The following is a 57,671-nucleotide window of genomic DNA, read 5'->3' on the forward strand; positions in this document are numbered from 1 at the left end:
AATCCCGAACTTCCGCCGGGATTACTGGCGAACACGGCAGGCGTAATTGGCATCGGATTAGCGGCAAAATTCCCGATGCTGGCGGGCAGTTCGCTGACTGACGCAAAGGGTGTCACGACCGATACTATCTCTAAAACTCCGCTGCCCATTCTGCAGGCCACGCCCGATCACATTAAGGCGCTGATGTTTAAAGCACTGGACGCAGCAGGCGAGCGCGGCGTGGTGCCGTTCCCGGCATTTGCGCGCACGATGCATCAGTTTGAGCAATACGAAATGACGTTCCCGTTGCGGGATTTATACGATGAAGTGATCGACGGTGTCGGGCTGGTGGGGCCGGAAAAGTGGATTAAATCGCTGACGGGAAACCTGAAATTATTGCGCTAATGTGTTGAAGATACAGATATAAAAAAGACCGAATACAGGAATGGTATTCGGTCTGAGTTTTGCGCTAATCCGTATTCAGCTCGTCGCTTTCAGTTGCGGGTAGCGTTTGAAAATCGTCAGACACCAGACGAACGCAATGCAGCCGATCAGGCCACCGGCGTAGCCGATGTTGCTCATTTCCAGATGCAAACTCACCTGATTACCGATCAGCGCGCCGGCACCGATACCGATGTTATAAATACCGGAAAGCAGCGCCATTGACACGTCGGTGGCGTCGGTCGCCAGCGCCAGCACGCGCACCTGCATTGCCAGGCCGATAATCATCATCGCCAGTCCCCAGATAATACACAGCACTGAAATCGCGACCGGATTCATCACCGCCACAAACAACAGGAGCATGCTAAGCGTGACCAGCAGGATCGGGCCGCTGAGCATGGCTGCCGGGAAACGGTTGCCAAGCAAACTGAACGCAATGCTGCCGAGAATACCCGCGCCGCCGAAAATCAGCAGCAGGAAAGTGGTGAAGTTTTCACCCATGTTGGCAACGCTCTGGATAAACGGTTCGATATAACTGTATGCCGTATAGTGAGCGGTCACTATCAGCGCAGTCAGGAGATACATACCGACCAGCGCCGGACGGCGGAACAACATCGGCACGCTTTTCAGTGAGCCGGTATGTTCACTTGGCAGCGGCGGCAGCAGTTTAATCAGACAAATCAGTGTCATCAGCGCAACGATGCCGATGCTCATAAAGGTGGTTCGCCAGCCAAGATACTGACCGATAAGACGACCCAGCGGCAAGCCGAGCACCATTGCCAGTGCGGTGCCGGTCGCTAACATACTGAGTGCCTGTGTTTTTTTACCGGCCGGTGCCACACGGATCGCCAGTGAGGCGGTGATCGACCAGAAAATGGCGTGGGCGAGGGCGATACCGACGCGCGAGGCCACCAGACTCCAGAAATCCCAGGCGACGACAGATAACGCATGGCTGGCGATAAACAGGCAAAAGATGATGATCAACAGGCGCTTTCGTTCAACGTTGCGGGTCAGCAGCATCAGCGGCAGAGACATCAGCGCGACGACCCACGCGTAAATGGTCAGCATCAGGCCAACCTGTGCTGTCTGCATATTGAAACTGGCGGCGATGTCGGAGAGTAATCCGACGGGCACAAATTCAGTGGTATTGAAGATGAATGCGGCAATAGCCATCATCACAACGCGAAGCCATGCTGTCCTGCGCGAAACGGTATCTGATTGCATTGAAATTTATGACTTATAAGAAGATGTTGAAATCAGGCATCTGTCTGCCAGATGCCTGTTGAACGCATAGTGTGTTTTATTTGTTCGAAAAATGAAACAGAAAATTGGCCTATCAGATAAATCTTCAGGCGACAATTTTAGTGATGGTAACTGTGATGTTCCTCACGCATTGTCGTGAGGATTGATCAGGGAAGTCAGTACGTGATCCTGCCAGCAACCGGCAATTTTCAGATATGATTTCGCATACCCTTCGCGTTCAAAGCCCAGACGCAGTAGTACGCGCTCACTTTTATGATTGTCCGGAATATAGCTGGCCATAATGCGGTGCAGACCCTGCTCGCGAAACAGGTAATCAATGGCGGTTGTCAGCGACCGATGCATCAGTCCTTTTCCCTGCTGGTTTTCCGCGACCGAATATCCCAGATGACAGGCCTGAAAAGGACCGCGGGCGATGCCGGTAAAATTGCAGGCACCGAGCATGTCACCGGTTTCACGGCTGATGATGCCAAACTGGAATGCCGTACCGCAGGCCGCTTCATCAAAAGCATTGCTCAGACGGACCCGCAGGGTTTCAGGCGCGTAAAAGTTCGCTGGCCGCAAAGGCTCCCACGGCGCGAGATGCGCGGCGTTATCGCGAAAATAAGCATGAACGACAGCCGTGTCTTCCGGCCCCAAAATTTTAAGGTAAAAATCAGCGTTCGTGACGGCGAGTTCCATGGTGGTCCCTTAAAGCCTGTAGCGGAGAGGGCGGTCATTGTAGAGGATTCATCAGGAATTGGAATGCCAGCACCAGTGCCACGGTTCATAAATGAATCCCCAGGGATTGTTCAGCGGGAATGACATCACAAAACCGAATCCGGCGGCGTGGCTTTGCAGCCACTGAAAAGCTTCTGTTTCACCAAAAACGCCGGTCACTTCGTCGCAGCCCGGCGTATTGATATCCACGGCGCAGCCGGTGTGATGCTCGCTGCATCCGGGCGGCGCCAGCGAGGTAAAGAAATCTTCCGGGGCGATGCCTGCCAGTTGTTTGGCGCGGATTAAATCAGCCTGATAATTCAGGCTGCGGTAGGCGGAAACCAGATAAATCCCCACGCCGTCAGTAGCCGCCTGCTGTCTCATGGTATGCCAGGCGGCAGAGGCGGGGGCGGTCAGACGGTATATTTTACCGCTTTCGGCATCCGTTTCCGCCTCCACCAGTAAGTGCTCACTTACTTCCTCAAAATACGGCAGCGTACGATGTGCGATAACCGCCGGGTCGATATGCAGTTCCCGCAGTATCTGCTCCGTTTGCGATTTCAGTGCCGCCGGGTTCATGCCGGTTCGTCTCCCGCACGGCCGATCACATCATTCATGGCTTCGGTCATCGCCTTACCTGCTGAGCGCATCGACTGCTGATAGCGCGAAGCGGCAACAACAAATGCATTAAGAAGCTGAGTATCCTGCGCATGTTGCTGATATTCAGGGTGCCATTGCACGCCAAGACAGAAATCATAGCCTTCACATTCAATGCCTTCGATCACGCCGTCGGGTGCGTAAGCATTGACGATACAGCCGGGGCCGACGGATTTCACTGCCTGATGGTGTGAGCTGTTCACGACGTAATGGTCACGATCTACGCAGCGGCTGAGCAGTGAACCTTCAACAATTTCTACCGGGTGACGCGCGCGTTTTTTGCCGCCCGCGTTTTCGGTGTCAACAGTCGTGCTGTGCTCCAGGGCATCGGGCAGCGCATCGGGAATATGCTGATGCAGCGTGCCGCCGGTTAATACGGCAAGCAGTTGCTGGCCGCCGCAAATCCCGAGCAGCGGCATATTGCGCTGCATGGCACCTTTAACAATGGCTTTTTCAAATTCGGTGCGGGCGGGTTTCAGGCGAACCTGATCACTGGTTTGTTGCTCATTAAACAGTTCAGGCGGTACATCAAACGCCCCGCCGGTCACGACAATGCCGTCGCACAGCGCCAGATATTCATCGGCCAGCGCCGCGTGATGTGGCAACGCCAGCGGAACGGCACCCATTTCCGCCAGGCTGTTCATATAGTTCTGACGTAAGGCGTACCAGGGATAATCGGCATAGCCACCGGCTTCCTCGCTGTCGAGCGTTACCCCAATGACCGGTCTGGATTGAAATTTTGTCTGCATTCGCCTGAGTCCCTGCATGGAAATGAAAAACAATCAGAAATTTCACCATATCAAGCCGTGGTCGGCGCAAACAATATAAATTATCTATAGGTCATATTTTCAGGATTTAGCTCTGGTTTTCTCACCTGTTCGGGTGGGATCTCAGTGCATTTTCCGCACTAACTCCGCGTTTTCCTGACAAAATTCCGGTCTTCGTTGACACTTCCTGATGCTTTTTTGTTGCGGTCTTCAATATTCATTCTCATTTAGTGATTAACATTAGATGCCTCGAAAGGATAAATTAGCGGGTATAATTCATCCTGCTGATAGAAATAGAAATTCTTAATTGCTAACGAAATCTTTACGTTGTCCTAAAAACAGACACCCGCACTTTTCGGGGATAATGGTTTTTTGACTGATATTGAAAATCTCTGGTTGAAGGTCATTTTTCAGCTGTTTTCTCCTCATTAATACTGCGAAACCAAGAAATTTATGCTGCCGACTGCCTCGTCTCGTTCCAAAAAACGCACATTCGTGTGGGTTATTGTCGCCATTATCGTTGCCGCGATCCTGGTCTGGTTTTTTGCTTTCCACCAAAGTGCCTCTGATCCCTCTGCCCATAAAAAACCGGGCCGTGGCGGGATGCGCGCAATGCGCGGCCAGATGATGGCAGGAATGGCAACGCCGGTGCAGGCAGGAAAGGCCACACAGGCCGATGTGCCGGTGTATCTGCGTGCGCTGGGCACGGTGGTGGCGAACGCGACGGTGACGGTGACCAGCCGTGTCGATGGTCAGCTGATGAAGGTGTATTTCACCGAAGGGCAGAAAGTGGAGCAGGGTCAGTTGCTGGCGCAGATTGATCCGCGCAGTTATCAGGCCACGCTGGAACAGTATCAGGGCGATTTAGCGCAGAATCAGGCGCTGTCGAAAAGTGCTGAACTGACGCTGGCGCGTTACCGCAAACTGTATGCACAGGATTCCCTGGCACGTCAGGATCTGGAAAGCCAGATTGCGACCGCCGGTCAGTACGCGGGAGCAGTGAAAGCCGATCTGGCGCAAATCGCCGCCGCTAAGCTGAACCTTGAGTACGCTAAAATCACCGCGCCGGTCAGCGGCCACGTCGGCCTGCGTCTGGTGGATCCGGGCAACATGGTCACCAGCAGTTCGACCACCGGCATCGTCACCATTACCCAGACTCAGCCGATTGCCGTGACCTTCAGCGTGCCGCAAAGCAATTTGCAAACCCTGCTCAAAGCCCTGCGCGGCGGCAATCAGTTGCCAACCACGGCTTTTGACCAGAGCGGCAGCGAAGTGCTCGGACAGGGTAAACTGCAATTTATCAGCAACGAAATTGACACCAGTACCGGCAGTATCAAGCTGAAAGCGTTGTTTGATAATGACGATGAAAAACTCTATCCGAATCAGTTTGTGAATGCCCGTCTGCAGGTCGCGACGCTGAAAGATGCCACGGTGATCCCGGCGGCGGCATTGCAGCTGAGCAGCGACGGCGACTTTGTGTATGTGGTGAAAGCCGACAGCACCATTGAGCGTCGCAGCGTGAAGTCCGGCCCGGATTTTGGTGATGACCAGGTGGCGATTTTGTCCGGTGTGAAGCCGGGCGAGCAGGTGGTCACCACCGGTATTGACCGTCTGAACAACGGCACCAAAGTCGAGATTGTCACACCGAATTCCGGCGAGGCTGCAGCAGCAGGTGGCTCTTCCAAAGAGCGTCAGCAGAGCGGCGGTGTGGATAAAGCCACCACCGGCGCGGATAAAACGGCCGTCGCGCCTGATGTACCCCCAACTACAGCCGGTAAAGACAGCGGGTCTAAATGAATCCTTCACGCCTCTTTATACTCCGGCCGGTCGCGACCATTCTGCTGATGGTCGCCGTGCTGTTGTCGGGGATTTTCGCCTACAACATGCTCTCGACCTCGGCGCTGCCGCAGGTCGATTACCCGACCATTCAGGTGACCACGCTGTATCCGGGCGCCAGTCCGGACGTGATGGCGTCGGGTATTACCGCGCCGCTTGAGCGTCAGCTCGGGCAGATGGCGGGGCTGAGCCAGATGTATTCCACCAGCGCCAGCGGCTCCTCCATTATTACGCTGAAATTCTCGCTGGATTTGTCCCTTGATGTGGCTGAGCAGGAAGTGCAGGCGGCGATCAATGCCGCTGACAGCCTGCTGCCCAGCGATTTACCCAATCCGCCGACTTACAAGAAGGTGAACCCGGCGGATGCCGCAGTGCTGACATTAGCCGCGACCTCTGAATCCCTGCCGCTGACCAAAGTGCAGGATCTGGTGAATACCCGCGTGGCGTTGAAACTGTCGCAGATTTCCGGCGTCGGTATGGTCACGCTGGCGGGCGGGCATCAGCCTGCGATCCGCGTGCAGGTGGATCCGCGCAAGCTGGCGGCGCATAACCTCAGCATGGAAACCATCAACACGCTGATCGGCAACAGTAACGTCAACGGTTCCAAGGGGGGCTTTGACGGGCCGCATCACTCGATCACCATCGATGCCAATGACCAGCTACGCACCGCCGCTGAATACGGCAACCTGATTGTTAATTATGAAAACGGGGCGGCGCTGCGTTTGCGCGACGTCGCGACGCTCTCCGAAGCAGCGGAAAATCAGTACCTTTCTGCGTGGGCGAACAAACAACCGGCGATCATTATCAGCGTTCAGCGTCAGCCGGGCGCCAACGTGATTCAGGTGGTGGATGCCATCAAAGCACAACTGCCGAAATTGCAGGAAGCGCTGCCGGAGTCGGTCAAAATCAGCGTGATTTCTGACCGTACCCAGACTATCCGTGCCTCGATCAGCGACGTTCAGTTTGAGCTGTTGCTGTCGATTGCGCTGGTGGTGATGGTCACCTTCCTGTTCCTGCGTAATGTCGCGGCGACGCTGATCCCAAGCGTGGCCGTGCCGCTCTCGCTGGTTGGCACCTTTGGTGTGATGTACCTGTGCGGTTTCAGTCTTAACAACCTCTCGCTGATGGCGCTGACCATCGCCACCGGTTTTGTTATCGATGACGCCATCGTGGTGGTCGAAAACATTTCACGACGCCTCGAAGAGGGCGAAACACCGATGCAGGCGGCGCTGAAAGGTTCGCAGCAGATCGGATTCACCATTATTTCCCTGACCTTCTCGCTGATTGCGGTACTGATCCCGCTGCTGTTTATGGGCGATGTGGTCGGGCGTCTGTTCCGCGAATTCGCCATTACCCTGGCCGTGTCGATTCTGGTGTCGATGGTGGTGTCACTGACCCTGACACCGATGTTGTGCGCCTATTTGCTGCGTCACACACCGGAAGAAAAACAGAGCAAGTTTTACCGTAAAGGCGGTGAGTTTTTTGACAAAATGATCGCCGGTTACGATCGTATGCTGGTCGTGGTACTGAACCATCAGAACCTCACGCTGCTGGTCGCTGCCGCGACGTTAGTGTTCACCGCGTTGCTGTACGTGATTGTGCCAAAAGGTTTCTTCCCGTCGCAGGATACCGGCATGATCCAGGGGATCACCCAGGCCTCGCAGGATGTCTCCTTCAGCGAGATGGGGCGTCGTCAGCAATTACTGACTGCCGCTATCCTCAATGATCCGGATGTGGAAAGCGTTTCCTCTACCATCGGCGTGGACGGTAATAACACCAGTCTGAACAGCGGACGTTTGCAGATCAGCCTGAAGTCCTTTGATGAACGCAGCGAACGTGCACCGGCGATCATTGAACGCCTGAAGCAGGAGACTGCAGGCGTGCCGGGCATTGAGCTTTATATGCAGGCTTCGCAGGATCTGACGGTGGACGATCAGGTCACGCCAAGCCAGTACCAGTTCACACTGGATGATGCCGACAGCGAAAATCTGGTGCAATGGACACCGAAGCTGATTGAGAAACTCAGTGCATTGCCGGAGTTCAGCGAAGTGGTCAGCAACCTGCAAAATCAGGGGCAGATCGCCTATGTGGAGCTCGATCGCGACGCCGCCGCACGCTACGGTATTACGGCGTCTGACGTCGATACCGCGCTGTACAACGCGTTCGGCCAGCGGCTGGTTTCCACCATCTTTACTCAGGCGAACCAGTACCGCGTCGTGCTGGAAGTGGCTCCGCAATTCCAGCAGTCACCGGCTTCTTTTGACGATGTCTATCTGGCGACCAACAACAGCACCTCAACATCCGGCACGGTGGCGACCACCACCAGCACCACGTCTTCTTCGACATCGGACAGCGGCACCTCGACCACCACCACCAATGCCGGGGCGACCAATGGCATGGTCAAACTGACGTCGATTGCCAAAATCCACATGCGCACCGGCGCATTGTTGCAGGCGCGCCTCAATCAGTTCCCGGCGGTCACCGTCTCCTTTAACCTCAAAGACGGTTATTCGCTGGAGCAGGCGCAACAGGCGATCAAAACCACGGTGGCTGATATCGCCATGCCGGACAGCATCACTTTGCGCTATCAGGGTGCGGCGGCGTCATTTGAAAGTGCCACCGGCAACACGCTGTGGCTGATCCTCGCCGCACTGCTGACCATGTATGTCGTGCTCGGTATTCTGTACGAAAGCTTTATCCATCCGGTGACCATTCTTTCCACGCTGCCGTCGGCGGCGGTCGGTGCGTTGCTGTCGCTGATCTTTGCCGGTACGGAATTCAGTCTGATCGCACTGATCGGGGTGATCCTGTTGATCGGCATCGTGAAAAAGAACGCCATTATGATGATCGACTTTGCACTGGATGCGGAAAACAAACAGGGATTATCGCCGCGTGAGGCGATTCACCAGGCGTGTTTACTGCGTTTTCGTCCGATCATGATGACCACTATGGCCGCGCTGCTCGGGGCGTTGCCGCTGATGCTGGCGAGCGGATCCGGCGCGGAACTGCGTCAGCCGCTGGGACTGGTGATCGTCGGCGGTCTGATCTTCAGTCAGGTTCTGACGTTGTTCTCCACGCCGGTGATCTACCTGATGTTTGACCGGCTTTCTCACCGCCTTAATCCACGTCACCGGCGTGCAGCGAAGCAGGCGGAATAAATGAACATTTCGCGTTTCTTCATCTTCCGCCCGGTCGCGACATTGCTGCTGACCATGGCGATACTCCTGCTGGGTTTGCTCGGGTATCGCCTGCTGCCGGTGGCACCGCTGCCGCAGGTCGATTTCCCGACCATTCTGGTCAGTGCCAGTCTGCCGGGTGCCAGCCCTGAAACCATGGCGGCGACGGTGGCGACGCCGCTGGAAAGGGCGCTCGGGCAAATCGCCGGTGTGACGGAAATGACCTCGCGCAGTTCGCAGAGTTCGACCAGTGTCATTTTGCAATTCGATCTCGATCGCGACATCAACGGCGCGGCGCGTGACGTTCAGGCGGCGATTAACGCCTCCCGTGCGTTACTGCCCAGCAGCATGCCGTCGCTGCCGACCTACCGCAAAGCCAACCCGTCGGATGCGCCGATCATCATGCTGGCGCTGACCTCGGCCACGCGCAGTAAAGGTGAGTTGTACGATATTGCCTCGAGCCAGTTGCAACAGAAAATCGCACAGGTTAACGGCGTCGGGCAGGTTTCTCTGGTGGGGTCCGCGCTGCCGGGTGTGCGTATTGATTTACGCCCTGAAGCCGTCACCTCTTACGGGATTTCCCTCGACACCATTCGTGCTGCGATTGCCGACAGCACCAGCAACCTGCCGAAAGGCTTACTGCAAGGGTCGGATCAGTCGTGGATGATTGAAGGCAACGGCCAGCAAAGTACCGCCGCGCAGTACAAAACGCTGATTGTCACCTACATCAACGGTTCGGCCATCCGCCTCAGCGATATCGCCAATGTGTATGATTCCGTCGAAGACAAATACAACGTCGGGTATTACAACAGCACGCCGTCGGTGATGATTGGTGTAACGCGCCAGGCTGGCGCGAACATGCTGGAAACCATTCAGGCGATCAAAGCCGCGCTGCCGCTGATGAAAGAAAGTCTGCCGGGCGATGTGCAACTGAACCTGGCTCTGGATCGTTCGCCTAACGTTTCCGCCTCCCTGCGTGATACGGAAATGACCCTGATGGAAGCCACGCTGCTGGTGATCGCGGTGGTCTTTGTGTTCCTGCGTAACTGGAATGCTGTGCTGATCCCCGCCGTGGCGCTACCGGTGTCACTGATCGGGACCTGCGCGGTGATGTATCTGCTTGGCTACAGTCTGGATAACCTCTCGATGATGGCGCTGATCATCTCCACCGGTTTCGTGGTCGATGATGCCATTGTGGTGCTGGAGAACATTACGCGGCATATCGAAGAGGGAATGGGACCGGTGCGGGCGGCGCTGAAAGGCGCACAGGAAGTCAGCTTCACCGTGCTGTCGATGACGCTGTCGCTGATCGCGGTTTTCATTCCGATCCTGCTGATGGGCAGTATCGTCGGGCGTCTGTTCCGCGAATTTGCGGTGACGCTGAGTGTCTCGCTGATCATCTCGATGCTGGTGTCACTGAGCCTCACGCCGATGCTGTGCGCACGTTTCCTCAAACGTAAACCGCCGGTGGAAAAACGTCAGCCACGTATTTACCGCATGATCGAACGCGGGCTGAATAAACTGCTGGCGGCGTATTCGGCGGCGCTCGGCTGGGTGATGCGTCATCAGCTGATCACGCTGATCGGGTTGTTCCTCACCGTGATCCTCAATTTCTATCTTTATACCGTGGTGGAAAAAGGTTTCTTCCCGGATCAGGACACCGGCATGCTGATGGGCATGTTGCGTGCGGATCAGAACACGTCGTTTCAGTCGATCCAGCCGCAGGTGCTGAAATACAGCAAGATCATTCAGGACGATCCGGCGGTAGAAGCGGTGATGAGTTCGGCGGGCAGCGGCGGCTTTGGTTCACGTAATACCGCCACGTTCTTCGTGCGTCTGAAAGATTTCGACAAACGTACCGCGACCGCCAATCAGGTGGCTAACCGTCTGATGATGGCGACCGGCAAGGAGCCGGGTGCGCAGTTGTTCCTGATGGCGGCGCAGGATCTGCATATCGGCGGGCGCAGCGCCAACGCGCAGTATCAGTACAGTCTGCAATCTGACGATCTTTCGGTGTTGCGGGAATGGGCACCGAAGGTGCAGAAAGCGCTGGCGAAACTGCCGCAACTGACCGGTGTGGATTCCGATGCACAAACCGGCGGTCAGGAGGTCATGCTCAATATCGACCGGGATCGTGCCACGCAACTGGGCGTGAACGTGAAGATGATTGACACGTTGCTCAACAATTCTTTCAGCCAGCGGCAGGTTGCCACGATCTATAAAACGCTGAACCAGTATCACGTGGTCATGAACCTGACGTCTGACTACACCAGCAATCCGGATGTGCTGCATCAGCTGTATGTCGTGACCGATTCTGGTAATCAGGTGCCGTTGTCGGCGTTTGCCACCTTCAGCGGCGCCAACGCACCGCTGTCGGTGTCCCATCAGGGGCAGACGGCGACCACGACTATCGCGTTCAACCTCGCCGACGGCTATGCGCTGGAAGATGCGCAGGCTGCGCTGAAAACCGCCATGGCACAAATCGGCTTGCCGGATACCGTTCATGGCAGTTATGCGGGGACGGCGCAGGCGTTTGAAGCGCTGGCCAGTTCCATGCCGTGGCTGATCCTGGCCGCGCTGGCGGCGGTATATATCGTGCTCGGCGTGTTGTACGAAAGTTATATTCATCCGCTGACCATTCTTTCCACGCTGCCTTCCGCCGGGCTGGGGGCGCTGTTGCTGATGCTGATGACCAATACGCAACTGACAGTGATCGCGCTGATCGGGATCCTGCTGCTGATCGGCATCGTCAAAAAGAATGCGATCATGATGATCGACTTCGCGCTCGACGCCGAACGGCGGCTTGGTCTGACGCCGCAACAGGCGATCACCCAGGCCTGTCTGATGCGATTCCGTCCGATCCTGATGACCACGCTGGCGGCGTTCTTTGGTGCCCTGCCTCTGGCGATGGGCAGCGGGGGGGACGCGGATCTGCGCAGTCCGCTGGGTCTGGCAATTGCCGGCGGGCTGGCGCTGAGCCAGATCCTGACGTTATTCACCACGCCGGTGGTTTACCTGTATATGGATCGCACCAGCCGCGCGACGCATCGTCTGTGGCAACGTCTGCGTCCTCACGCGACGCCGCCGGAGGCCAGTTCTCATGACTGATCACACTGAAACTCATTACCCTGAAGCGAATCTGATGACTCTGCAAAAAACACGTTCAATGGTGTTCCGTCTTGCTCCGCTGGCGCTGGCCTTACTGGTCAGCGCCTGTGCCGTCGGTCCTGATTACAAACGGCCGGATGTGGCTATGCCAACGGCATTTAAAGAAGCCAAAGGCTGGACGGCCGCGATCCCGAAAGATAATCAGGCCAAAGGCGACTGGTGGGCGGTGTATCAGGATCCTGAGCTGTCGTCCCTGCTGACACAGGTGCAGATTTCCAACCAGAACGTTGCCCAGTACGCCGCGCAATACCGCGAAGCCCAGGCACTGGTGACGCAGGCGCGTTCTGATTTGTATCCTTCCGTGGATGCCACCGTCGGCAGCACGCGCAGTGGCACCTCAACCTCCACCAGCAACAGCCAGTCCGCACAATTGAGTGCAAGCTGGGAACTGGACTTGTGGGGCAAACTGCGCCGCACGGCGGAAGAACAGGATGCCAGCGCGCAGGCCAGCAAGGCCGATCTGGCCGATGCGACGCTCAGCGCGCAATCCGAACTGGCGCAGGATTATTTCCAGTTGCGGGTGATGGATCAGCAAATCGCGTTGTATAAGCAAAGTATTGACGCCTATCAGCGTTATCTGACCGTGATTGAGAACCAGTATGCCGGTGGCAGTACCTCGCGTGGCACACTGGCGCAGGCACAGACTCAGCTGGAAAGTACCAAAGCGTCGGCGCTGGATTTGCAATGGCAGCGCGCCCAGCTTGAGCACGCTATCGCCGTACTGATCGGCAAACCACCGGCCCAGTTCAGCCTCGCCGCCCGCGACGTAAAACTGAACCTGCCTGCGATGCCGGATGCGATTCCGTCGCAACTGCTGCAGCGTCGTCCTGATATCGCCGCTGCTGAGCGCACCATGGCCTCTGCCAATGCGGCAGTCGGTGTCGCCACTGCCGCGTATTATCCCGATCTGACCTTAAGTGCCAGCGGCGGTTTTGCCAGCTCGGCCTTCCATAACCTGTTCTCGTTGCCAAACCGCGTCTGGTCTTTAGGCCCGGAACTCAGCCAGACGGTACTGGATTTCGGTTCCACCCGTGGCAAAGTGGTACAAGCCGAAGCCGCGTATGACGCCGACGTCGCCAGTTATCGCCAGAGCGTGTTAACCGCGATGCAGGAAGTGGAAGATTATCTGGTTGAACTGCACACGCTGGACAGCGAACTGGTCGCCCGTCAGAACGCCGCCGATTCCGCCAAAGAATCCGCCCGCGTGACCTACAACCAGTATCAGGCGGGGATGATCGACTATCTCGACGTCGCGACTACCGAAAACACCAGCCTGACGCAACAGCAAAGCGTCCTGTCACTGCTCAGCACCCAGATGGTCACCAGCGTTAAGCTGATCGCCGCGCTGGGCGGGGGATGGAACGGGGATGTGGGTAAGTAAGAGAGTTTGAATGAAAGGGCTGGAAACAGCCCTTTCAGCGGGGTGCCAGAAGGACAGTTACACCATATATTCCGCGCTGGATTGACCGGGAGATGTCTCGATAGTTATTTGCCAGCGGTCGATGTTGATCTGATCATAATCGGGAAGCTGACGCAGCTCTTCGGGGGCTTTTACGCTGATGGCGAAACCAAAATCGACCTTCTCACTCATTATTCTTCCTTAAGATCCATCAGATGAGTATTCCTGCCAACACGGCGCAAATCCCTGATTACCGTGGAGGGTATCGCTTGTTTCAGTGGTGATGGCGTTTCGACGGTTGCATCGAGAATATCCAAAATGCTGCGGTGAGTATGCGTCAGTTCGATAGTGCCCCAGGGCGTCGGGTCGTCATGAAGGCCAGTCGGTCGACCAGTATCTGCGAAATGATGCCATATGCCGATAATGCAGATTCCAGACTGACGTAGTTGTATTCCCCGATGTCAATGCATGCGCGGGATCCTCAGGGAATATTTTCTACAGATCACGCAACAAAAACGCCGACTTCTGCCAGCGTTTCCTTTTACTCAAAAAATCTTCACAGCCAATAATGAATAATTAGCAGGTGTGACGGCGGGCGAAAATGCGTGAATATTAAAATATTGGAATGATGGCCGCAGGAATGGTGTGGGAAAAATATTATCGCCGCATTAGCAGATACGCTCAGTACGGCTCCTCCCCCTGCGAAGGGGGAGGTTGGGTGGGGGTATTAAAGACAACCCGGTGGTGGCATGTTCAACGATTCAAAACAGAAAGAATTACGCAAGGATCTGCGGGGAAATCTTACTTATCCAGAGTTTGTTTTATGGCAGGCGGTCCGGTGTAAAGCGCTGGGTGTTAAATTTCGCCGTCAGCATGGGATTGGGCGCTATATCGTGGATTTTTACGCCGGTGAGGTGAGGCTGGTGGTTGAGCTGGATGGTGAAAGTCATTTCAGTGAGGAAGGAATGGCGGCGGATAAAATCAGAACTGACTTTCTGTGTGATTCAGGAATGAAAGTTATCCGGTTTACGAATCTTCAGGTTATGCAGGAATTACCTGAAGTTCTTGAGCATTTGCGATGCGAAATTGTACGACGGAAGACAATGTTAACCTTCTGATTTTATTTGTAATACCCCCTCCCAGCCTCCCCCTTCGCAGGGGGAGGAGTTAAAAGCTCGGTCGGCTCCCTCCTCTGCGAAGGGGAGGGATGGGGTGGGGTATTAATGGTTACTCGGTGAAAAAATTCCCACCAAAATAATTTTTATCAGTATTTAGCTCAGTTAACTCATCAATATTACATTTCATCTTATCTATCAATGACCTGATCACTATTCCTCTGGTTTTATCCCGTTTTGGGATAATTTTTCTCCCGGTTTACTCTTCCTGTGTAGACGTTTTATTTACTCATAACTCAGGAAAGGAGCCTCCATGAACAAAGCACAAAATTACACCGACTGGCATCAGGCAGACATCATTGCGGCATTGCGTAAACGGGGTACGACATTGGCGGCGGTATCGCGCAGTGCCGGGTTGAGCTCATCCACCTTATCGAATGCGCTGTCACGATCATGGCCGAAAGGGGAGAAGGTGATTGCACAGGCGCTGGATGTGCATCCGAGCGTGATCTGGCCGAGCCGTTATTTTGATGCGCGGGGAGAGCTGGTAGTGAAAGTCATTCGGAATTCAACTAAATCCTGAGTGATGATGAGCTTTTTTGGAAGCTTTGCCGCAGCGATGAAAGTACAGAGTTGCTGATAAAACAGTAATCTATATTCTGCACACTGCTCTGTAAGTGAATACATTTTGTTCAGTGGCTACATGAGGGCTACAATGTAGCTACACGACAAAATTGATCCGGAGGTTTTATGACTGACACTGTTGTCAGAGCTCGAGTAACTTCAGCGTCAAAGGCTGCTGCAATGGCAAACGCAAAGGCAATGGGGTTGGATCTTTCGACAATCATTCGAATGGTTGTAAATAGGTTGGCTGTGAATGCTGAGCTACCCGTCGATTTGTTGCAGCCTAATGCAAAAACACTTCAGGCCATTCGTGATATGGAAAATGGAATTGGTGTTGAAAGTGTCGCAACGATTGAGGAGTTGAAGCACGATCTGGGATGGTGATATGTGCTAAGGATTGTTTATCAGACAAGATTTAAAAAGGATGCGAAAAAATACAACAACGACAAACGAGCGCAGGGAGCTATTCTGGAGACATTATCCTTGTTGCAGACGGGTGAACCTTTACCTATTCGATATTGTGAACACCGGCTTTCAGGTGGTTATGCGGGATATATGGAATGCCATGGTGCGCCAGATCTTTTACTCATTTATCAGAGAAATGACGAAGAATTAAAATTGTACCGGGTAGGGAGTCATTCTGAATTATTCTGATATCAGATGAACCCTGCGAAAAACGCCGACTTCCGCCGGCGTTTCCATTCACTCAAAAATCACTCCTTCCAGCCGCCTCCTAACGCTTTATACAAACTGATGTCCTGATTCAGTTGGGCAAGTTGTGTGGTGATCAGCGTTTGCTGAGCAGAATACAGCGAGCGCTGGGCGACCAGTACGCTCAGGTAGTTATCGACACCGCCTTTGAAGCGCATCTGCGAGAGATCGTAGTTGCGCTGATTGGCGTCGGCGTCCTGCTGGCGGGCCAGCAGTTCATCTTTGTAGGTCGCCTGACCGGCTAAGCCGTCGGAGACTTCCTTGAACGCCGTCTGAATCGCTTTCTCATAGTTGGCGATATCAATTTTCTTGGTGTCTTTAGCGATGTCGAGATTGGCCTGATTCACGCCGCCGTCGAAGATCGGGATATTAACTGATGGCATAAATGACCAGGCACCGGTGCCGCCGTCGAACAGTTTACTCAGGCTGCCACTTTCTGTGCCTGCCGTGCCGGTCAGCGTAATGCTTGGGAAGAACGCTGCACGCGCCGCGCCGATATTGGCATTAGCCGCTTTCAGCGTATGTTCAGCGGAAATAATATCCGGACGACGGGTCAGCAGATCAGAGGGCAAACCGGCCGGTGTCTGCGGGAATTTCCAGTCCTGTTGCAGGGTGGCGTTCGCCAGCAAACTCTGTGGAATGGTGGTGCCGACCAACAGTGTCAGTGCATTGACGTCCTGACGTACCTGACGTGTGTACTGGGCGATGTCGGCCTGCGCCGCGCGCACCGTGGTTTCGGCCTGCACCAGATCCTGTGAAGTGTCGATGCCGGAATCGTAGCTGCGTTTGGTGAGTTCGTAAGATTTTTTCTGACTGTCGGCGGTACTGATCGCCAGTTTTAGCAGATCGTTATCCGCCGCCAGACTCAGATAGCCGGAAGCGACTTCAGCCACCAGCGAAATTTGCGTGGCGCGCTGTGTAGCTTCTGTCGCCAGATAAGTTTCCAGCCCCTGATCGCGCAGGCTGCGTAAGCGGCCAAACAGGTCAACCTCATAAGACGTTACGCCCAGATTCGCGCTGTATTGCTGATACGTCACCGGTCCGCTGGTTTGTGTTGAATACAATCCGCCCGGCAGATGCTGGTTGGTTTCACCGGCGCTGGCGTCGAGTGTCGGCAGCAGCGCGGCACGGTCAATCTGGAAGGTAGCGCGGGCGGTATCGACGTTTAATGCCGCGACCCGAAGGTCGCGGTTGTTAGCCAGGGACATGCCAATCAGCTGCTTCATCGCCGGTTGATTGAAGAAGGCTTTCCAGCCGATATCCTGCGCAGCACCGGTTTTGGCGCCGTCCCAGTTGCTGGCAACCGGCAGCGCAGGGCGCTGATAATCCGGCTCCATCGTACAGCCGGCCAGCAGGGTGAGTGAAAACGCGCCGATAAGCGACAGCGCGAAATGCGGTTTATTCATGGTGTGTTGCCTCTGGTGCAGGAAGCGCCTTATCGTGTTTTTTCGATTTGCGGGTGAACAGATTCACAACCGTGACGTAGAACATCGGCACGAAGAAGATCGCCAGGAAGGTGGCCGTGAGCATGCCGCCGACCACCGCCGTCCCGATGGAATGCTGGCTGCCCGCGCCCGCGCCGCTGGAAATGGTCAGCGGGAATACGCCGAGGACAAAGGCCATTGAGGTCATGATGATCGGCCGGATACGCAGCTTGGCCGCTTCGATGGCCGCTTGTGCCACCGACATCCCTTCGTTCTCATGCAGCTCCTTGGCGAACTCAACAATCAATATGGCGTTCTTCGCCGCCAGCCCGACGGTCGTCAGCAGGCCAACCTGGAAGAAGACATCATTCGACAACCCGCGCAGCAACACAGCACCGATGGTGCCTAAAATCCCCAGCGGTACCACCAGCATGACGGAGAATGGAATTGACCAGCTCTCGTACAGCGCCGCCAGACACAGGAACACCACGATCATCGACAGACTGTAAAGCGCCGGTGTTTGTGAGCCGGAAAGCTTCTCTTCGTAGCTCAGGCCGTGCCATGCCACTTTGTAACCCGGTGGCAGTTTGGCCGCGATTTCCATCACCGCCTCGTTGGCATCGCCCGAGCTGTAGCCCGGTGCCGGTGAACCCATCAGTTCGACGGAAGACACGCCGTTGAAACGTTCATAACGCGGTGAGCCGTACACCCATTTGCCGCTGCCGAAGGCGCTCCACGGCACCATATCGCCGCTGGAATTACGGAAATACCAGTTGTTCAGATCTTCAGGCGTGACGCGGGAAGCCGCCTTGCCCTGGATGTAAACACGCTTCACGCGGTCGTTGTACATGAACTGGTTCACATACGCTGAACCCCAGGCCGCTGACAAGGTGTTGTTGATGTCGTCGAGGCTCAGACCCAGCGCCTGCGCCCGTTCATCGTCAATTTCCAGCTGATATTGCGGTTCATCTTCCATCCCGTTCGGGCGCACAGCCATCAGGCGTTTGTCCTGTGACGCCATTTGCAGGAACTGGTTACGCGCGGCCATCAGGGCTTCATGCCCCTTGCCATTGGTGTCTTGCAGGAAGAAGTCGAAACCGGTGGCATTACCCAGTTCCATAACGGCTGGCGGAACGAAAGCAAATACGCGGGCATCTTTGATGGTGGCGAAATGCGCCATCGCACGACCGGCCAGCGCCTGAACTTTTTGCGCGGCGGCCGGGCGGTCGGCCCAGGTTTTCAACTGCACGAAGGCAATCCCGACGTTCTGGCCTCGTCCGGCGAAGCTGAAGCCATTGGCGGTAAACACCGAAGAAACGATGCCGCTTTCCTGCGTCATCAGATATTCCCGGACGTTATCCAGCACCTGCTGGGTTCGTTCTGCCGAGGCGTTGGCGGGCAACGTCGCCTGAACAAACATCACGGCCTGATCTTCATCCGGCAGGAAGGTGGTCGGCACGCGGGTGAACATAAAGCCGGTGGCGATCACGATCAGCAGGTAGATGCCCATAAACAGACGGCGGCGTGAGATGACCGTGCCGACGGCGCGGGTGTAGCGCATCGCGCCTTTGTCGAAGTTACGGTTAAACCAGCCCGCAAAGCCTTTCTGCGATTTTTCTTCGTCGTTGTGTTTGATGATGGTGGCGCACAGCGCCGGGGTGAAAATCAGCGCCATCAGTACGGAGAGCGCCATCGCGGATACGATGGTGATCGAGAACTGACGGTAGATGATCCCGGTTGAGCCACCGAAGAACGCCATCGGCACCAGTACGGCAGACAGCACCAGCGCGATACCAAACAGCGCGCCCTGGATCTGTTTCATCGATTTGATGGTGGCGTCTTTCGGCGAGAGCTTTTCTTCCGTCATCACACGTTCGACGTTTTCCACCACCACGATGGCATCATCCACCAGCAGGCCTATCGCCAGCACCATCCCGAACATGGTCAGGGTGTTAATGGAATACCCCGCTGCCGCCAGAATACCGAAGGTACCGAGCAGAACCACCGGCACCACCAGCGTGGTGACCAGTGTTGCGCGCAGGTTTTGCAGGAACAGCAACATCACGCAGAACACCAGCACGATGGCTTCGATCAGCGTTTTCACCACTTCCTCAATCGATGCGCTGACCACCGGCGCGGTCTGGTACGGGAACTCGACTTTCACGCCAGCCGGCAGAGAATCTTCCAGCCCGGCGATGGTTTCTCTTACTGCTCTGTCGGTGTCCAGTACGTTCGCGCCGCTTGCCAGACGCAGGGCGATAGCGGTAGAGGGCCTGCCGTTAAACGTGGAGGAGATGGAATAACTTTCCGGCCCCAGATCCACGTTGCCGACATCACTGAGACGCACCTGAGAACCGTCGGCGTTCACTTTCAGCAGCACGTTTTTGAACTGATGAATGCTGTCGAAACGGGTTTTACCAATGATCGTGGCGCTGAGTTTGCTGTCTTTGACCGTCGGCAGGCCGCCGAGGGAACCGGACGACACCTGTACGTTTTGCGCTTCAATCGCCGCGCTGACATCACTTGGGACCAGCTGATATTTATACAGTTTTGCCGGGTCGAGCCAGATACGCATCGCGTATTCTGAACCGAGCAGCAGGAAGTCGCCGACGCCTTTGGTACGTACGATCGGGTCTTCCAGTTTGGTCACCAGCAGGTTACTCAGATCCGAGTTACTCATTTTACCGTCGGTCGAAATCAGGCTGACCAGCAGCATGAAGTTGGCCTGATATTTGGCAATACGGATCCCCTGATTGACCACCTCGGTCGGCAGTTGCGATTCGGCCAGCGACACTTTGTTCTGTACCTGAACCTGCGCGATATCCGGGTTAGTACCCTGATCAAAGGTGGCAATGATTGTGGCACTGCCGTCGCTGTTACTTTGCGATTCGATATAGCGCAGGTTATCCAGCCCGTTCAGTTGCTGTTCAATGACCTGAACTACGGTGTTCTGGGCGGTTTCCGCTGACGCACCCGGATAGGTGACGCTGACGGAAATCGCCGGAGGCGCGATATTCGGGTACTGGCTGATCGGCAGTTTCATGATCGACAGCGCACCGGCGAGCATGATGACGATGGCGACAACCCAGGCGAATATGGGGCGGTTAATAAAGAAAGTAGACATTCAGCTCACCTATTGCGCGGAAGGATCGGTCATCGCGAGATTAGCCTGTTCGGCAGGGGCACTGGCTTTACGCTCGGTGGCGTTGACTTTGGCGCCCGGCCTGACGTTCTGTAATCCGTCGGTGATCACTTTGTCGCCGTCATTCAGACCCTGACTGACTAACCAGTTACCGTTCATCATCTGACCGGTGGTGATGGAACGCTGCTCAACGGTGCTGTCGGCTTTCACCACATACACATAAGGCGCACCTTTGACGTCATGCATGATGGCTTCCTGCGGTACCAGAATACCTTTGTCATCAATGCCTTGTTGTAACTGGGCGTGAACAAACATACCCGGCAGCAGTTCGTCGTGCGGGTTCGGGAAAGAGGCCCGCAGGGTAACGGAACCGGTACTTTGCGACACGGTGACTTCGGAGAATTCCAGCTTGCCCGGCAGGGCGTATTTGCTGCCATCTTCCAGCGTCAGGGTGGCCTGCGCGGCGTTGTCACCGGCGGATTGCAACTTACCGGAAGCCAGCGCGCGACGCAGTTTCAGCAAATCTTGTGAGGATTCATTGACGTCAACATAGATAGGATTGAGCTGATCGATAGTGGTCAGATATGCCGTCTGGCCGCTGGTCACCAGCGCACCTTCGGTATACAGCGAGCGGCCAATATGGCCGGAAATCGGCGCGTACACTTTGGTGTATTGCAGATTGACACGGGCGGTCTCGACATCCGCTGCGGCTTCGCGCTCGGCGGCTACGGCATCATCATATTGCTGACGGCTGACCGCCTGCGCTTCAACCAGCGGTTTATAGCGGCGGGCGGTGGCGTCGGCGCTTTTCCAGGTCGCCATCGCGCGATCGAAAGCGGCCTGATAGGTTGACGGATCAATCTGATAAAGCTGCTGACCGGCTTTGACTTCGCTGCCTTCCACGAACAGACGTTTTTGGATCACGCCGCTCACCTGCGGACGGACTTCCGCGCTGCGAACCGCGGTGGTGCGGCCGGGCAGACTGGTGGTGAGGGCGACGGGCTGGCTGTGCAAAGTAACGACATTCACCGCAGGAGCCTGTGCTGCCGGGGAAGCAGAACTGGCAGAACCATCACATGCGGAAAGCAGTACCACTGTACTGACAGAAAGTAACTTCAGGCGCATAGAATTCACTCTTTTGGGGGAATTGAGAATAACCATTCTCAACAAGTCCTTCACTATACGAGAGCGCCTGATTTCCCGGTGTAAGGATATTGTCATCACCCATGTTTCTATATTTCAAAACATGAGGATTATGTTGCTACATAATCCCTTGTTCTTGTGTGGTTTTAGTCTTTTCGTGCAGTGGAAAATGGCAGGAAAGTCATTACTTAGTAAACTAATTAATAGGCCATAAGAATAATTATCAGAGGGATGTTCTAAAAGTGAATGAATTGTTAGGTGTTAAAAAAGTGTGATGCATATCAAACAAATTTATACATTTTAACCTGCTCCTTACCTGAAAAGACTAAGGGATTAAGCCCGCAGCCGTTACCTTAAGGGCCGAGAACGAGCAGTTCTCACATTTGCTTGTTGCCAGCCGTTTTGAACAGCGGCCAGTTGCAACCCCCATGCCCACAGTCCGATGTGGGCTTTTTTTTTGCCTTTGCACCGCCAGCCAGCTTTCCTCTCGCAAAACTGTGATCCCTTTCATACTCCTGACTGCTATGTCTATACAACTATACATTCTGTGACTTAACTCAATTAACGGTTTATTTTTAGCCAGCGAATTGAGGGAAGACAGATGATAAAACTTGGCAGCAAGGTTCACGATCTGGGGAAAGCCCTGATGACGCCTATCTCGGTGATTGCCGCCGCCGGGATTTTCTTAGGCCTGGCCGCCGCATTGCAGAATCCGGCGGTCACTGGTGAAACCTTTACCCAGATGAAAACATTGCAACTGGTCATCGGCTTTATCCGTCAGGTCTCCGGTGCGCTGTTCGCTAATTTGCCGTTGTTTTTTGCGGTCGCCACGGCAATGGGGCTGGCTAATGCAGAGAAGGCCACGGCGGCGTTTTCCGCCGTGATCGGTTTTGTCGGGCTGCACGTCGGGGTTAATTACAGCCTGCTGGCGCAGGGTATTACGCCGGAAACCATTACGGTCGCCAAACTCACGGCAAAAGGCATGACCGAAAGTGACGCGATGATTTACGCCGCCGAGTTCACCAACACGCTGGGGATTTTCACCTACAACATGAGCGTGCTGGGCGGGGTGCTGGTCGGCCTGATCACCATGTGGCTGCACAACCGTTTCTATACCATCGTGCTGCCGACGGCGATCGCGTTTTTTGGCGGGCGGCGTTTTGTACCAATTGTCACCGTGCTGGTGCTGCCGATCGTCGGTGTGCTGATGTCGCTGATCTGGCCGACGATCGCCCAGGGGATCCAGTGGATCGGCGAGCTGATCGGGCGCACGGGCGAGATCGGCACCTTTATTTATGCCACCTCAGAACGTTTGCTGATCCCGACCGGTTTGCATCACATCATTAATGAAACCGTGCGCTTTACCCCCATCGGCGGTGTCACCACGGTGGATAACCAGAGTATTGTCGGCGCGCTGAATATCTTTAATGCTGCGCTGGCCAATCCGGGCACGATCTCCGATGCGGTCACGCAGCAGGCGACGCGCTTCCTGGCGCAGGGGAAAATCCCGGTGATGATGTTCGGGTTACCGGCGGCGGCGCTGGCGATGTATCACTGCGCGCGGCCGGAACATAAAGGCCGCGTGAAAGCGCTGATGCTGGCGGGCGCACTGGCGTCATTTACCACCGGGATCACTGAACCGCTGGAGTTCTGCTTTATTTTCGTTTCGCCGGTGCTGTATTTCCTGCATGCGGTGCTGACGGGGTTGTCGTTCGTGCTGATGCAAATGCTGCATGTGATGATCGGTAACGTGCAGGGCGGGGCGATCGACTTCCTGATCTTCGGTGTGCTCGGCGGCAGCCGCACGCACTGGTGGTATCCGCTGATCCTCGGCATCATCTACGCGCCACTGTATTACTTCACGTTCCGCTGGGTCATTCTGCGGATGCAGGTAAAAACGCCGGGGCGTGAGGATGAAAATGATGCCGAAGAACGCGCAAAACCGGCGCAGGGCACGGGCGAAAAAACCAAAAATATCATCATCGGACTGGGCGGCGAGGGGAATATTACGGCGGTCGATTGCTGTTTCACCCGCCTGCGCGTGAAGGTCAAAGATATGACTCAGATACAGGATGGCACATTAATGAAAACCGGCGCGATGGGGGTGAAACGCATCACCGAAACGGATGTGCATGTGATCTATGGCCCGCAGGTTGAACAGGTGGCGAATCTGGTGAAGGCGGAGTTGTCGGGCATTGCCTGACGGCGCTTAAGCTTTCACTTTGGCATGGACGCTGAAGCCATAGTTTTTCTGGTTGTAGTAGACATCAGACACTTCAAACAGCGTGCCGTCAGTGAACGACACAATCGCGTGGGAATGCAGCACCGGCTGGTCGCGTGACAGGTTGAGCGCGACGCGTATCTCGTTGGACGGCAGTTCTGCCGAAATCAGTTTGGTGCTGCCCGCAGGCTGGAAACCTTTCGAGCGAATATAAGCATATTTTGACGATGTCATGGCGGCGCGCGTGATATCCGGGAACCGGTCGCACAGCATCCAGCATTGTTCATACACAAACGGCTCATCACCGAGCAGACGCAGGCGGATCATAAAATAAACTTCAGTACCGGCGGGAATATTCAGTTCGCGGGCAATGTCTTCACTGGCAGGCATACGGCGAAATTCCAGCACCTGATTTTCAATGCGCTGATTATTTTCCTGGGCGACTTCGCTGGCGGTGAGATGCCGGTCGAGCGGCAGAATGATTTTTTGCTGCTTTGGCGGCTCAACGACAAAGGTGCCGCGACCGCGAAAACGGGCCACACGCCCCTGACGCACCAGATAATCCACGGCTTTTCGCGCGGTCATGCGCGAGACGCCATAGATTTCGCACATGGCGGCTTCGGTCGGGATCGGATCTCCGGGGCGGATTTCGCCGGTGCTGATTTTTTCGGTAAGTTGCTGCTCAATTTGCAGATAAAGCGGCGTGAACGAATTTTTGTCTATCTTCATTAACCCTTACCTCCGACCCTTTTAAATTTCACTTAAGAATAATTGTATAGTCAGCTATACAAAGCAGCCAGCCACCCTGTTGGTTTTCTGCTCAAAATGGGTTTCAGCACACACAAAAAATAAAGGTTGCTGACATCAGCAACCTTTCTGCATTTTGAAACCACTTTCCGGTGGCGTCAGGCGTTATTCAGGCAACAGCGCCGTGGAGGTGAATCCGCACGGGCCATTTTCCTGATTTTTGAACCGCCAGCAGTGCTGATGGTATTTCGCGACCGAATTACGGTGTGCCACACTGATAACTGACGTTTCCGGCAATTCGCTCAGCAGCAGAGCGTATACCTGTTGTTCGGTTTCGTCATCCAGTGCGCTGGTGGCTTCGTCGAGGAACAGCGTATCGGGTTTGATCAACAGCGCACGGGCAAAGGAGAGCCGCTGCTGTTCACCCGGCGAGAGGCGCTGGCTCCAGTTGGCGTAATCATCCAGAATTTCTACCGCCGCCAGATGTGACAGACGACATTGCGTCAGCACCTGTTGCAGTTGTTCATCCGTATATTCACGGCTGGCGTCAGGATAACTGAGCGCATCGCGCAATGTGCCAATCGGAATGTAACTGCGCTGTGGCAGGAACAGATAACGCTTACCTTCTGCCAGCGCAATATTGCCTGAGCCGTAAGGCCAGATACCGGCAATCGCACGCAGCAACGTTGATTTACCACAACCGGAAGGCCCGGCAATCAGCACGCGTTCGCCCGGTTGCATGGCAGCAGAAATATTGCAAAACAGCGGATTCCCGTTCGGCAGGTTCAGCGTCAGTTTATCAAGCTGTAAGGCGTGTTCGGTGCTTTTGCCTACGCTGATGCCGCGCGGCTGAGCGTTAACCTGATCGATTGCCGCATTGAAACCGGCAAGACGGTTAACCGTGGCTTTCCAGTTTGCCAGATCGGTAAAGGCATCGATGAACCAGGACAACGCGCCCTGCACCTGACCGAACGCGGAAGCAATCTGCATCAGCGCACCCATCTGGATCGCGCCGGCGAAATAGCGCGGTGACGCCACCAGGATCGGGAAAATATTGGCAAACTGCGCGTAAAAGTTGGATGCCACGTTCAGGCGACGGGTGACGCGCATGATAGACCACCAGTTGGTTTTGATGGATTCAAACTTGCCGGTCAGCTGATCGTGCTCGTTTTTTTCACCGTGATACAGCGCGATCGCGTCGCTGTTTTCACGAATACGGATCAGGCCAAAACGGAAGTTCGCCTCGAACCATTCCTGATTAAACCCGAGTCTTACCAGCGGCTTACCGATATACCAGATAATGAAGGAACCAATGGCGGCATAGAGCAGCGCGAACCACAGCATGTAGCCGGGGATTTCAACGTGATGGCCCGCGAGCATAAAGTTCAGCGGCCCGCTGATCGACCACAAAATAAATACGAAGGAGAACAGCGTCACCACGCTCGACAGCAGACCGAGCACCAGAGAAAGTGTCCCGCTGGTCAGGGCATTCAGGTCATCGGAAATACGCTGATCGGGGTTATCCACCTGATGCTGATACTCCGTGTAATAATAGGCGTGATTGGTCAGCCACTTCTCCATATACTCTTCAGTCATCCAGCGCCGCCAGCTCATTTGCAGACCCTGCGTCAGATACACTCTGTAGATGGCGATAACGATGAACAACAGCGCCAGCCAGGTAAATTTAAATAGCTGGGCTTTGAAAACCGGATAGTTTCTGTTTTGCAGCGCGTCATAAAAGACACGGTTCCATTCGTTAAACTGTACGCTGAGGTACACACCGGCCAGCGAAAGGATGATGATTGTGGTCAACATGCTCCAGGCACGCCACTTTTCTTCTGAGCGCCAGTAAGGCTTAATTAACTGCCAGACGGCGCCCCATTGCGCCGATTTCCCAGGTTTTTTAGTCATAATAGCCATGTGTAATCGATATGTTGTAAAGCCAATCATCCCAGAATGAGTGGCTCAGTGCGATAGGGCAATGAGCCACTTGTAAGGATGTTTTTCCAGCACGAAGCTCTGTAGACCACAAAAGTAGAAGGATGTTTGATGAAAGTCGCAGTGAATTTACTGCTGGTGGCAGGATGTTTTGCCAGTGTTCAGGCGTTTGCCCAGATTGATGAACCGGATATCGACGCCGATTGTGTTAAAGCCGGGATTTATGCCGCTGCCGGAAAAGTGGCTTATCAGCAGGGTGATATGGGCAAAGCCCGGGAAATTTTTCGTAATCAGGTCGCCTGGAGCGAGTTTTGCCATAAGCCGCAGGACCAGATTGCCACGGCCTACAACAACATTGCGTTGACCTACATAAAGCAGGGCGATTATCTGAAAGCCAAGGCCTGGCTGATGCTGGCACCTGCTGACAAAAAATCACAATACAACCTGAGTCAGATGCAGCCAAAACTGGATGCCTTGCCGCCAGCCGAAAGTCCGGCAGGGATTTACTGGCAATATGCCGGGTTTGGTAGCTGGAATATCGTCGAAGTGAAAGCCGAAGAAGCGCAGTTTAAAATCGATTTCAGCGGTTTATACATGGGGCAGATGTCACTGTATTACGGCCCGAATACCGGCGATTTTTCGGTGGTGACGGCAATCAAGGATAATCACGCGGTTTACCACGAAGCCGATGATGCCTCCGCCGGTGGCGGCGAGTGTAGCGTGGACATGAATTTCGCACCCCGGAGCGTTAAACTTCACACCACCAATGACTGCGGTTTCGGTCACAACGTGCAGGCCGAAGGCGAATTTGTACGGGTGACGCCGTAAGTTTAAAACCCGCCTCAGGCGGGTTTTAAGGGCTAATACCTCGTCAATGCACATTTCAACTTTTTGATTTTGCTGCAATACACCAGCCCAACCTCCTCTCGCAGGGGAGGGAGCCGATCGACGTATGCCTTTAGCCGAAGAGGGCGCCGAGTCAGGTTATATTCACTGCGGCCACTTCATTTCGCCCTTCAATACTTTCGCACTCAGTTGTAATGAAGAATCGTCTTTCAGTTGCGGATAATGTTTTTTCATCGCGGCGATAAGCGCGGCAGAATCTTTCGCTTTCGGTAATTCTTTTTCCAGCGTCAGCAGATACTGGCGGGTGAATTCCACCGATTCCAGCGTTTTTGGCGCGCCCGGCAGGAAATGTCCCGGTACAACGACTTGCGGATTAAGACCGGTAATTTCATTGAGCGCTTCTACCCACTGTTTACGGGATTTCGGCGTCTGCGTATCTGCTGTCCAGACATGCATGTTATTGCCATTCACCAGCACGCCGCCCACTACCGCTTTCAGCGACGGGATCCAGACAAACGTCCGTTCTTTATCTACGCCCTGAACCTCAAACTGATGGCCTTCGAGTTCAAAGGTCGTACCTTTCAGCGGTTCAGGAACCACAACAGATTTTGGCGCATTGTCTTTCAACTGCGGTCCCCAGAAAGCGACTTTGCCGTCTTTGCTGGCGTTGATCTGGTCGATGGTGGCCTGCGTTGCCACGATTTTGGCGTCCGGGAACGCGGCATGGATGACATCCAGCCCGAAGTAGTAATCCGGGTCGGACTGGCTGATGTACACCGTCGTCAGTTTCTTGCCGGTCGCCTTGATCATTTCCACCAGTTTTTCTGCGTCATTGCGCTGGAACTGCGCGTCGATCAGAACTGCTTCTTTATCGCCGGTAATGATTTCAGAAGAAACCGGGAAAACGCTTTTTTCACCGGGGTTATACACGTCCATTTTCAGTGCACTGGCGGCGTGAGCGGACAGGCTGCTGCCCAGCAGGGCGGCGATCAGAGTCAGATGTTTCAGTTGCATGGGTTTTCCTCAGAGACGTAAATAATCACATTCAGTAAGACTCTACTGTACGTTGCATAATCCGCGGGAAAAACCGGATAATGCGCAACTGTTTGTTGCATAAACCGGACGAATCATGGACAGAATTACCGCTGCACAAGTGTTTGTTGCCATTGTTGAACGGGGAAGCATGGTCAGTGCTGCCGAATCGCTGAATATGTCGCGGGCGATGGTGACACGTTATCTGTCGGAGATGGAAAAGTGGTCGGGCGCGCGCCTGCTGCACCGCTCCACCCGCAAACTCAGCCTGACGGATGCGGGCGAAAACACGCTGGCGCGTTGCCGGAAAATGCTGTCGGTGGCGGCGGAAATGAGCAGCGTGGCGGATACGGGCGATGAAGCGTTGCGCGGTTTGCTGCGTCTGAGTTGCTCACAATCTTTCGGGCAGGGTGCGGTGGTGATTGCGGTCAGTGAATTTTTGCGCCGACATCCGCAGGTCAGTATCGATCTTCAGCTGGAAAGCCGGGCGATCAATCTGGTGGAAGACCGGATTGATCTGGCGCTGCGCATCACTAACGATCTGGATCCGAACCTGATCGCCCGGCCGCTGGCGCTGTGTCCGTCGGTCGTCTGCGCGTCGCCGGCTTATCTGGCCGCGCAGGGTACGCCGCAGCATCCGCAGGATCTGGCAGTCCACAACTGCCTGACGTACACCTGGTTCGGCAAAAGCCTGTGGCAGTTTGCACGGCAGGGTGAACAGGTCGCGATTCCGGTGAGCGGAAATCTGAGCGCCAATGAATCGCTGGTGCTGCTGACCGGGGCAGTGGAAGGCGCGGGAATCGTCATGCAGCCTTATTATTCGGCGGCACCGCTGATTGCCAGCGGTCAGCTTGTCGCCTTACTCAGCGGGTGGCAGCCACAGGAAATGGGGATTTATGCGATTTACATGTCCCGGCGGCAAATGCCGGCGGCGTTGCGAGCGCTGCTCGATTTTCTGGTGGAATGGTTCAAAGGCCATCCGCGCTGGCTGTCGCTGACAGAAGAAAAACGCTGAGTCACCGGCAGGGAATAAGCCAGTGGAATCGGTCCCTTTTTCGTCTTCCGCGCATTCCCTGCAATGTATTGTTATGTAAAGATTAATCCTGATATCGGGTGTTTTTCAGGCAGCAAGGGCACAGACTGCGTCTGGTCAAAAGTGTGATCAACGTGGTATTTAAACCCATCCGGCGCAATGCCGGTGCCTTTACTCATCACTAAAAATATCCGGAGTTTTTATGCCTGTCGCACTCCTGGCACTGGCGCTCAGCGCGTTTGCCATCGGTACCACTGAATTCGTCATCATGGGGCTGCTCCCCAACGTGGCGGGGGATCTGAATGTCAGTATTCCTTCTGCAGGCTGGTTAATCAGCGGATACGCGCTGGGTGTGGCAATCGGGGCACCGATCATGGCCGTGCTGACGGCAAAACTGCCGCGCAAGAACACCCTGCTGCTGCTGATGAGCATCTTTATTATTGGCAACGTGATGTGCGCGCTGTCGTACAGCTACGATTTCCTGATGCTGGCGCGCGTGATCACCGCGCTGTGTCATGGTGCCTTCTTCGGGATTGGCGCGGTGGTAGCGGCAAGTCTGGTGGCGCCTAACCGTCGTGCTTCAGCGGTTGCGCTGATGTTCACCGGCCTGACACTGGCTAACGTGCTGGGCGTTCCGCTCGGTACTGCGCTCGGACAGGCTTTCGGCTGGCGTTCAACCTTCTGGGTGGTGGCGGTGATTGGCGTGGCCTCACTGTTCGCACTCTATAAAAAGCTGCCGGATAAGAAAGAAGAAGAGCCGACTGATCTGCGTAAGGAAATCCGTGCGCTGGGTAGCCTGGGATTATGGCTGTCGCTGTCGATCACTATTTTCTTTGCTGCCGCGATGTTCGCGCTGTTCACGTATATCGCGCCTATCCTGACGCAAATTACCGGCGTGTCTGAGCACGGTGTCAGCTGGACGCTGCTGCTGATCGGCCTCGGTCTGACCATCGGTAACGTGCTGGGCGGGCGTCTGGCGGACTGGCGTCTGGGTATCTCGCTGACCCTGACTTTCCTGATGATCGCCATATTCTCCGTGCTGTTCAGCTACACCAGCGTTCATCTGGTGGCGGCGGAAATCACGCTGTTTATCTGGGCGATGGTGAACTTTGCCGCGGTGCCTGCCTTGCAGGTTAACGTGGTGACCTATGGCAAAAACGCGCCAAACCTGGTGTCGACCCTGAACATTGCGGCGTTTAACGTGGGCAATGCGCTGGGTGCCTGGGTGGGCGGCGCGGTGATTGAACGCGGAATGGGACTGAGCACTGTGCCGCTGGCGGCGGGCGCACTCGGCGCTATCGGCTTCGTACTGTGTGTGATCACTTTCCGCCGTGCGGCGAAGAAAGCGGAAAAAGCGGCCGCGTAATTCAGCCGCTAAAAAAATTAAAGGCCATGCAGGATTTCTCCGGCGTGGCCTTATTTTTTTCTGTTCAGCGCATCAGCGCGGCCTCGAGATGCCCGGCAAAGCGTTGCGCCTGCTGATGGCAGTGTTCGGTAAATGTGGTGACCAGCGCCGAAGCGGGGCGGTGCAATGGCCGGATCAGGCTGACGGTAAAGGGTACGGCGACGCTGAATTCCCGCAGGACGAGTCCGTTGTCACAATAATCCAATGCGGTCAGCGGGTTGACGATCGACACGCCCGCGCCTTCGCGCACCATACTGCACACTGACGCGGCGCTGTGGGTTTCCATCACCAGCCGCCGCGTAACCTGTTGTTCCATAAATAACGTATCCAGCAGTTGCCGGTAACTGTCGGTCGCCGACAGGCTGATATAATTCAGTCCGCTGAAATCTTGTGGTGTGAGTCGCGATTTCTCAGCCAAAGGATGTCCGGCAGGCAGCACGCACACTTCGTTCAGTGTCAGCAGCGTCTGTCGCTCGGTTCCGGCTGGGGTCTGGGTGTTTTCCGTCAACCCCAAATCATGGCGCTGCGCCGACAGCCATTCTTCCAGCAGCGGCGATTCCTGCGGCACAATATTGAAACTGACGTCAGGGTAGCGGTCGAGAAACGGTTTACACACCGCAGGCAGCAGCGACTGACTGAACACCGGCAGGCAGGCGATCGACAGTTGCGCCTGCTCGAACTGGCGGATGCCTTCCGCTGCGCTGATAATTCTGTCCAGCCCGTAGTACGAGCGCTGCACTTCCTCAAACAGCCGCAGACCCTGAACGGTAGGATATAAACGCCCGCGCAGGCGTTCGAATAACTGCAGATTCAGCAACTTTTCGCAGCGCGCCAGTTCACGGCTGACTGTCGGCTGCGAGGTATTGAGCAACGCAGCGGCTTCCGTCAGATTGCCGGTGGTCATGACCGCATGAAAAATTTCGATATGGCGCAGGGAAATAGCTGGCATGGTTTCATCCGCTAAGCGATGACAATAGCCCATATCATAAATGAATAGACTTGCCTGAAATAGATATTTTATCGCCGGTCTGCCACGCGGCATACTGAGGGAAATATGACGGACTTCAACTGACGGAAAATCTTATGCCACGCGCTCTGAACGATATGTCTACCGCGCTTAATGCCGCGAATTTACTGGCTCTGCCGCAACAATTTGGCTGCCCTGTGTGGGCGTATGACGCTGAGATTATCAAACAGCGCATCGCGCAGTTGCGCCAGTTTGACGTGATCCGTTTTGCGCAGAAAGCCTGTTCTAATATTCATATCCTGCGTCTGATGCGCGAGCAGGGCGTGAAGGTCGATTCCGTTTCTCTGGGTGAAATTGAGCGTGCGCTGGTGGCCGGTTTTATTCCGGGCGGCACAGACAGTGAGATTGTGTTTACTGCTGACGTACTGGATCAACCGACGCTGGAGCGCGTGACAGCGCTGGATATTCCGGTGAACGCCGGTTCCATCGACATGCTCAGTCAGATTGGTCAGCATAAAGCCGGGCATCCGGTGTGGCTGCGCGTGAACCCGGGCTTCGGTCACGGGCACAGCCAGAAAACCAATACCGGCGGGGAAAACAGTAAACACGGGATCTGGTATGCCGATTTACCGCAGGCGCTGACAGAGATTGCCCGTTACGACCTGAAACTGGTGGGCATTCATATGCATATCGGTTCCGGCGTGGATTATGGTCACCTTGAGCAGGTTTGCGATGCGATGGTGCGTCAGGTGATTGAAACCGGACACGATATTGAAGCGATCTCCGCCGGTGGCGGCCTGTCGATCCCCTATCATTTTGAAGAAGAATCCATTGATACCGGCCACTATTTTGGTCTGTGGAATCGTGCGCGCGAGCAGATTGCCGCGCATCTCGGGCATGAGATTAAACTGGAGATCGAACCGGGGCGTTTCCTGGTGGCGGAATCCGGCGTGCTGGTGGCGCAAATCCGTGCGGTGAAAAACATGGGCAGCCGTCATTTCGTGTTGTGCGACGCAGGCTTTAATGACCTGATGCGCCCGGCGATGTACGGCAGCTATCATCATATTTCACTGTTACCGGCCGATGGCCGCGATGTGAGCGGACAACCGCTGACGGATTCCGTGATCGCCGGTCCGCTGTGTGAATCCGGCGACGTGTTTACCCAGCAGGCAGGCGGCGGAGTGGAAACCTTCCCGCTGCCGCCGGTACACATCGGCGATTATCTGGTGTTCCACGATACCGGCGCGTACGGCGCATCGATGTCATCAAACTACAACACCCGACCTCTGCTGCCGGAAGTATTGTTTGAGAATGGCGTGCCAAGACTGATTCGTCGCAGGCAGACGGTGGAAGAGTTAATTGCTCTGGAGCTCTAGTCTCTGCGTCTGAGCCGGTGAGGTGGCTTGCTTTGCTCCTCCCCCTGCGAAGGGGGAGGCGGGGAGGGGGTTTTAAATACAAAGCAATGAGTTAAAGCACACTTTGAATTTTGTTTTTGACCTTAATACCCCACCCCAATCCTCCCCTTCGCAGGGGAGAAAGTTTACTTATCAAACATCTCTTTTCTCAGTAACACGATTTCTTCTGCCAGATCACGGCACAGCATGGCGGTCATCAGATGATCCTGCGAGTGCACCATGATCAGATTCACCGGAATTTTCCCCACGCCTTCATCCAGGCCAATCAGTTGCGTCTGTACTTTGTGCGCAACACGCGCCGCGTCGTCCGAGGCTTTCAGCATCGCATCAGCCTGTTCCCATTCTTTTTTACGTGCATGCTGAATCGCCATCATGGCGTTAGATCGTGCTTCTCCGGCGTTGATCAATAACTCCATCACCGTTTGTTCCAGATCGAATTCCATCGAAAACTCCAAATTGGTATACCAGAAAGGGGTGAAATCATCATATTGGAATTCCAATATTCACATGTGAGAACGCTGTCACAGAAATTAATTCGTATTCCGCTATTTTTTGGCATGCCACATTACGAAATTATTCCCGAAATATGGCCGACAGGATGATTTACAGAACCGGAATCTGACCCTGCTTCGTACGACACCTTTATTCCTCATTCAATATAAAAGGTGAAGACGAAATCAACACCTGTGAAGTATAGAAAAAAGAAAATGAGGTGCTGTCATGTCACTGAAAGACCGCTTTATCGATTCTCTGGGGGGATTCGCCAACACCTTTAATAGCTTCCGATACATCATGGCTATTAAGGCGTCTTTTATCACGTTAATGCCCGTTATTATTGTGGGGGCATTCTCAGTTTTAATTTCAAATATGGTGATGGATCCGAAAAACGGATTAGCGCATTTTGAAATGTTCTCCTGGCTGGCCACCCTCAAACCGATCATGAGCAGTATTAACTACGCCACGCTCAGTTTTCTGACCATCGGTGCGGTGTTTTTAATTGGTATCGAACTCGGGAAAATTAACGGCTCACGTTCGTTATTTCCCGGCCTGCTGGCAGTGATTTGCTTTATTGCCGTGACGCCAACCACCGTCGATATGATGGTTAACGGCCAGATGCAGGAAGTGAAAGATGTGCTGGCAAAACAATTCTCCGATACTAAAAGTCTGTTCCTCGGCATGTTTATTGCCATTCTGTCGGTGGAGATTTATTCCCGTCTGGAACGGGTTAACGGCCTGCGTATAAAAATGCCCGAGAGCGTGCCGCCCAATGTGTCGGCGTCATTCTCGGCGTTAATTCCCGCCATTATTACCGTGGTGCTCGTCGCTACCTTCGGCTTTGTATTCCACCGCGTCACCGGCATGTATCTGTACGATGCGGTGTATCAGGTGATTCAGCGTCCGCTGGAATCGGTGATGCAAAGTCTGCCGGGCATTCTGCTGCTGATGTTTGTCGCGCAGCTGTTCTGGGTGATTGGTATTCATGGCAACCAGATGATTAAACCGATTCGCGAACCGCTGTTGCTCGGCGCCATCATGGTTAACATGACCGCGTTTGAGCAGGGTCATGAGGTGCCAAACATCATCACCATGCCGTTCTGGGATGTATATATGAGCATCGGAGGCTCGGGTTGTACCATCGGTTTGTTGCTGGCGGTGATGATCGCTACCCGCCGCAAAGAGATGCGCGAAATCGCCAAACTGTCCCTCGGGCCAAGTTTCTTCAACATCAATGAACCGGTGATTTTCGGTATGCCGATTATGCTCAACCCGATCCTGGCTATCCCGTTCATCATCACGCCGCTGATCACCGGCACCATCGGCTATTTTGCGACGAGCCTTGGTTTCGCCGGACGCGCGGTGGTGATGGTGCCGTGGACCACACCGCCGATTATCAACGCCTGGCTGTCAACGGCCGGATCGATGGGCGCGGTGTTTACCCAGATTGGCTGCATTGTGGTGGCGGTACTGATTTATCTGCCGTTTGTGAAAGTCGCGGCGCGTCGTGCCGATCAGGCTCAGCTTGAAGCCATGCAGCAGAGCCAGAAACAGGCTGCCACGGCGTAAATTATTCGGAAAATGAGGGATGTTATGAGTAAGGTTTCAATCGCCATTCCTGACGGATTTATTCTCGGTGCCGCCGCCTCTGCATGGCAGACCGAAGGCTGGAGCGGCAAAAAAGACGGGCAGGATTCGTATCTGGATCTCTGGTACAAAAATAACCGCCACGTCTGGCACAACGGTTACGGCCCGGCGAAAGCCACCGATTTCATCAACCGCTACAAAGAAGACGTGGCGCTGATGAAAGCCAGCGGGCTGAGTCATTACCGCACGTCAGTTAACTGGTCGCGCTTTTTCACCGACTATGAGTTGGGTACGGTCGATGAAGAATATGCCGCCTACATTGACGACTATCTGGATGAGATGAAACGCAACGGCATCGAACCGATGCTGTGTCTTGAACACTACGAATTACCGGCGTTTCTGATCGAAAAATACGATGGCTGGAGCTCGAAAAAAGTCGTCGATCTGTTTGTGCTGTATGCAGAGAAAGTCTTCGAACGGTATGCCGGAAAAGTCCGCCGCTGGTTTACCTTCAACGAACCGGTGGTGGTGCAAACCCGCGTGTATCTGGATGCGATACGCTGGCCGTTCGAGCAAAACACCGCGAAATGGATGCAGTGGAATCACCACAAAGTGCTGGCAACCGCCAAAGTGGTCGAACTGTTCCATCGCAAAAAATATCACGCCGAAGGCACCGTCGGGGTGATTTTAAATCCGGAAGTGACGTACGCCCGTTCATCGGCGGCGCATGACCAAAAGGCGGCGCATTTATACGATTTATTCTATAACCGCGTATTTTTAGACCCGATGATCAACGGGGAATATCCACAGGAATTACTGGAACTACTGGAAAAGCACGGCGTACATTTCGATTATACAGAAGCGGAACTGGCGGTTATCCGTAATAACACCGTGGATGAAGTGGGTATTAATCTTTATTACCCGCACCGGGTGAAAGCACCGTCCCGCGAATGGAATAAAGACACGCCATTCCATCCGGCGTATTACTACGAACATTTCGAATTGCCCGGACGCCGGATGAATAAATCGCGTGGCTGGGAAATCTATCCGAAAATTATTTATGACATGGCGATGCGCATTAAAACGGAATACGGAAATATTTCGTGGTTTGTGGCTGAAAACGGCATGGGTATCGAAAATGAAGGCCAGTTTCGCGATGCCGTCAGCGGGGAAATTCAGGACAACTATCGTATTGAATTTATTGCCGAGCATCTTTACTGGACATTAAAAGCGCGGGAAGACGGCGCCAATTGTCAGGGATATATGCTCTGGGCCTTTACCGATAATGTCTCGCCAATGAACGCCTTTAAAAATCGTTACGGGCTGATCGAAATTGATCTTGATAACAATCGTGATCGCCGTCAGAAGAAATCCTCTCACTGGTTTAAATCACTCAGTGAAAGTGGTGTGTTGTCTTTAACGCTCGATGACCAGGAAAAATAACCTAAGGAAACACTATGAAACGAATCGTTTTAGCTTGTTCGGCAGGGATGTCCACGTCACTGGTGGTCACCAAAATGGAAAAAGAAGTCACTGCGCGGGGGCTGGAATATCAGATCTACGCGATCCCTGAAAACAATCTGCGTGACGAGCTTGAAGCCTATGGCCGCGATATTGTCGCCGTGCTGCTCGGGCCGCAGGTGCGTTTTAAACTGGCGGAGAATAAAAAGCTGACTGATGAACACGGCATTCCGATTGCGGTGATCGACATGGTGGCTTACGGCACGTTAAACGGTGCAAAAGTGCTGGATCAGGCATTATCTCTGATACAGTAACATCCGGTCTTTTTTGTTTTTTGCATCAGGGTGATTGTGTGGAAAAAGGTGTGGTTTCGCAGGACAGAAAGCAGTATCAGGAAATCGGGCATGACCTGCGTGAGCAAATCAAGCAAGGGCATTTCGCCGTGGGATCCCGCCTGCCGCCCGAACGCAATATGGCGGAAAACTACGGCGTCAGCCGGACGATTGTGCGCGAAGCCTTACTGATGCTGGAACTGGAGGGCACGGTGGATATCCGTCAGGGTTCCGGCGTGTACGTGATCCGCATTCCTTCTCAGGAAGAAGGCGAAGACGAACTGTTGTATCAGGGGCAGATTGGCCCCTTTGAAATCTTACAGGCGCGGCAGTTGCTCGAAAGTAATATTGCCGCGTTTGCCGCCAAAATGGCCACCAAAGCGGATATCGAAAATCTGCGCCGCACGCTGGAGCAGGAACAAATCGCCATCGTGGCTAACGACGAAAGCGGTGATAACGACCGGCTGTTCCACCTGCTGATTGCCGGTGCGACACAAAACCAGATGCTGCTCGATTCGGTGAAAAATATCTGGATGCACCGGGATTCCAGCCCGCTGTGGAAACAGTTACACAGCCATATTGCCACCCGCGGTTACCGCCTGAAATGGCTGGCTGATCATCAGAATATTTTGGCCGCACTGCGCCGCCGCGACGTCATGGGCTCGTATCAGGCGATGTGGCAGCACATGGAAAATGTGAAAAATACGCTGATGGAATTGTCGGATGTGGATGCGCCGGAGTTTGACGGCTATCTGTTTGAATCTGTGCCGATTTTTCAGGGAAAGATGGTCTGAAAGCGATGAAGATTATTAATCTGAGTGAACGGCCTGAATTTCAGGACGCGGTCACAGACTGGCTGTGGCAGGCATTTGGCAGCGAAAACAGCCGGGAGTTTTTTGCCAGCGTGGTGCGAAGCAGCCTGTCCGGCGCGGACTTGCCGCAAACGTTTATCGCACTCGAAGACGACAGGCTGGCAGGAACCGTCGGCCTGTGGCGCTGTGATTTAATCAGCCGTCAGGATCTTACCCCGTGGCTGGCGGCGTTATACGTGGATGAAAATTTCCGTTCGTGCGGGCTGGGGCAGCAGTTACAGGAATTTGTACTGGAACAGAGCCGCCGCAGCGGCTTTTGTGAGTTGTATTTGTATGCCGAATTCACCGGCTATTACGAACGTTTTGGCTGGAAATACATCGGCGATGCGCTGGATTATCCGGATAAGCCGGTGCATCTTTTCCATCAACATCTTTAGCTGTTTGCCGGGCCGCTCACCGAGTGACGACGTACCAGCGTCGGGCTGAACATATGGGTTGTTTCCGGTAACGGCTGACCGTTTGCCAGCGCTAACGCCAGTTGCGCTGCCTGATTCGCCATCGCCACCACCGGATAACGTACGGTGGTCAGACGCGGGCGCAGATAGCGTGAAATCAGCACATCATCAAAGCCAATCAGCGAAATTTCGCCCGGCACATCAATACTGTTATCGCTTAATACCGATAATGCACCGGCGGCCATCGGGTCGTTGTAACAGGTCACCGCCGTAAATCCTTTGCCCAATCCCAGTAAATCCGCCATGGCTTTTTCACCACCGATTTCATCCGGTTCCGCGTAGGCAATCAGCTTGTCATCCACCGGAATGTTGTGTTCGGTGAGGGCGTCGATATAGCCCTGAAGCCGGTCGCTGGCATCGGAAATGCCGTGGTTGGAACATAAAATCGCGATGCGCTGATGGCCGGCCTGAATGAGGTGGCGCGTCGCCAGCCAGGACCCGTAGCGGTCATCGAGGGCGATACAGCGCTGTTCAAAACCCGGCAACGTGCGGTTAATCAGCACCATTCCGGGGATTTGCTGCATCAGGCTGGTCAGCTCATCTTCTGGCAGCATTTTGGCGTGAACCACTAACGCCGCACAGCGGTGGCGGATCAACTGCTCAATGGCCTGACGCTCTTTTTCAACGTTGTGATAACCGTTACCAATCAGCAGAAAATTGCCGGTGGCGTAGGCCACCTGTTCGACCGCTTTGACCATCGCGCCAAAAAACGGATCAGAAACGTCGGCCACGATCAGCCCCAGCGTTTCGGTTGCCTGTTGGGCGAGGGCACGGGCGTTGGCATTCGGATGATATTGCAGATGCTGCATGGCGTTCTGTACGGCTTCCCGCGAGCTGTCGCTGGCTTTCGGGGAATGGTTTATCACGCGTGAAACGGTCGCAACCGATACGCCTGCCAGTTTTGCTACATCCTTAATCGTTGCCATAACACTTCCGTTTTCCGTGAGGGTAATCGTTTACACTGACCAGTTTTGCGGAAAAGACCGGTGGCTGCAAGGATGCTGATCGCAACTTTTTGATGTAAGCGCGATGTAACGGGAAAAGATCGTGGTGATTAACCGAAATCCCAGTGCGATAGGGTGGAAATGCGTTTTATTAAGATTATTTGTTCTTTGAAGTGTCAGCGCAGTGAATGGTATTTTTAAAGTCATTTATCTGCGCTGAGAAAAATAGAAATTATGTCGATAAAACGCTATCCGCAACTGGCCCACTGGGGCGCATATACCGCTGTGGTGGAAGATGGCCGCTTAATCCGTTGTGAACCTTATAAGGCGGATGCCGATCCTTCACCTCTGCTCGATTCCATTGCGCCGCTGGTCTATTCCGACAAACGTATCCGCAAACCGGCCGTGCGCCGCTCGTGGTTGAAACATCGCGAAAACAGCGATCGTTCTCTGCGGGGCCGCGAAGATTTTGTCGAAGTGGACTGGGATCTGGCGCTGGATCTGGTGGCCGAAGAGAATAAACGCGTGCGTGATCGCTACGGCGCTTCCGGCATTTTCAACGGCTCTTACGGCTGGTCATCGGCCGGACGTCTGCATCACGCCCGTTCTCTGGTGCGTCGTTTTTATTTCACCGGTGGCGGCGGGGTGGATCAGCAGGGCAACTATAGCTGGGGCTCGGCGCAATTTTTCCTGCCGTACGTTATCGGCACGTTTACCCCGCTGACCGGACGCGTGACCTCGTGGCCAAGTGTGGTCGAACACGCTGACATTCTGGTCGCATTTGGCGGTCTGGCGCTGAAAAATGCGCAAGTGGCGTCCGGCGGCGCGGTGGAACATACCCTGAAACCGGCGCTGGAGCAGCTGGCGAAAAAAGGCACCCGCGTCATTAACATCAGCCCGATGCGCGACGACTGTCCGGAATTCGTGAATGCAGAGTGGATCCCGATCCGCCCGAACACCGATGCGGCGCTGATGATGGCCGTTGCGTTTGAGATTCAGCGCAAAGAAGCGCAGGACGAGGCGTTTCTGACCAGCCATTGCGTCGGTTATCCGCAGCTTGCCGCCTATCTGCGCGGCGACACTGACGGCATCCCGAAAACCCCTGACTGGGCAAGCCACATTACCGGCGTACCGGCTGAGCGTATTGCGCGTCTGGCGGATGATCTGATCGGTGTACGCAGCTTTATCACCTGTTCTTATTCTGTACAGCGTGCTCACCGTGGCGAGCAGCCTTACTGGATGATGATCGCCATTTCCGCCATGCTCGGGCAGGTCGGTTTGCCGGGCGGCGGATTCTCCTTCGGTCACGGCTCGATGAACAGCGTGGGTAATCCGCGTTATGACACGCCGGGGCCTGCCGTCAGTGCCGGGCCGAATCCTTCTGGTTTGTCGATCCCCGTGGCGCGTATCAGTGACATGCTGCTCAATCCCGGCCAGCCGTATGAATTCCAGGGCGAAACGCTGAATTATCCGGATATTCACCTGGTGCACTGGGCGGGCGGTAATCCGTTCCATCATCATCAGCAACTGAACCGTCTGGTCGAAGGCTGGCAGAAGCCGGACACCGTGATTGTGCAGGATAACGTCTGGACGCCAGCGGCGCAGATGGCGGATATCGTGCTGCCTGCGACAACCTCGCTGGAACGTAATGATATCGGCGGATCGTCACGCGACCGCTTCGTGCTGGCGATGCATCAGGCTGTTGCACCACAACATCAGGCGCGTAACGATTTTGATATTTTCGCTGACATTGCTGACCGTCTCGGTTACCGCGAGCAGTTCACGCAGGGGCGTAATGAAGATCAATGGTTGCGCCATATTTACCGTCAGTGCGGCGAAGCGCAGAAAGGCACCGGCGTGGAATGGCCTGACTTTGAAACCTTCTGGGAGCGCGGTTTTGTTGAACTGCCGGTGCCGGAAAAAGATTACGTGTTCTTTGAGGAATTCCGTAAAAGCCCGCGTGCTAATCCGCTGGGGACCCACAGCGGCAAAATCGAACTGTTCTCCGAAACCATCGCGGGTTACGGTTATGATGATTTCGCGCCGCACCCGGAGTGGCAGCCGCCGGTAGAATGGCTGGGCGCGGAAAGTGCCAAACAGTGGCCGCTGCACCTGATTTCCATTCAGCCAAAAGATCGTCTGCACAGCCAGCTTGATCAGTCGCCGCTGGCGCAGTCGAACAAAACCGCCGGTAAGGAAACGTTGTTTATGCATCCGGAAGATGCTCTCAGCCGTCAGCTCAAGGAGGGAGACCGGGTGAAAGTGCACAATGCGCGTGGCAGTTGTCTGGCGGGGGTGTCACTCAGTGACGGAATTACGCGTGGCGTGGTGCTGATGTCGACCGGCGCCTGGTTTGATCCTGGCTTTGGTGGCCAATGGCAGGAAACCGAGCAGGCGGGGAACCCGAATGTACTGACGCTGGATATCGGCACGTCGCGTCTGACGCAGGGGCCAAATGCCATGAGTTGCCTGGTCGAAGTGGGACCTGTTTAAGGTAGTTTTTAAATAGTTAGCCCGATTTAGGATAAATCGGGCCTATTTTCACCACTCGTTACACTTTGCGGAATTATGTTTCGATTGCCTGCTGGCTGTGGTTCGTACAAAACAGCTAAATTGAACGTCCCAGAGGTATTGATTGGTGAATCATCAACGTGCTCTGCATGTTGATACCGATTAAATTTGCACCAACCTACGCGGATGCGTAGGTTTTTTTTTGCCTCAACTCCGGCACACCGATCAGTTCCCTCCTAAACTCTCTCTGACTGTCGTCATTTTTCAGCGGCTTATAGTATGCTGTTTCCCCAACCTTTTTCTTCAAGATCAGGGATGACACATAAGGAGATGGCAAACATGTATAACTTTCTTTTCGCCGCGTTCAGATGGCTCTTCCGCCTGATGTTCCGGGTTACCGTGACCCCGGCGAGAAACGATTTTAATTACCCGCGTTTAATCCTCACGCCGAACCATGTCTCGTTTATTGACGGCATGTTGCTGGTGCTTTTCCTGCCGGTCAAACCGGTATTTGCAGTGTATTCCAACATCACGGACAGCTGGTTTATGCGCTGGCTGAAACCCTATGTGGACTTCATGCCGCTGGATCCCACCAAACCGATGGCGATCAAGCATTTGATCCGCGAGGTGGAGAAAGGGCGTCCGGTAGTTGTGTTTCCGGAAGGGCGCATTACGGTTACCGGTTCATTAATGAAGATTTACGACGGCGCGGCCTTTGTGGCGGCGAAGTCACAGGCGACCGTCATTCCGGTGCGCATAGACGGGCCGGAATATACGCCGTTTGGCCGGTTGTTCGGCAGCTTTAAAATCCGCTGGTTCCCGAAAGTCACTATCAATCTTTTGCCGCCGACTACCATTCCGATGCCGGATGCGCCGCGTTCCCGTGACCGCCGCATTCTCGCCGGTGAGCAACTGCATAAAATTATGATGCAGGCGCGTATGGATACCCGCGAACCGGAAACGCTGTATCAGGCGTTTTTGTCCGCACAAACCCGTTATGGCCGTCGCAAACCCTGTATCGCTGATATCGCGTTCAAAGAAGATACCTATCAGGGACTGCTGAAAAAATGCCTGGGCGTGAGCCGCATTTTGCAACGTTTTACCCGCGAAGGTGAGCATGTCGGGATGCTGTTGCCAAATGCCACGATCATGGCGGCGGCGCTGTTTGGCGCGTCAATGCGCAACCGTATTCCGGCGTTGCTTAACTACACTGCGGGTGCCAAAGGGCTGCAAAGCGCGATGAAAGCGGCGCAGATCAAAACCATTATTACCTCCCGCCAGTTCCTTGAAAAAGGCAAACTGACGCACCTGCCGGAGAACGTGCCAGAGGCGAACTGGGTCTATCTGGAAGATTTGAAAGACACGGTGACCACGCAGGACAAGCTGTGGATCCTGTTCCATCTGATCTTCCCGCGTCGTGCGATGCTGCCGCAAAAAGCCGATGATGCAGCACTGGTGCTGTTTACTTCGGGTTCTGAAGGCAATCCGAAAGGCGTGGTGCATTCACACGCCAGCCTGCTGGCTAACGTCGAGCAAATCCGTACCGTGGCGGACTTCACGCCGCGTGACCGCTTTATGTCGTCGCTGCCGCTGTTCCACGCCTTTGGCCTGACCGTCGGATTGTTAACGCCGCTGATCACCGGCGCTCGCGTGTTCCTGTATCCGAGTCCGCTGCATTACCGCATCGTGCCCGAACTGGTCTACGACCAGAACTGTACCGTGCTTTTCGGTACTTCAACCTTCCTGGGTAATTACGCCCGCTTTGCCCATCCGTATGATTTTGCCCGCTTGCGGTATGTGGTGGCCGGTGCGGAAAAACTGGCTGAAAGCACCAAAGAAATCTGGCAGAACAAATTCGGTATCCGCATTCTCGAAGGCTACGGTGTGACCGAATGTGCGCCGGTGGTGGCGATCAACGTACCGATGGCGACCAAAGTGAATACCGTCGGCAAAATTCTGCCGGGGATGGAGTCTCGTCTGATTACCGTGCCGGGCATTGAGGAGGGCGGTCGTCTGCAACTGCGCGGGCCGAACATCATGAAAGGCTATCTGCGCGTCGAAAATCCGGGTGTGCTGGAAACTCCGCAGGCTGAGAATGCCGCAGGTGAAATGCAGGCGGGCTGGTATGACACCGGTGATATCGTCACGCTGGATGAAAAAGGTTTCTGTGCCATCCGTGGTCGCGTGAAGCGTTTTGCCAAACTGGCGGGAGAAATGGTCTCGCTGGAAAGTGTCGAGCAACTGGCGATCAAGGCTTCACCCGATAAACAGCATGCGGCGACATCGCGCAGTGATGCCAGCAAAGGCGAGGCACTGGTGCTGTTCACCACCGATCCTGAATTACGTCGTGATGCGTTAAGTAAAGCTGCCCGTGAACTGGGGTTGCCGGAACTGGCCGTGCCGCGTGAAATTCGCGTCGTTAAAGCGTTACCGTTGCTCGGCAGCGGTAAACCCGATTTTGTCACCCTGCGCGAGATGGCAGAGAACCCGGAGAGTGAAGCATGAGTCAGCCTTTAAAGGCAGCTGCAGGGCCGTTGATGTCAAAGAGTATGACGGCGGTGATCGTGGCGCAGTTCCTGTCGGCTTTCGGTGATAACGCGCTGTTGTTTGCCGCGCTGGCGCTGATCAAACAACAGCTTTATCCCGACTGGAGCCAGCCCGTTTTACAAATGGCGTTCGTGGCGACGTACATCATTCTCGCGCCGTTTGTCGGGCAGTTTGCCGACAGTTTTTCCAAAGGCCGCGTGATGATGGTCGCTAACCTGCTGAAACTGGCGGGCGCGGCGGTGATTTGCGCGGGCATGAATCCGTTCCTCGGTTATACGCTGGTCGGCATTGGCGCTGCGGCTTATTCACCGGCGAAATACGGCATTCTGGGCGAGATCGCCAGTGGTGAACAACTGGTGAAAGCCAATGGCCTGATGGAAGCCTCTACTATTGCCGCGATCCTGCTGGGTTCTGTGGCCGGTGGCGCACTGGCTGACTGGAGCATTCTGGCGGCGCTCGGTATCTGTGTGCTGGCGTATGGCGCGGCAGTGGCGGCAAACTGGTTTATTCCGAAGCTGAACCCGGCGCGTCCGGGGCAGTCATGGAATCCGGCAAAAATGAGCCGGACATTTTTCTCTGCCTGCAAAACCTTGTGGCAGGATGGCGAAACCCGCTTCTCGCTGGTCGGTACCAGCTTGTTCTGGGGCGCGGGCGTGACGCTGCGTTTCCTGCTGGTGCTGTGGGTTCCCGTGGCGCTGGGCATCACCGATAACAAAACCCCGACCTTGCTGAATGCGATGGTGGCGATCGGGATTGTGTTTGGTGCGGGAGCGGCGGCGAAGTTAATCCGTCTGGAAACCGTGAAACGCTGCCTGCCAGCAGGTGTCGCCATCGGTATCGCCGTGGTGGTCTTTGCGCTGCAAACCAGCATGCTGAGTTCTTACATTGTGCTGGTGGTGGTGGGGATTTTAGGCGGCTTCTTTGTGGTCCCGCTGAATGCCCTGTTGCAGCATCGCGGTAAGATTTCTGTCGGTGCCGGTAACGCGATTGCCGTACAGAATCTGGGTGAAAACACCGCCATGCTGCTGATGCTCGGCTTGTATTCGCTGGTGGTGATGGCCGGTGCGCCGGTGGTGGCGATTGGCATCGGGTTCGGTGTGGTGTTCGCGCTGGCGATTGCCGGGTTGTGGATCTGGAAAAACATGCAGAAACGCCGTATGGCGTAATGTTGTTTTCGCACAAAAGAAAAGGGCGCTCAGCGCCCTTTTTTGTTGCCTGCAATCAGGATTTACGGCGCAGGAATGGTGAAGCGTTTGTGGATGTTTTCCAGATCAGCGAGGATTTCCTCATCGAGTGTCAGATCCTGACTGTCGATGTTGATCTTCAGTTGTTCCATTGTGGTTGCGCCCAGCAGCGTGCTGGCCACGAACGGTTGCTGACGCACAAAGGCCAGCGCCATCTGAGAAGGATCCAGATTACGTTTCTTCGCCAGCGCGACATATTCAGCAATCGCCGCTTCAGCCTGCGGTGATGAGTAACGGGTGAAACGACTGAACAACGTATTACGCGCCCCGGCCGGTTTCGCACCGTTAAGGTATTTACCGCTCAGCGTGCCGAACGCCAGGCTGGAATAGGCCAGCAGTTCAACTCCTTCGTGCTGACTGATCTCCGACAAACCGATTTCAAAGCTGCGGTTCAGCAGGCTGTATGGGTTTTGAATCGAAACGATACGCGGCAAATCATGTTTCTCCGCCAGTTGCAGGTAACGCATCACGCCCCACGGGGTTTCGTTAGAAACGCCGATATAGCGGATTTTACCGGCACGAACCTGTTCATTCAGCGCTTCCAGCGTTTCCAGCAAGGTAACCGGAGACTGCTCTTCGGTGTACTGATAACTTAGTTTGCCAAAGAAGTTGGTCTGACGCTGCGGCCAGTGCAACTGATAAAGATCCAGATAATCCGTATTCAGACGTTGCAAACTGGCATCCAGCGCCGCGCGGATATTTTTGCGATCCAGCATCTGAGCCGGACGAATGGCGTTGTCATTACCGCGGGAAGGCCCGGAGACTTTGCTCGCCAGAACAATTTTCTCACGGTTGCCACGGGCTTTCAGCCAGCTGCCGATATAGCTTTCCGTCAGCCCCTGGGTTTCAGGACGCGGCGGAACGGGATACATCTCTGCGGTATCAATCAGGTTGATGCCCGCCGCAACGGCGTAATCGAGTTGCTGGTGGGCGTCGGCTTCGCTGTTTTGTTCACCAAAAGTCATGGTGCCAAGTCCCAGTAAGCTCACTTCTAAAGAACTGTGGGGTATACGGTGATATTGCATTGCCGGTCTTCCTTTATATCTGAGAATGTCAGCCTGTTAGAAAAAGCGCCTTAACTGACTATATACAAGGCTGGCAGATGGGGGAAGTGGCAGTGTGTGCGGGAGGAACGACGCGGTCGGTGGATAAAATAACAAAGAGCCAGTCCTGATAACTGGCTCTGCGACGGGTTAAGAAGCGTAATGCTTAACGCTTCATCACCTGGCTGACGTTGTCATTATTGATCTGGCGGTCGTTGCCTTGTTCGTCTGTGTAACTCAGCAGTCCGGTAGATTTATCCAGCTTAGGTTTACCATCAGTCAGGATCATATTGCCGTCTTTGGTTGAGATCACATAATCGCTGGCACAGCCCGCGAGGCTCAACACCACAAGCGCAGCACCGGCCGCCATTAAAGTTTTCTTCATCATCGTTAACGTTCCTTTTTGTTGTACCGAAGATATTCACATTTAGCGTAGCAAACTATCCCGCAGGCAGCGGGAAATGATATCGGTTAAAGCTGAAAATGGCGGGCCAGAAGCGCCGCCGTAAAACGCTTTTTCAAATAGAAGCCGCGCGGCAGCGTCAAAATGGGTTGCCCTGACTCTCCGATCGCTTCCGTCAGCGCTTTGCTGTTGGCAGCTTTGGGGCGAATTTGCAGGTATTCCCCATGTCGGGCTGTGATGCTTTCGACTTTACCCAGAACAATCAAATCCATCAGTTCTTCCCAGTCCTGACGCAGTTGCTCATCTTCTTCCTCAGAGGGTTGCCATAATAAAGGCGCCCCGATGTGGCGCTCAGCCAGGGGGATCTGGCGCTCACCTTCGACCGGTATCCACAAAACTCGCGCCAGTTTATGGCGCACATGGCTGTTTTCCCACGTCACACCGCTGTTACCGGTTAACGGGGCAACGCAGACAAATGTGGTTTCCAGCGGCCTGCCACGGGAATCAATTGGGATCGTTTTCAGCTCAATGCCAATATCAGCGAAATCCTGCTCCGGTTTACTTCCTGCAATGGCGCCGAGATACACCTCAAGCAACATACCGACCCAGCCTTTCTCCCGTTTAAGGTTCTCAGGAATGGGCAGGCCAGCGTGAGCGGCCAGTTCACCCAGCGTATGACCCGCCAGCGATTGTGCGCGGTGCAACAGTTGCTGTTCGTTGTGCGGAGGCTGGGTGGCAGGTAAAGGAATAGACATAAAAAAACAATGCTCACTCAATAGATTAAATTTCGTACTGCTTTTGTCATGCACAGTGAATAAAAACTTATTCCTGTGGAGCAATGAAATAATAGCATGATTTGTCTTAGTTTTTTTTCAGGTTTCTGACTTCTTTTGCGCCTTAACGATTAGGTTGATCACCTGTTGAAGGCGACAATGAACAGGATCTTCCACCTACTTATCCACAGATTTCTTGGATAACCCTGCCTGAATTCGATCACTGGTTCGATTTACAGGCTTGACGGGAGGGGTTTTATCCAATTTTTGGGGCAATGACGTCAACTTTTAGACGATCGCTGTGGATAAAAACAACATTGGTGGATCTTTCGCCAGATCACTTGAAGGTGTGAGATAACTCTCATTTTTAACCGTGGGATAACTCTGTTTAATGTGAATAACTATTTGTTTTTACAAGTTTTTATCGGAGCATGTTTTCCCGGTAAAAATAAGTTAAGAAGAGTTTTACCCTGCTTACTCTGAAGTTCTTCACATACCTATCCACAGAAAAAGTGAATAAAATCGCAGGTGATTTTTAAAATCTGTTTATAACTTGGCGTATAACTGTGAGTTATCCCATTTTTATTCATGCTGATCGGTATTAACCAGTGGTTTACCGCCTGTTGGTAGTATGAAACAATCAGTACATCTATGAGTTTAGCTATTGGGGTAGTCCGGTGATCGATGATGATGGCTACCGCCCGAATGTTGGTATTGTAATCTGTGACAAGCAGGGTCAGGTGTTGTGGGCCAGACGATACGGCCAGCACTCCTGGCAGTTTCCACAAGGGGGCATAAACCCTGGTGAAACCGCTGAGCAGGCCATGTACCGCGAGCTGTTTGAGGAAGTGGGGCTTGGCCGTAAAGATGTCCGTATTCTGGCTTCAACCCGTAACTGGTTACGTTATAAATTGCCAAAACGTTTGGTGCGTTGGGACACAAAGCCGGTTTGTATCGGCCAAAAGCAAAAATGGTTCTTGCTGCAACTGATGTGTAACGATGCTGATATCAATATGCAGCGCAGCAGTACGCCTGAATTTGATGGCTGGCGTTGGGTGAGTTTCTGGTATCCGGTTCGTCAGGTGGTGTCATTTAAGCGCGATGTTTACCGGCGTGTAATGAAAGAGTTTTCCACCACGATTATGCCGATGCAGGAAGTCTCCCTTCCCAGGACATCGCCCGCCTATCGTCGTAAAAGAGGCTAAGTCACGAAGAGATGCTCACGCGTTTGCGAGAAATTGTTGAAAAGGTAGCAATGGCGTCCAGCCTCAATGATGCGCTGGACGTACTGGTCAACGAAACCTGCCTGGCGATGGACACGGAAGTCTGTTCCGTCTATCTCGCTGACAATGACCGCCGTTGTTATTACCTGATGGCGACGCGAGGTTTGAAAAAACCTCGCGGGCGGACTATTACGCTGGCGTTTGATCAGGGGATTGTGGGTCTGGTAGGGCGTCTGGCTGAGCCCATTAACCTTGCCGATGCGCAGAGCCATCCCAGTTTTAAATATATCCCCGCCGTAAAAGAAGATCTTTTCCGATCCTTCCTGGGTGTGCCGATCATTCACCGCCGTCAGTTGCTGGGTGTGCTGGTTATTCAGCAACGCGAACACCGGCAGTTCGACGAAAGTGAAGAGTCGTTTATGGTCACGCTCGCCACTCAGCTGGCGGCGATCCTTTCTCAGGCACAGCTTAATGTGCTTTACGGGCGCTTTCGCCAGACGCGCGTTCGTGCACTTGCCGCATCGCCGGGTGTGGCCATCGGTATCGGCTGGCAGGACAGCTCGCAACCTTCGCTCGATCACGTTTATATGGCGTCTACGCTGGATACCGTCCGTGAACGCGAACGTCTGACCCGGGCCCTGGAAGACGCCGGTGCTGAGTTCCGCCGTTTCAGTAAACGTTTCGCGGCGAGTGCGCAGAAAGAAAGCGCGGCGATTTTTGACCTCTACTCTCACCTTCTTAATGATGCACGCCTCAAGCGTGAACTGTTCGCTCAAATAGATCAGGGCGCCGTCGCGGAGTGGGCAGTTAAAAAGGTCGTGGAAGAGTTTGCGGCGCAGTTTGCCAGCTTGCAGGATACCTATCTGCGTGAGCGTGGCAGCGATTTACGTGCGCTGGGCCAGCGGCTGGTTTTCCATCTTGATGATACGATTCAGGGCAACACACAGTGGCCGGAACGTTTTATTCTGGTTGCCGACGAACTGACCGCTACTTTGTTGGCCGAAATGCCGCAGGACCGGCTGGCAGGTGTGGTAGTTCGTGATGGTGCAGCTAACTCGCATGCGGCGATTTTGGTCCGTGCGATGGGCGTGCCGACCGTGATGGGCGCCGATATTCAGCCTGCACTGCTCAGCCAGCGACAGCTGATTGTCGATGGTTATCGCGGTGAACTGCTGATTGATCCGGAAGCCGTACTGGTCACGGAATACACGCGGCTGATCAGCGAAGAAATGGAGCTGAGTCAGAAGGCTGAAGATGATGTTGAGCAACCTGCAGCGCTGAAAAGCGGTGAGCGGGTGAAAGTGATGCTCAACGCCGGTCTGAGTGCTGACCATGAAAAATTGTTCGGCAGCCGCGTTGACGGCGTCGGGCTGTATCGCACCGAAATTCCTTTCATGTTGCAAAGCGGCTTCCCTTCTGAAGAAGAGCAGGTCGCGCAATATCAGGGCATGTTGCAGTTGTTTCCGCAAAAGCCGGTGACATTGCGAACGCTGGATATCGGCTCTGATAAACAGTTGCCTTATATGCCGATCAGCGAGGAAAACCCTTGTCTGGGCTGGCGCGGTATTCGTATTACTCTCGATCAGCCTGAAATTTTCCTGATTCAGGTTCGCGCGATGCTGCGTGCCAATGCTGCGACCGGAAATCTCGGTATTCTGCTGCCGATGGTTACCAGCCTTGAAGAGATTGATGAGGCACGTCGTTTAATCGATCGTGCGGGACGTGAAGTGGAAGAACAGTTGGGTTACGAGCTGCCACACACGCGTCTTGGCGTAATGATCGAAGTCCCATCAATGGTCTTTATGTTGCCTGCATTGGCCGGAAGAGTGGAATTTATTTCCGTCGGTACCAACGATCTGACGCAATATCTGCTCGCTGTTGATCGCAACAATACCCGCGTTGCCGGGCTGTATGACAGCCTGCATCCGGCGATGCTGCGGGTGCTCAAACAAATTGTCACCACCGCTGAGGTTGCCGGGCTGGATGTCAGCTTATGCGGCGAGATGGCGGGTGACCCGATGGGCGCGTTACTGCTTACCGGGATGGGCTTTCGTAATCTCAGTATGAACGGGCGCAGTGTTGCCCGTGTAAAATACCTGCTTCGCCGTATCGAACTTCATGATGCCGAAGAGCTTGCCGGTCGGGTGCTGCAGGCGCATTTTACGACGGACGTTCGTCATATGACCGCTGCTTTTATGGAAAGACGCGGGTTGGGCGGCCTGATCCGTGGTGGTAAATAAGCACCAGAGTTGATGCTTTGTACCGTATTACTCCCATCCTGCTCGCTTTCCGGCACAGGATGAGATGATTTTTTACAGAACTTTTCCAGCGGCTTAGCCCCGGAAAACCTTCCGGCTATGCTACTATTCGCTCCCTGCTGGCCCCTGAACGGGCAATAATCATAAACAATTTGTGGTGATAGATGAGCAACAGCTATCTGGCGTTTCCCCAGTTTGATCCGGTGATTTTCTCAATCGGACCGGTATCTCTCCACTGGTACGGACTGATGTACTTAGTTGGTTTTGTCTTCGCGATGTGGCTGGCAGTACGCCGTGCCAATAAGCCAGGCAGCGGCTGGACAAAAGATGAAGTTGAAAACTTGCTGTATGCTGGTTTCCTGGGGGTATTCCTCGGTGGTCGTATCGGTTACGTTTTCTTCTACAACCTGCCTTTATTCCTCGATAATCCGCTTTATCTTTTCAAGGTCTGGGATGGCGGCATGTCTTTCCACGGTGGCCTGATTGGCGTAATCGTGGTCATGCTGATTTTCGCCCATCGAACCAAACGCAATTTCTTCCAGGTTTCCGACTTTATCGCTCCGCTGATCCCGTTTGGACTTGGCGCAGGTCGTTTGGGTAACTTCATTAATGGTGAACTCTGGGGCCGTGTGACCACAGATGTGCCATGGGCAATGCTGTTCCCGGGATCCCGTCAGGAAGATATCGCCATTGCTGCCGCTGACCCTAAATGGCAGCCTTTGTTGAACCAGTACGGCGTATTACCGCGCCATCCTTCCCAGCTGTATGAACTGCTGCTTGAAGGCATCGTGCTATTCATCATTCTGAACATATTCATCCGTAAATCACGCCCGATGGGCGCGGTATCAGGCTTGTTCCTGATCGGATATGGCTTATTCCGTATTATCGTTGAACACTACCGTCAGCCGGATGCACAGCTCGGTCTGTTCGACGGGATCATCAGCATGGGGCAGGTTCTGTCCATTCCAATGGTTGTCATTGGCCTGATTGTGATGGTCTGGGCATATCGCCGTCCGCAGAAACAATTGTCGTGAGGTAACATGAAACAGTATCTGGATTTAATGCAGAAAGTGCTCGATGAGGGCACCCCTAAAGCCGACCGTACCGGTACAGGCACGCTGTCGATTTTTGGTCATCAGATGCGTTTCAACTTGCAGGAAGGTTTCCCGCTGGTCACCACCAAACGCTGTCACTTGCGCTCAATCATTCATGAACTCCTGTGGTTCCTGAAAGGTGAAACTAACATCGCCTATCTGCGTGAAAATAATGTCAGCATCTGGGATGAGTGGGCAGATGAGAATGGCGACCTCGGCCCGGTTTACGGCAAGCAATGGCGTGCCTGGGGCGCGGCTGACGGCAGGCAAATCGACCAACTGGCGAGCGTTGTTGAACAGCTGAAAAAAGACCCGGATTCACGCCGCATTATCGTGTCGGCGTGGAATGTGGGTGAACTGGATCAGATGGCGCTGGCACCTTGCCACGCTTTCTTCCAGTTCTATGTGGCCGACGGGAAACTGTCTTGTCAGTTGTATCAGCGTTCATGCGACGTTTTCCTCGGACTGCCGTTTAACATCGCCAGCTACGCGCTGCTGGTGCATATGATGGCGCAGCAATGTGATCTGGAAGTCGGTGACTTTGTCTGGACCGGTGGTGATACACATCTGTACAGCAACCATATGGAACAGACACATCTGCAACTGACGCGTGAGCCTCGTGCATTGCCAAAACTTGTCATTAAACGCAAACCTGCCTCCCTGTTTGATTACAACTTCGAAGATTTCGAGATTGAAGGGTACGATCCGCATCCCGCAATCAAAGCGCCGGTCGCGATCTGATTCCTTGTTTTTACCGCCTGACAGCACTGTCAGGCGGCCATTTCCCTTTTATCCGGCTTTCCCTCTGCTCCACTTTTTACGCCTTTTACTGACGATTCCAATCCCGATTTACATCCCGATGCTATCCCTGCGAGACATCACGCAACTTATTTGTCGCGTGGATTTCGTTGCACCGATAGTTCTCATGACATCCTGGAAAAAATGACTCTCCCAGTGGCGGAAAAAATCTAAATGCCTATTTTGGCCGCATGAAAACATTTGAGCGGGCAGGGGAAGAGGGGATGTCGCTGATAGAAATGATGGTTGTTGTGACTTTGGTCGCCATGTGCACATTGTGGGGAATCCACACCTGGCGCGATTATCAGCAGGCATTAAAGCTTGAGCAATCTGCGCAGCAACTGCGTTTGTATTTGTACGGGGTGCAGGCCGAAGCCAATAATTACAATCGTTCTGCTGTCTTATGGGGCATTGCCGGTGCTAATGGATGTGTGGGTAGCGGAACCCGCCCTTCAGGTTGTCATAGTGCCGTGGGTAAAATATTCGCCATCAATGAACCCGGTGTGGAGTTACTCGCTGTCAGTGAAAAAACCATGGGTTTTTACGGCCTGCGTAATGCCGCACTTGCCGGACATATCACACTAAAAAATTCAGCGGGTAGTTTGCGAATCGTACTTTCTGTCAGAGGACGGTTACGTACGTGTAGTGAAAATCAGCCTTTACTGAGTATCGGCTTATGCCAGTGAATTTAGCCCGTTGTCAGGGATTCACGCTGCCTGAAGTCATGATTGCGATGGGGATTGGCAGCATGCTGATGCTCAGTGCCGCGCAAATCTATCCGCTGATGCGCCAGAGAAGCCAGAGTCTGGGCCGACATTATCAGCTCGAGCAACTGTTGCGCCAGACTACTTTTGCCATTGGCAAAGATATTCGTCGGGCCGGTTTCTGTAACGGAACCTGCGAGGGTAAATCTGTCATCATCGGCAACGCTGCGGGTGAAGCAACCAGCTCCTGCATCCTTGTTATCTATGACCTGAACCGCAACGGAACATGGGATAAGCCCGGGACGGCGGACTCTGAATACTTTGGTTACCGTTTGCGTCAGGGCGGTATTGAGATCCAGCGCGGGGCGGGTGATTGCAGCAGCGGAGGTTGGGAAAAACTCCTCGACCCTGCTGAAGTCAGCGTGACCCGGTTCGTGGTAACCGAGGTCGCAGCAAGTGGCTCCGGCCGCCTGTATTCTCTGCAACTTGAAGCCAGCTGGAGCAAAAATCCTTTCATCCACCGGCAGGTGACCGAGATGATTGCAGGCCACGTCTTATGACAGCAGCAAAAATGCGCGATTCGTCCAGACAGCGGGGGAGCGCCATGATCCTGAGTATTTTGGTGATGATGGGATTAGGGCTGATTGCCCTTAACTCGCTGCAACAGCAACTTTCCGCCGGGCTTGCGCTGACGTCAAATCAGCATCGCTATGTCATTGCCCGGGAAAATGCAGCCTCAGCATTAGCATGGGGTATCCGCCAGTCATGGAAAGACAGCAGCGAACCTCTCTGGCAGTGCCGGGATATGCCCGCAGGCCTCATTGTTTCAGGAAGTGGCAGGACGTGTACCCGGCCTTCATTGCGTCAGGATATCTTTCTGGTTCGTGGTGAGGGAAGAATGGCTGAAGGCAATGAGCCGGTTATGCAGTATCAGCAAGTCAGTATTAAAAAACAGACTGGTGGAAATCTGATTTTTTCACCGCTGACACAGGGATGGCTGGATTTTTGTCCTGAGGCTGATGAGCAGATCTGCAATGAATGAAAGCCACTCAGCACAGCAAGGTTTCAGCCTCACGGAAGCGCTCATCGCCATGTTGTTCTTGTCAGTTTCCATTCTGGGACTCCTGAATTATTACCAATCACTGAGCAATGGGTTTATGCGTCAGTGGCAGGTTCAGCAGGCGTGGTCAGAAGCACATTCCCAGCTTGAAGCATATTCAGTGGCAGGAAAGGGGACGGAGCCTTTAGCGAAAGATTGGGAATATCGGTTTACAGGCATTTCAGATGCACAATCCTGCAAGCTGGTCACTGCGACAATTCAAACGCCGGCAAAATATCAGGCAATATTGCAGCGCTTAATATGCAATTTGGGCCCCTGAAGTTGTGCCTGTAAGCCGCATATTACCGGACAAAAATACTGTTAAGCCACTTGCAATGGCGGGCTAACAGCTTAGAGTGGTTTAACAGGGTTATTTTTCCCTATAGGGAGCAATTGGCTTTATGGTTAAAACGTGACGGAACATAGGAAGAAAATCCCGATTCGATTTTTTTCACAACTATCCTGTTTCTGCGGGGTCTTAGCAGGCTTAACCGCTCAAAACAGCTTGTTGAGGTTCATCTACCGGTGAGCTGTATATTTATTGCCCGTGTGGCACGTTTAATCGATTGAGGGAGAGTGGCAATGTTAAAACACGTTACCCGCATTTCCGGGGTACTGTTGTTATTGACCTTTTGGGCCCCTGTTGTTTCAAGTGCAGCCGACTGGCAGCCTTTTGCACAAGCTATCAATAAAAGTCAGAACGACCCTCGCCAGTATCAGGCAATTAAACTGGCTAATGATATGACCGTCTTGCTGGTTTCTGACTCTCAAGCCCCCAAATCACTCGCCGCGCTCGCCATTCCTGTCGGTTCGCTGGAGGATCCTGATTCTCAGCTGGGTCTTGCCCACTATACTGAGCACATGTTACTGATGGGCTCGAAGAAATATCCTCAGCCGGAAAGTCTGTCTGAATTCCTTAAGAAACACGGTGGCAGCCACAATGGCAGCACTGCTTCTTACCGTACCGCGTTTTATCTTGAAGTAGAAAACGATGCCTTGCCAGAAGCGGTAGATCGCCTTGCAGATGCTATCGGTGAACCGTTGTTAGACCCCGCCAACGGGGACCGTGAGCGTAATGCGGTGAACGCTGAACTGACCATGGCCCGATCACGTGACGGCATGCGGATGGCGCAAGTTCGCGCAGAGACATTAAATCCCAGGCATCCGGCGTCCCGTTTTTCAGGCGGAAACCTGGATACGTTGAAAGATAAACCGGGCAGTAAGCTTCATGATCAGCTGACGGCTTTTTATCAGCGCTACTATTCTGCCAACCTGATGGTCGGTGTGATTTACAGTAATAAACCGTTGCCTGAACTTGCTGAGCTGGCCGCCACAACCTTTGGTCAGATCGCCAATCACCACGCAGCCGTGCCGCCGATTACGGTCCCGACATTAACAGCAGACCAAAAGGGTGAGTTTATCCATTTCGTTCCTGCACAGCCGCGCAAAGAATTACGGGTTGAATTTGCAATTGATAATAATAGTGCCCATTTTCGCAGTAAAACAGACACCTATATCAGCTATCTGATGGGTAACCGCAGCCCGAATACCTTATCAGACTGGTTACAGAAGCAAGGCTATGCCGATGGGATCAGCGCAGGTGCGGACCCGATGGTTAACCGTAATATGGGCGTATTCAATATCTCTGTTTCCCTGACTGATAAGGGACTGGCGCAGCGCGATACGGTTATTGCAGCCATTTTCAACTATCTCAACGAAATACGCGCTCAGGGCATCAAAAAAACCTATTTTGATGAAATTGCCCACGTTATGGCGCTCGACTTCCGCTATCCGGCGCTGACGCGTGATATGGATTATGTCGAATGGCTGGTGGACACCATGTTGCGGGTTCCTGTCGAACACGTTCTAGACTCACCTTATCTGACTGACCAGTATGACCCCAAGGCGATTGAGGCACGTCTAACAGAAATGACGCCGCAAAATGCGCGTTACTGGATCATCAGTCCGAACGAGCCGCACAATAAAGTGGCCTACTTCGTTAATGCGCCTTATGAGATTGATAAAGTTCCCGCGCAAACCTACTCGCAGTGGCAGACGTTGGGGAAGGGGATTTCGCTGTCGCTGCCAGCGCTGAATCCGTACATTCCTGATTCACTTGCGCTGGTCACTAAAGATTCGACGGCGACGAAACCTGAGCTGCTGGTTGAAGATAAAGGTTTGCGTGTGTTCTACATGCCGAGTCGTTATTTTGCTGATGAGCCTAAAGCCAATGTGACTGTTTCTTTCCGCAATGAGCAGTCGCTCAGCACGGCTAAAAATCAGGTGCTCTATGGCCTGACGGATTACCTCACCGGCGTGGCTTTTGATCAGCTGAGTTATCAGGCATCCATTGGCGGGATCACGTTCGGGACATCTCCGGATAACGGTTTGCAGTTTACTGCCACAGGTTTTACCGAGTGTCTGCCTGATTTACTGGCCGCACTGGTTGATAACTATCCCGATTTCAAACCGACTCAGGAACAGCTTGATCAGGCGAAATCATGGTATCTCGAACGCTTAGCTTCAGCAGATAAAGGAAAAGCGTTTGAGCTGGCGCTGCAACCGGTTCAGTTACTTTCGCGGGTGCCTTACACCGAGCGCAGCGAGCGTGAAAAGCTGGTTTCTGCCATCACACTGGATGATGTGAACGCTTACCGTGAACAACTGGTTCACCATGCTGCCG

Annotated in this window: 48 protein-coding genes (2 of these 48 cut by a window edge); 31 read left to right on the plus strand and 17 right to left on the minus strand. The window is 53.9% G+C overall.

The genetic code is table 11. The features are described from left to right. Positions 1-384, plus strand: the 3' portion of a protein-coding gene (locus tag GW591_RS22070) for a DUF2000 domain-containing protein (protein ID WP_119261274.1). It extends 33 nt beyond the left edge of the window; only the last 384 of its 417 coding nucleotides appear in the window; its start codon lies off the left edge, out of view; the stop codon is at positions 382-384. Positions 385-459: 75 nt separating this feature from the next. On the opposite strand, the gene GW591_RS22075 is transcribed toward GW591_RS22070, so the two are convergent. The 4 genes from GW591_RS22075 to GW591_RS22090 all read right to left on the minus strand — a co-directional run bounded on the left by GW591_RS22075 (position 460) and on the right by GW591_RS22090 (position 3,785). Further along, complete coding sequence (locus GW591_RS22075) at positions 460-1,644, minus strand: sugar transporter (protein ID WP_112197511.1); 1,185 nt, start codon at positions 1,642-1,644, stop codon at positions 460-462. A gap of 162 nt (positions 1,645-1,806) precedes the next feature. Further along, positions 1,807-2,361: a GNAT family N-acetyltransferase gene (locus GW591_RS22080; protein ID WP_037035206.1), complete on the minus strand. Its 555-nt coding sequence runs from the start codon at positions 2,359-2,361 to the stop codon at positions 1,807-1,809. A 51-nt stretch (positions 2,362-2,412) separates the two neighbouring features. After that, the gene (locus GW591_RS22085) at positions 2,413-2,958 is read right to left on the minus strand and encodes a M15 family metallopeptidase (RefSeq protein ID WP_015689419.1); all 546 of its coding nucleotides are present in this window, start codon (positions 2,956-2,958) and stop codon (positions 2,413-2,415) included. Continuing rightward, positions 2,955-3,785: a gamma-glutamyl-gamma-aminobutyrate hydrolase family protein gene (locus tag GW591_RS22090; protein WP_121020178.1), complete on the minus strand. Its 831-nt coding sequence runs from the start codon at positions 3,783-3,785 to the stop codon at positions 2,955-2,957. The genes GW591_RS22085 and GW591_RS22090 overlap by 4 nt, the downstream gene beginning before the upstream one ends. A 471-nt stretch (positions 3,786-4,256) precedes the next feature. Here GW591_RS22090 and GW591_RS22095 point away from each other — a divergent pair, with 471 nt between their 5' ends. From GW591_RS22095 to GW591_RS22110, 4 genes are read left to right on the plus strand one after another with little or no spacing between them, the layout of a single operon-like run. Then, positions 4,257-5,600, plus strand: a complete 1,344-nt coding sequence (locus GW591_RS22095) for an MdtA/MuxA family multidrug efflux RND transporter periplasmic adaptor subunit (protein ID WP_013574129.1) — start codon at positions 4,257-4,259, stop codon at positions 5,598-5,600. Further along, a complete protein-coding gene (locus GW591_RS22100) occupies positions 5,597-8,797 on the plus strand; it encodes an efflux RND transporter permease subunit (RefSeq protein ID WP_013574130.1) in 3,201 nt (1,066 codons plus the stop codon). Before GW591_RS22095 ends, GW591_RS22100 begins: the two co-directional genes overlap by 4 nt. After that, positions 8,798-11,923, plus strand: a complete 3,126-nt coding sequence (locus GW591_RS22105; protein ID WP_119261278.1) for an efflux RND transporter permease subunit — start codon at positions 8,798-8,800, stop codon at positions 11,921-11,923. It abuts the gene before it with no gap. Then, positions 11,916-13,364, plus strand: a complete 1,449-nt coding sequence (locus GW591_RS22110) for an efflux transporter outer membrane subunit (RefSeq protein WP_119261279.1) — start codon at positions 11,916-11,918, stop codon at positions 13,362-13,364. The genes GW591_RS22105 and GW591_RS22110 overlap by 8 nt, the downstream gene beginning before the upstream one ends. A 57-nt stretch (positions 13,365-13,421) precedes the next feature. On the opposite strand, the gene GW591_RS22115 is transcribed toward GW591_RS22110, so the two are convergent. Next, positions 13,422-13,574 carry a hypothetical protein gene (locus GW591_RS22115; RefSeq protein ID WP_015689421.1) on the minus strand — a complete coding sequence of 51 codons (153 nt, stop codon included), beginning with the start codon at positions 13,572-13,574 and terminating at the stop codon, positions 13,422-13,424. A gap of 557 nt (positions 13,575-14,131) precedes the next feature. On the opposite strand from GW591_RS22115, the gene GW591_RS22120 reads away from it, so the two are divergent. The 4 genes from GW591_RS22120 (at position 14,132) to GW591_RS22135 (ending at position 15,775) form a co-directional block, all read left to right on the plus strand. Further along, positions 14,132-14,500, plus strand: a complete 369-nt coding sequence (locus tag GW591_RS22120) for an endonuclease domain-containing protein (RefSeq protein WP_126124634.1) — start codon at positions 14,132-14,134, stop codon at positions 14,498-14,500. 310 nt (positions 14,501-14,810) lie between these two features. Next, a complete protein-coding gene (locus GW591_RS22125) occupies positions 14,811-15,080 on the plus strand; it encodes a helix-turn-helix domain-containing protein (RefSeq protein ID WP_166861376.1) in 270 nt (89 codons plus the stop codon). A gap of 167 nt (positions 15,081-15,247) precedes the next feature. After that, entirely contained in the window at positions 15,248-15,505 is a 258-nt protein-coding gene (locus GW591_RS22130) for a type II toxin-antitoxin system RelB/DinJ family antitoxin (RefSeq protein ID WP_013574135.1), read from the plus strand. Between the two features lie 3 nt (positions 15,506-15,508). After that, on the plus strand, positions 15,509-15,775 hold the full coding sequence (locus tag GW591_RS22135; protein ID WP_013574136.1) for a type II toxin-antitoxin system RelE/ParE family toxin: 267 nt from the start codon (positions 15,509-15,511) through the stop codon (positions 15,773-15,775). A gap of 59 nt (positions 15,776-15,834) precedes the next feature. Here the strand turns inward: GW591_RS22135 and GW591_RS22140 are convergent, their stop codons facing one another. Genes GW591_RS22140 through GW591_RS22150 form a run of 3 tightly spaced genes read right to left on the minus strand, consistent with a single transcriptional unit; the run spans position 15,835 to position 21,523 of the window. Beyond that, a complete protein-coding gene (locus GW591_RS22140) occupies positions 15,835-17,238 on the minus strand; it encodes an efflux transporter outer membrane subunit (protein ID WP_013574137.1) in 1,404 nt (467 codons plus the stop codon). Further along, positions 17,231-20,380: an efflux RND transporter permease subunit gene (locus GW591_RS22145; protein WP_013574138.1), complete on the minus strand. Its 3,150-nt coding sequence runs from the start codon at positions 20,378-20,380 to the stop codon at positions 17,231-17,233. The genes GW591_RS22140 and GW591_RS22145 overlap by 8 nt, the downstream gene beginning before the upstream one ends. A gap of 9 nt (positions 20,381-20,389) precedes the next feature. Next, positions 20,390-21,523, minus strand: a complete 1,134-nt coding sequence (locus GW591_RS22150) for an efflux RND transporter periplasmic adaptor subunit (protein WP_119261280.1) — start codon at positions 21,521-21,523, stop codon at positions 20,390-20,392. A gap of 619 nt (positions 21,524-22,142) precedes the next feature. On the opposite strand from GW591_RS22150, the gene GW591_RS22155 reads away from it, so the two are divergent. After that, positions 22,143-23,744, plus strand: a complete 1,602-nt coding sequence (locus tag GW591_RS22155; protein ID WP_013574140.1) for a PTS transporter subunit EIIC — start codon at positions 22,143-22,145, stop codon at positions 23,742-23,744. 6 nt (positions 23,745-23,750) lie between these two features. Here the strand turns inward: GW591_RS22155 and GW591_RS22160 are convergent, their stop codons facing one another. Both GW591_RS22160 and GW591_RS22165 read right to left on the minus strand, forming a co-directional pair. Next, entirely contained in the window at positions 23,751-24,491 is a 741-nt protein-coding gene (locus GW591_RS22160) for a GntR family transcriptional regulator (RefSeq protein WP_015689424.1), read from the minus strand. Between the two features lie 183 nt (positions 24,492-24,674). Then, the gene (locus GW591_RS22165; RefSeq protein WP_013574142.1) at positions 24,675-26,429 is read right to left on the minus strand and encodes an ABC transporter ATP-binding protein/permease; all 1,755 of its coding nucleotides are present in this window, start codon (positions 26,427-26,429) and stop codon (positions 24,675-24,677) included. A 129-nt stretch (positions 26,430-26,558) separates the two neighbouring features. Here GW591_RS22165 and GW591_RS22170 point away from each other — a divergent pair, with 129 nt between their 5' ends. Next, entirely contained in the window at positions 26,559-27,275 is a 717-nt protein-coding gene (locus tag GW591_RS22170; protein WP_013574143.1) for a tetratricopeptide repeat protein, read from the plus strand. 162 nt (positions 27,276-27,437) lie between these two features. Here GW591_RS22170 and GW591_RS22175 read toward each other — a convergent pair whose 3' ends face one another. Next, the gene (locus tag GW591_RS22175) at positions 27,438-28,307 is read right to left on the minus strand and encodes an MBL fold metallo-hydrolase (RefSeq protein WP_166861378.1); all 870 of its coding nucleotides are present in this window, start codon (positions 28,305-28,307) and stop codon (positions 27,438-27,440) included. 115 nt (positions 28,308-28,422) lie between these two features. Here GW591_RS22175 and GW591_RS22180 point away from each other — a divergent pair, with 115 nt between their 5' ends. Beyond that, positions 28,423-29,340, plus strand: a complete 918-nt coding sequence (locus GW591_RS22180) for a LysR family transcriptional regulator (protein WP_013574145.1) — start codon at positions 28,423-28,425, stop codon at positions 29,338-29,340. Between the two features lie 220 nt (positions 29,341-29,560). Then, entirely contained in the window at positions 29,561-30,724 is a 1,164-nt protein-coding gene (locus tag GW591_RS22185; RefSeq protein ID WP_013574146.1) for an MFS transporter, read from the plus strand. 64 nt (positions 30,725-30,788) lie between these two features. Here the strand turns inward: GW591_RS22185 and GW591_RS22190 are convergent, their stop codons facing one another. Then, entirely contained in the window at positions 30,789-31,712 is a 924-nt protein-coding gene (locus GW591_RS22190) for a LysR family transcriptional regulator (RefSeq protein ID WP_013574147.1), read from the minus strand. A gap of 134 nt (positions 31,713-31,846) precedes the next feature. Here GW591_RS22190 and lysA point away from each other — a divergent pair, with 134 nt between their 5' ends. After that, entirely contained in the window at positions 31,847-33,106 is a 1,260-nt protein-coding gene (gene lysA, locus GW591_RS22195; protein WP_153376642.1) for a diaminopimelate decarboxylase, read from the plus strand. A gap of 164 nt (positions 33,107-33,270) precedes the next feature. Here lysA and GW591_RS22200 read toward each other — a convergent pair whose 3' ends face one another. Next, entirely contained in the window at positions 33,271-33,588 is a 318-nt protein-coding gene (locus GW591_RS22200; protein ID WP_013574149.1) for a PTS lactose/cellobiose transporter subunit IIA, read from the minus strand. A gap of 277 nt (positions 33,589-33,865) precedes the next feature. Here GW591_RS22200 and GW591_RS22205 point away from each other — a divergent pair, with 277 nt between their 5' ends. The 5 genes from GW591_RS22205 to GW591_RS22225 are packed head-to-tail and all read left to right on the plus strand — an operon-like array spanning position 33,866 to position 38,269. Next, complete coding sequence (locus GW591_RS22205; protein WP_013574150.1) at positions 33,866-35,209, plus strand: PTS sugar transporter subunit IIC; 1,344 nt, start codon at positions 33,866-33,868, stop codon at positions 35,207-35,209. A gap of 24 nt (positions 35,210-35,233) precedes the next feature. Next, positions 35,234-36,670 (plus strand): glycoside hydrolase family 1 protein, encoded by a 1,437-nt coding sequence (locus tag GW591_RS22210; protein ID WP_166861380.1) that lies wholly within the window; start codon positions 35,234-35,236, stop codon positions 36,668-36,670. A gap of 14 nt (positions 36,671-36,684) precedes the next feature. Beyond that, entirely contained in the window at positions 36,685-37,002 is a 318-nt protein-coding gene (locus GW591_RS22215) for a PTS sugar transporter subunit IIB (RefSeq protein ID WP_013574152.1), read from the plus strand. Positions 37,003-37,040: 38 nt separating this feature from the next. Further along, a complete protein-coding gene (locus GW591_RS22220; RefSeq protein WP_013574153.1) occupies positions 37,041-37,814 on the plus strand; it encodes an FCD domain-containing protein in 774 nt (257 codons plus the stop codon). A gap of 5 nt (positions 37,815-37,819) precedes the next feature. Beyond that, entirely contained in the window at positions 37,820-38,269 is a 450-nt protein-coding gene (locus GW591_RS22225; protein ID WP_037035169.1) for a GNAT family N-acetyltransferase, read from the plus strand. Here the strand turns inward: GW591_RS22225 and galR are convergent. Next, positions 38,266-39,273: an HTH-type transcriptional regulator GalR gene (gene galR, locus GW591_RS22230; protein WP_013574155.1), complete on the minus strand. Its 1,008-nt coding sequence runs from the start codon at positions 39,271-39,273 to the stop codon at positions 38,266-38,268. The two genes, GW591_RS22225 and galR, sit on opposite strands and share 4 nt — an antisense overlap. A gap of 252 nt (positions 39,274-39,525) precedes the next feature. Between galR and GW591_RS22235 the strand changes: the two genes are divergently transcribed. From GW591_RS22235 to lplT, 3 genes are all read left to right on the plus strand, one after another. Next, positions 39,526-41,784 (plus strand): molybdopterin guanine dinucleotide-containing S/N-oxide reductase, encoded by a 2,259-nt coding sequence (locus GW591_RS22235; RefSeq protein ID WP_013574156.1) that lies wholly within the window; start codon positions 39,526-39,528, stop codon positions 41,782-41,784. 357 nt (positions 41,785-42,141) lie between these two features. After that, the gene (gene aas, locus GW591_RS22240; RefSeq protein ID WP_112152357.1) at positions 42,142-44,307 is read left to right on the plus strand and encodes a bifunctional acyl-ACP--phospholipid O-acyltransferase/long-chain-fatty-acid--ACP ligase; all 2,166 of its coding nucleotides are present in this window, start codon (positions 42,142-42,144) and stop codon (positions 44,305-44,307) included. Further along, a complete protein-coding gene (lplT, locus tag GW591_RS22245) occupies positions 44,304-45,515 on the plus strand; it encodes a lysophospholipid transporter LplT (protein ID WP_015689427.1) in 1,212 nt (403 codons plus the stop codon). The genes aas and lplT overlap by 4 nt, the downstream gene beginning before the upstream one ends. Positions 45,516-45,577: 62 nt before the next feature. On the opposite strand, the gene GW591_RS22250 is transcribed toward lplT, so the two are convergent. The 3 genes from GW591_RS22250 to mutH form a co-directional block, all read right to left on the minus strand. Further along, complete coding sequence (locus GW591_RS22250; protein ID WP_013574159.1) at positions 45,578-46,618, minus strand: NADP(H)-dependent aldo-keto reductase; 1,041 nt, start codon at positions 46,616-46,618, stop codon at positions 45,578-45,580. Between the two features lie 184 nt (positions 46,619-46,802). Then, a complete protein-coding gene (locus GW591_RS22255; RefSeq protein ID WP_015689428.1) occupies positions 46,803-47,021 on the minus strand; it encodes a YgdI/YgdR family lipoprotein in 219 nt (72 codons plus the stop codon). Between the two features lie 86 nt (positions 47,022-47,107). Beyond that, on the minus strand, positions 47,108-47,794 hold the full coding sequence (gene mutH, locus GW591_RS22260) for a DNA mismatch repair endonuclease MutH (protein WP_013574161.1): 687 nt from the start codon (positions 47,792-47,794) through the stop codon (positions 47,108-47,110). Between the two features lie 695 nt (positions 47,795-48,489). Here mutH and rppH point away from each other — a divergent pair. The 9 genes from rppH to ptrA all read left to right on the plus strand — a co-directional run. Beyond that, positions 48,490-49,017: an RNA pyrophosphohydrolase gene (gene rppH / locus GW591_RS22265; protein ID WP_013574162.1), complete on the plus strand. Its 528-nt coding sequence runs from the start codon at positions 48,490-48,492 to the stop codon at positions 49,015-49,017. An 11-nt stretch (positions 49,018-49,028) separates the two neighbouring features. Next, positions 49,029-51,275 (plus strand): phosphoenolpyruvate--protein phosphotransferase, encoded by a 2,247-nt coding sequence (gene ptsP / locus GW591_RS22270; RefSeq protein ID WP_013574163.1) that lies wholly within the window; start codon positions 49,029-49,031, stop codon positions 51,273-51,275. Positions 51,276-51,457: 182 nt separating this feature from the next. Continuing rightward, on the plus strand, positions 51,458-52,327 hold the full coding sequence (gene lgt, locus GW591_RS22275) for a prolipoprotein diacylglyceryl transferase (RefSeq protein WP_013574164.1): 870 nt from the start codon (positions 51,458-51,460) through the stop codon (positions 52,325-52,327). A gap of 6 nt (positions 52,328-52,333) precedes the next feature. Then, positions 52,334-53,128 carry a thymidylate synthase gene (gene thyA / locus GW591_RS22280; RefSeq protein WP_013574165.1) on the plus strand — a complete coding sequence of 265 codons (795 nt, stop codon included), beginning with the start codon at positions 52,334-52,336 and terminating at the stop codon, positions 53,126-53,128. Between the two features lie 281 nt (positions 53,129-53,409). Further along, the gene (locus GW591_RS22285) at positions 53,410-53,871 is read left to right on the plus strand and encodes a prepilin peptidase-dependent protein (protein ID WP_112197926.1); all 462 of its coding nucleotides are present in this window, start codon (positions 53,410-53,412) and stop codon (positions 53,869-53,871) included. After that, a complete protein-coding gene (locus GW591_RS22290) occupies positions 53,862-54,449 on the plus strand; it encodes a prepilin peptidase-dependent protein (RefSeq protein WP_013574167.1) in 588 nt (195 codons plus the stop codon). Before GW591_RS22285 ends, GW591_RS22290 begins: the two co-directional genes overlap by 10 nt. Further along, complete coding sequence (locus GW591_RS22295; protein WP_225444981.1) at positions 54,446-54,931, plus strand: YgdB family protein; 486 nt, start codon at positions 54,446-54,448, stop codon at positions 54,929-54,931. The genes GW591_RS22290 and GW591_RS22295 overlap by 4 nt, the downstream gene beginning before the upstream one ends. Next, the gene (locus GW591_RS22300; protein ID WP_119261286.1) at positions 54,924-55,268 is read left to right on the plus strand and encodes a prepilin-type N-terminal cleavage/methylation domain-containing protein; all 345 of its coding nucleotides are present in this window, start codon (positions 54,924-54,926) and stop codon (positions 55,266-55,268) included. Before GW591_RS22295 ends, GW591_RS22300 begins: the two co-directional genes overlap by 8 nt. A gap of 302 nt (positions 55,269-55,570) precedes the next feature. Further along, positions 55,571-57,671 carry the 5' portion of a pitrilysin gene (gene ptrA, locus GW591_RS22305; protein ID WP_121020171.1) on the plus strand. 785 nt of this gene lie beyond the right edge of the window, so only the first 2,101 of its 2,886 coding nucleotides appear in the window; the start codon lies at positions 55,571-55,573; its stop codon lies beyond the right edge, outside the window.

Source organism: Rahnella aceris, assembly GCF_011684115.1.
GTDB lineage: Bacteria > Pseudomonadota > Gammaproteobacteria > Enterobacterales > Enterobacteriaceae > Rahnella > Rahnella aceris.

Excerpts from the sequence above, each read along its gene's own strand:
- GW591_RS22105 (WP_119261278.1), top strand. The coding sequence starts at position 8,798 with ATGAACATTTCGCGTTTCTTCATCTTCCGCCCGGTCGCGACATTGCTG.
- GW591_RS22100 (WP_013574130.1), top strand. The coding sequence starts at position 5,597 with ATGAATCCTTCACGCCTCTTTATACTCCGGCCGGTCGCGACCATTCTG.
- GW591_RS22155 (WP_013574140.1), top strand. The coding sequence starts at position 22,143 with ATGATAAAACTTGGCAGCAAGGTTCACGATCTGGGGAAAGCCCTGATG.
- GW591_RS22125 (WP_166861376.1), top strand. The coding sequence starts at position 14,811 with ATGAACAAAGCACAAAATTACACCGACTGGCATCAGGCAGACATCATT.
- lgt (WP_013574164.1), top strand. The coding sequence starts at position 51,458 with ATGAGCAACAGCTATCTGGCGTTTCCCCAGTTTGATCCGGTGATTTTC.
- GW591_RS22110 (WP_119261279.1), top strand. The coding sequence starts at position 11,916 with ATGACTGATCACACTGAAACTCATTACCCTGAAGCGAATCTGATGACT.
- GW591_RS22300 (WP_119261286.1), top strand. The coding sequence starts at position 54,924 with ATGAATGAAAGCCACTCAGCACAGCAAGGTTTCAGCCTCACGGAAGCG.
- GW591_RS22150 (WP_119261280.1), bottom strand. The coding sequence starts at position 21,523 with ATGCGCCTGAAGTTACTTTCTGTCAGTACAGTGGTACTGCTTTCCGCA.
- mutH (WP_013574161.1), bottom strand. The coding sequence starts at position 47,794 with ATGTCTATTCCTTTACCTGCCACCCAGCCTCCGCACAACGAACAGCAA.
- GW591_RS22115 (WP_015689421.1), bottom strand. The coding sequence starts at position 13,574 with ATGAGTGAGAAGGTCGATTTTGGTTTCGCCATCAGCGTAAAAGCCCCC.
- GW591_RS22255 (WP_015689428.1), bottom strand. The coding sequence starts at position 47,021 with ATGAAGAAAACTTTAATGGCGGCCGGTGCTGCGCTTGTGGTGTTGAGC.
- GW591_RS22165 (WP_013574142.1), bottom strand. The coding sequence starts at position 26,429 with ATGGCTATTATGACTAAAAAACCTGGGAAATCGGCGCAATGGGGCGCC.
- GW591_RS22080 (WP_037035206.1), bottom strand. The coding sequence starts at position 2,361 with ATGGAACTCGCCGTCACGAACGCTGATTTTTACCTTAAAATTTTGGGG.
- GW591_RS22225 (WP_037035169.1), top strand. The coding sequence starts at position 37,820 with ATGAAGATTATTAATCTGAGTGAACGGCCTGAATTTCAGGACGCGGTC.
- GW591_RS22180 (WP_013574145.1), top strand. The coding sequence starts at position 28,423 with ATGGACAGAATTACCGCTGCACAAGTGTTTGTTGCCATTGTTGAACGG.
- GW591_RS22160 (WP_015689424.1), bottom strand. The coding sequence starts at position 24,491 with ATGAAGATAGACAAAAATTCGTTCACGCCGCTTTATCTGCAAATTGAG.
- galR (WP_013574155.1), bottom strand. The coding sequence starts at position 39,273 with ATGGCAACGATTAAGGATGTAGCAAAACTGGCAGGCGTATCGGTTGCG.
- GW591_RS22185 (WP_013574146.1), top strand. The coding sequence starts at position 29,561 with ATGCCTGTCGCACTCCTGGCACTGGCGCTCAGCGCGTTTGCCATCGGT.
- GW591_RS22175 (WP_166861378.1), bottom strand. The coding sequence starts at position 28,307 with ATGCAACTGAAACATCTGACTCTGATCGCCGCCCTGCTGGGCAGCAGC.
- GW591_RS22190 (WP_013574147.1), bottom strand. The coding sequence starts at position 31,712 with ATGCCAGCTATTTCCCTGCGCCATATCGAAATTTTTCATGCGGTCATG.
- GW591_RS22235 (WP_013574156.1), top strand. The coding sequence starts at position 39,526 with ATGTCGATAAAACGCTATCCGCAACTGGCCCACTGGGGCGCATATACC.
- GW591_RS22250 (WP_013574159.1), bottom strand. The coding sequence starts at position 46,618 with ATGCAATATCACCGTATACCCCACAGTTCTTTAGAAGTGAGCTTACTG.
- GW591_RS22205 (WP_013574150.1), top strand. The coding sequence starts at position 33,866 with ATGTCACTGAAAGACCGCTTTATCGATTCTCTGGGGGGATTCGCCAAC.
- lplT (WP_015689427.1), top strand. The coding sequence starts at position 44,304 with ATGAGTCAGCCTTTAAAGGCAGCTGCAGGGCCGTTGATGTCAAAGAGT.
- GW591_RS22130 (WP_013574135.1), top strand. The coding sequence starts at position 15,248 with ATGACTGACACTGTTGTCAGAGCTCGAGTAACTTCAGCGTCAAAGGCT.
- GW591_RS22145 (WP_013574138.1), bottom strand. The coding sequence starts at position 20,380 with ATGTCTACTTTCTTTATTAACCGCCCCATATTCGCCTGGGTTGTCGCC.
- GW591_RS22090 (WP_121020178.1), bottom strand. The coding sequence starts at position 3,785 with ATGCAGACAAAATTTCAATCCAGACCGGTCATTGGGGTAACGCTCGAC.
- thyA (WP_013574165.1), top strand. The coding sequence starts at position 52,334 with ATGAAACAGTATCTGGATTTAATGCAGAAAGTGCTCGATGAGGGCACC.
- GW591_RS22285 (WP_112197926.1), top strand. The coding sequence starts at position 53,410 with ATGTCGCTGATAGAAATGATGGTTGTTGTGACTTTGGTCGCCATGTGC.
- ptsP (WP_013574163.1), top strand. The coding sequence starts at position 49,029 with ATGCTCACGCGTTTGCGAGAAATTGTTGAAAAGGTAGCAATGGCGTCC.
- lysA (WP_153376642.1), top strand. The coding sequence starts at position 31,847 with ATGCCACGCGCTCTGAACGATATGTCTACCGCGCTTAATGCCGCGAAT.
- GW591_RS22200 (WP_013574149.1), bottom strand. The coding sequence starts at position 33,588 with ATGGAATTCGATCTGGAACAAACGGTGATGGAGTTATTGATCAACGCC.
- GW591_RS22085 (WP_015689419.1), bottom strand. The coding sequence starts at position 2,958 with ATGAACCCGGCGGCACTGAAATCGCAAACGGAGCAGATACTGCGGGAA.
- GW591_RS22095 (WP_013574129.1), top strand. The coding sequence starts at position 4,257 with ATGCTGCCGACTGCCTCGTCTCGTTCCAAAAAACGCACATTCGTGTGG.
- GW591_RS22295 (WP_225444981.1), top strand. The coding sequence starts at position 54,446 with ATGACAGCAGCAAAAATGCGCGATTCGTCCAGACAGCGGGGGAGCGCC.
- GW591_RS22075 (WP_112197511.1), bottom strand. The coding sequence starts at position 1,644 with ATGCAATCAGATACCGTTTCGCGCAGGACAGCATGGCTTCGCGTTGTG.
- GW591_RS22170 (WP_013574143.1), top strand. The coding sequence starts at position 26,559 with ATGAAAGTCGCAGTGAATTTACTGCTGGTGGCAGGATGTTTTGCCAGT.
- GW591_RS22210 (WP_166861380.1), top strand. The coding sequence starts at position 35,234 with ATGAGTAAGGTTTCAATCGCCATTCCTGACGGATTTATTCTCGGTGCC.
- GW591_RS22140 (WP_013574137.1), bottom strand. The coding sequence starts at position 17,238 with ATGAATAAACCGCATTTCGCGCTGTCGCTTATCGGCGCGTTTTCACTC.
- GW591_RS22215 (WP_013574152.1), top strand. The coding sequence starts at position 36,685 with ATGAAACGAATCGTTTTAGCTTGTTCGGCAGGGATGTCCACGTCACTG.
- GW591_RS22120 (WP_126124634.1), top strand. The coding sequence starts at position 14,132 with ATGTTCAACGATTCAAAACAGAAAGAATTACGCAAGGATCTGCGGGGA.
- aas (WP_112152357.1), top strand. The coding sequence starts at position 42,142 with ATGTATAACTTTCTTTTCGCCGCGTTCAGATGGCTCTTCCGCCTGATG.
- GW591_RS22290 (WP_013574167.1), top strand. The coding sequence starts at position 53,862 with ATGCCAGTGAATTTAGCCCGTTGTCAGGGATTCACGCTGCCTGAAGTC.